This window comes from Brevundimonas sp. (assembly GCF_029945885.1).
GTDB lineage: Bacteria > Pseudomonadota > Alphaproteobacteria > Caulobacterales > Caulobacteraceae > Brevundimonas.
In genome coordinates this window covers 112,633-169,147 of sequence record NZ_JAQSDK010000006.1, presented here as the reverse complement: position 1 = coordinate 169,147, position 56,515 = coordinate 112,633, and the positions used below count along the sequence as shown (strand labels likewise).

The window sequence follows — 56,515 nt, the reverse complement described above, 5'->3', positions numbered from 1 at the left end:
CTGGTCCTGTCACCGACCCCGGCGGGCCTCGCCGAATTCCGGCCCGACAGCGGCTGGCGCACCCTGGCGGACTCGGACGTGCGACCGTGGACCGACGACTACGTCAATCTGTTCGGGGCCATGGTCCGGGGCATGGGCGGCGGTAACTAGCCAGGCAGTTCCACTGTCGCCAGGGCCTGGGCGGCCAGACCTTCGCCCCGTCCGGTGAAGCCCATGGCCTCGGTGGTCGTGGCCTTGACGCTGACCGCGTCGAGCGGAAGGCCCAGCAGGTCGGCGAGGCGTTCGCGCATGGCCTGACGGTGCGGCTTCACCTTGGGCCGTTCGCAGATCAGGGTGACGTCGACATTGACCAGCCGCCCGCCGCGCGCGGCCAGACGTTCGACCGCATGCGTCAGGAAGCGGTCAGAGGACGCCCCCTTCCACTGCGGGTCGGTCGGCGGGAAATGGTCGCCGATGTCGCCATCGCCCATGGCCCCGAGGATGGCGTCGGTCAGGGCATGCAGCCCGGCGTCGGCGTCCGAATGGCCGATCAGGGTCTGGTCATGGGGAATCTCGACGCCACACAGCCAGACCGAGGATCCCGGTCCCCAGCGGTGGGCGTCGAAGCCCTGTCCGACGCGGGTCCGGCGGGCGATCATCATCTCGGCCATGGCGAAATCCTCGGGATAGGTCAGCTTCATCAGACGGGCGTCCCCCGGAACCAGCCGCACGCGCCCCCCGGCGCGTTCGACGGCGGTGGCCTCGTCGGCCGGGCCGGGCGTTTCCGTCCAGGCCGCGCAGGCGTCGACCAGGGTGCGATAGCGGAAGGCCTGGGGGGTCTGGGCCCGCCACAGGCCGTCTCGCTCGACCGCCCCGCTGACGAAGCCGTCGTCACCGCGTCGCAGGCTGTCGGCGACGGGCAGGGCGGGCAGGGCCCCGTCGGCCCCGTCCAGCCCGGCCAGCACCCGGTCGATCACGGCCCGGTCAAGAAAGGGGCGGGCGGCGTCATGCACCAGCACCGGACGATCGTCGGGGCCACCCAGAGCCTGGAGGCCGTTGACCACCGAACCGGCACGGCTGTCAGCCCCGGTCGCGGTGCGCCATCCGTCGAGCCCGGCCAGGGCCTCGGCCGCCGCAGACTCGGCACCGGGGGCCACGACCACGACCAGATCTTCGGCCCCGGCCGCCAGCAGGGCTTCGATCGACCAGCGCAGCACCGGCCGGCCGCCCAGCAGCCGCCACTGCTTGTTGCCTCCGGCCCGGGAGGCCGTTCCGGCGGCCACGACGATCGCTGCAAATGTCATGGCCGCCTTCTAAGCGCCCAACTCGGCCTTGACGAGAGGGGCCTCAACCGGTGTCAGGGAGCGGATGCGTACAGGACTTCAGATCGGCGACGTTTCGGTACCCGGCCGGGTGCTGATGGCCCCCATGACCGGAATCACCGATCTGCCCTTCCGGCAGCTCGCCTCCCGGCTGGGCGCGGCCTATGTCGCGACCGAGATGGTGGCCGCCGCCGAACTGGCGCGGGCCCGGCCCGACGTGGTGCGGCGCGCGGCCGTGGGCGAGGGCCTGCCGCTGACCGTGATCCAGCTGGTCGGCCGCGATCCGACCGCCATGGCCGAGGGGGCGCGCATGGCCGAGGCGGCCGGGGCCGACATCATCGACCTGAATTTCGGCTGCCCGGCCAAGGAGGTCACGGGCGCGGCCTGCGGCTCGGCCCTGATGCGCACACCGGACCTGGCCTGCCGGCTGATCGAGGCCGCGGTGCAGGCCACCAGCCGTCCGGTCACGGTCAAGATGCGGCTGGGCTGGGACGACACCAGCCGTAATGCCGCCGAACTGGCGCGCCGGGCCGAGGGGCTCGGCATCAAGGCGGTGACCGTGCACGGCCGCACCCGCAAACAGTTCTACACCGGCGTGGCCGACTGGGTCGCGGTGGGCGAGGTCAAGGCGGCGGTGGCCATCCCCGTGATCGTCAACGGCGACATCCTGACCGTCCAGGACGCGCGCAACGCGATGGCGCAATCGGGTGCTGACGGAGTCATGCTGGGCCGCGGCGTCTATGGTCGGCCGTGGCTGGCCGCTCATCTGGAACAGGCCCTGGCCGACGGCCGGGTGCTGGAGGAACCGGGACGGGAAGCCCGGCTGGCCATCGTCATCGACCATCTGCGCGCCTCGGTCGCCTTCTACGGCCTGCCGCTGGGACTGAAGATGTTCCGCAAACATCTGGGCTGGTACATCGAACAGGCTCCCTGGCCCGCCGATCCCCTGGACCGGCGCGCGGCCAAGGCCCGGCTGTGCCGGCTGGATGAGCCCTCCGAGGTCGAACACACCCTGGCCGCGCTATGGCGGCCCGAAGTGGATCATATTCGCAACTCTGCTGTTGATCCTGAGACACAGTTGGTTGAAGCTGGAGGGGAATGACCAACCCGCCACTGCCTCTGTCGGACAAGGAGACCCGGACCCCGTTCCGGAGCCCCGCCCTGTTGACCGGCTGGCTGTCCCAGAAGCGCAGTCGCATCCTGTTCGCGACGGCCTACGTCATCGCCTTTCTGGTCACCGCCGCCGCCATCTGGCTGGTGGCCGTGGCCCCCGGTGCCAGCGGCAGCGCCGAGACCGGCGGGCCACGGGCTGTCGCCGGACATGCCGTCCTCTACATCCTGATCGGCAACCTGCTGCTGATCGCGGGACTCGCGGTCGTCGTCGGTCGTCGGGTGCTGCTGGTGGTGCGCAATCGCGGCGATGCCGGCGCGCGTCTGCATCTGCGTTTCGTGACCCTGTTTTCCCTCGTCGCCGTGGTCCCCGCCATTCTGATCGCCCTGGTATTCGGCGTTCTGGTCAATCGCGGCGTCGACCAGTGGTTCAGCGAGAACGTCAAGACCGCGGTCCAGAACGGCGCGGTCATCGGCCGCGCCTACATCCAGGACGTGGCGACCGAGATGGACTCGGACATGGTGACCATCGCCGAGCAGCTTCAGGGCGCGCGCCCCTTCTATGACAACCGCATCCAGTTCTCGGACGCCCTCGTCCAGATCGGCCAGCTGTTCGGCTACCCGGCCATCTACATCCTCAACGGCGACGGCGACGTCCTGGCCAGCGGTGAGACGAGTCAATCACCACCGTATCTCGCGCCGCCCCGCATCGTGCTGGAAGCTGCGGCCCAGGGCGGCCCGCCGCAGCAGCAGGTGACCCAGAACCCCGACGTGGTGCGCTCGCTGCATGCCTTGCCGAACTATGGCGACGCCTATCTGTATCTGGTTCGGCCGCTGCAGCCCGGCCTGATCGCCCGGATGAACAACAGCAACCGCTCGATTCAAGCCTATCGCGAGGCCGAGGAAAGCCGCGCCCGCATCCAGACCGCCTTCGCCCTCAGCTATTTCGAGACGGCCCTGCTGGTGCTGGTCGGGGCGGTGTGGCTGGGCATGTCGGCGGCGGGCGCGATCTCGGCCCCGATCGGACGGCTGGTCAAGGCGGCCGACCGGGTGGCCGCCGGCGATCTGACGGCCCGCGTCGAGTCCGAGGGCGATCCCGGCGAGATCGTTGTCCTGTCCCAGGCCTTCAACCGCATGACCGAGGACCTCCAGGCCCAGCAGGCGGCGCTGAAAGCGGCCAGCGAGGAGGCCCAGGGGCGCAGCCGCTTCATCGAAACCGTGCTGTCGGGTGTCTCCGCCGGGGTCATCGGCCTCGATCGAAAGGGCCGGATCTCGGCCGTCAACGACAGCGCCGTCCAGCTGCTGGGCATCGATGCCCCGACCGTCCACGGCAAGCCGCTGGCCTCGATTTCCCCGGAACTGAGCGATCTGGTCAAACGGGCCGAAGCCCATATCGAGGAAGATATCGACGTCACCCGCGACGGCGAGACCCGTCGGCTGCGCGTGCGTATCGAAGGCGGTCTGGGCGGCGAGATGGTGCTGACGTTCGACGATATCACCCGGCTGGTCACCGCCCAGCGCAATGCCGCCTGGCGCGACGTGGCCCGGCGCATCGCCCATGAGATCAAAAACCCCCTGACCCCGATCCAGCTGTCGGCCGAACGGCTGCGGCGCAAATACCGCTCGCAGGTGGTCGACGACGTCGAGGTCTTCGACCGCTGCACCGAGACCATCATCCGCCAGGTCGGTGACATCGGCCGGATGGTCGACGAATTCTCGTCCTTCGCCCGGATGCCGGCCCCGCGGTTCACCCGGGAAAACCCGGCCGAACTGCTGCGCGAAGCGGTCTTCGCCCAGCGGGTTGCAGCCCCGGAGATCGAGGTCGACATCACCGACCCGCTGCCCAGGGCCACGCTGCAGGGCGACGGGCGGATGATCGGCCAGGCCCTGGCCAACATCCTCAAGAATGCCGGCGAGTCGGTGGCGGCCCGGCGCGAGCGCGAGCCCCGGCCGGGCGACGGCGACGGTCCGGGCATGATCGCCCGCCTTGAAGTCGTGGACGACATGGTGAGTTTCATCATCGAGGATGACGGCGTCGGCCTGCCGGCCAGGGACCGCGACCGGCTGACCGAACCCTATGTGACCACGCGCGAGAAGGGCACGGGCCTCGGCCTGGCCATCGTCAAGCGCATCTGCGAGGACCACGGCGGCGAGCTGAAACTGGCCGACGCTGAACAGCTGGGCGGCGCGCGCGTCTCCCTGATCTTTCCCCTGAAACCGACCGGTGCCACCGGGGACCGGAAGGCGGGCCTGCGCCCGTCCACCGCCCCGGCGGCCGAATAGCGAGGCGTCATGCGATCCACGGGAGCCGACATTCTTGTCGTCGACGACGAGGCTGACATCCGGGAACTGGTGTCCGGCCTTCTGGAAGACGAGGGCCATGCGGTCCGCGTCGCCGCCAATTCGGACGAGGCCCTGGCCGCGATCCGCGCGCGCAAGCCGTCCCTGGCCCTGCTCGACATCTGGATGCAGGGCGGCGGCCTGGACGGGCTGGAGCTGCTGGACATCATCAAGGAACTGGATCCCGACCTGCCGGTGGTGATGATCTCGGGCCACGGCAATATCGAGACGGCGGTCAGCGCCCTGAAGCGCGGGGCCTATGACTTCATCGAGAAGCCGTTCAAGTCCGACCGGCTGGTGGTGGTGATCGAGCGGGCGCTGGAGGCGGCGACCCTGAAGCGCGAGAACAAGCGGCTGCGCGCCCAGGTCATGACCCCCGCCGGCCTGATCGGCCGCTCGGCCGCGGCCCAGACCCTGCGCACCACCATCACCAAGGTCGCCCCGGCCAACAGCCGGGTGCTGATCTCGGGTCCGCCGGGTGCCGGCAAGGAGCTGGTCGCGCGTCAGATCCATGAGGCCAGCGCCCGGGCCCGGGCCGAGTTCGTCGCCATCTCGGCCGCCGGCATGACCCCGGAACGGCTGGACCTGGAACTGTTCGGCGAGGAGGGGGTCGACGGCCGTCCGCGCAAGATCGGCGTGTTCGAACGGGCCCACAATGGCACCCTGTATCTGGACGACGTCGGCGACATGCCGCGCGAAAGCCAGAGCCGGATCCTGCGGGTGCTGGTCGAGCAGCGTTTCCGCCGGGTCGGCGGCGAACAGGACGTCCAGGTCGACGTCCGGGTCGTGACCTCGACCTCGCGCGACCTGAAGCTGGAGATCGAGGCCGGTCGCTTCCGCGAGGACCTGTTCCACCGGCTCAATGTCGTGCCGATCCGCGTGCCGCCGCTGTCGGAGCGGCGCGAGGACATCAGTGAACTGATCGACTATTTCATCGAGACCCTGTGCAGTTCCCAGGGCCTGCCGCGCCGCCGCCTCGGTGACGATGCCATTGCCGTGCTGCAGGTTCACCCGTGGCCGGGCAACGTCCGCCAGCTGCGCAACAATGTCGAACGACTGCTGATCCTGGCCACCGGCGACGTCAGCGAGCCGATAACCGCCGACATGCTGCCGCCCGAGGAGAGCAACAACGCCGCCGGGGCGACCATGGGGGCCGAGCGGATCATCGCCCTGCCGCTGCGCGAGGCCCGCGAGGTGTTCGAGCGCGAATATCTGGCGGCCCAGATCATGCGGTTCGGGGGCAATATCTCGCGCACCGCCGGCTTCATCGGCATGGAGCGGTCGGCCCTGCACCGGAAACTGAAATCGCTGGGCGTGTCGCCGTCACGGGGCGGCGACGACGAACCGGAAGGAACCGACGAACCATGAGCCGCGTCGCCTATGTCAACGGGGCCTATGTGCCGCACGGCCAGGCCGTCATCCATGTCGAGGACCGGGGCTTCCAGTTCGCCGACGGCGTCTATGAGGTCTGGTCGGTGTTCGACGGAAAGCTGGCCGATTTCGACGGCCATATGACCCGGCTGGTGCGCAGTTTGACCGAGCTGCGCATCGATGTGCCGATGACCCGCGAGGCCCTGACCCGGGTGCTGAAGGAGACGGTGCGTCGCAACCGCGTGCGCAACGGCATCGTCTATCTGCAGGTCACGCGCGGCACCGCCCGCCGCGACCATCCGTTCCCGCCCGAGGGCACGCCCCCCAGCGTCATCGTCACCGCCCGCTCGATCAGCGCGGTCAAGGCCGAGGCCCAGGCGGACAAGGGGGTCGCCGTCATCACCCAGCCCGACATCCGCTGGGGTCGCTGCGACATCAAGACCGTCGGCCTGCTGCCCAACATCCTCGCCAAACAGGCGGCCCGCGATCGCGGGGCCTATGAGGCCTGGTTCGTCGACGAGATGGGTCTGGTCACCGAGGGCTCCTCGACCAATGCCTGGATCATCGACGAGCACGGCAGGCTGCGCACCCGCGACACCCAGGCCAATATCCTGCGCGGCGTCACGCGCGCGGCCATCATGGACCTGGTCAAACAGGAGAAGATCGAACTGGACGAACGTCCGTTCAGCGTCGACGAGGCCAAACGCGCCCGCGAAGCCTTCTTCACCGCCGCCGGGGCCTTTGTCATGCCCGCGATCTCGATCGACGGCACGACCATCGGCGACGGCACGCCGGGACCGGTCACGCGCAAACTTCGCGCCCTGTATCTTGATCAGGCGAAGCGCGACGCCATCTAGACGAGAACGACGGTTGCCGCCCCGCAAAGGCGGCGTCTAGGGTAGGGGGTCGACGTCGATCGGCCCCGTGCCGCTCCCCCGGCCGGCGAACAACGAAGAACAGGACCAACCTGACATGTCTCAAGACAAGCGCCAGAACCTCCAGGACACTTTCCTGAACACCGTGCGCAAGACCAAGACCCCGCTGACCATCTTTCTGGTCAATGGCGTCAAACTCCAGGGCATCGTGACCTGGTTCGACAATTTCTGCGTGCTGCTGCGTCGCGACGGCCAGTCCCAGCTGGTCTATAAACACGCCATTTCAACCATCATGCCCGCTGCGCCCGTCACGATGTACGAGCCCGAGGCCGACGAAGACTGATTGACCCAGAAATTCATTGATCACACCGTCCCGCTGATCCGGGCGGTCGTCATCCACCCCGAACGCACCGGTGCCGGCGCGGACGACAGTTCGCGTCTGGCCAGCGAACGGCTGGAAGAGGCGGCGGGCCTGGCCCGGGCCCTCGACCTCGACGTGCGCGCCGAGGAGATCGTCAACCTGCGCCGCATCACCCCGGCGACCCTGTTCGGTTCGGGCAAGGTCGAGGAGCTGGCCGCCCTGGTCCGCGCCGCCGAGGCCGAGGCCGTGGTCATCGACGATGACCTGACCCCGGTGCAGCAGCGCAATCTGGAAAACGCGCTGGACGCCAAGGTCATCGACCGCACCGGCCTGATCCTCGAGATCTTCGGCCGCCGCGCCCGCACCAAGGAAGGCCGGCTTCAGGTCGAACTGGCCCGGCTGGACTATGAGAAGTCGCGGCTGGTCCGCACCTGGACCCACCTGGAACGCCAGCGCGGCGGCACCGGCTCGACCGGCGGCCCCGGCGAGACCCAGATCGAACTGGACCGGCGCCTGATCGCCGACCGCATCGTCAAGCTCAAGGTCGAGCTGGACGAGGTGCGCCGCACCCGCGGCCTGCACCGCAAGGCCCGCAAGAAGGTGCCGTTCCCGACCGTCGCCCTGGTCGGCTACACCAATGCCGGCAAGTCGACCCTGTTCAACCGGCTGACCGGCTCGGACGTGGTGGCCAAGGACCTGTTGTTCGCCACCCTCGACACCACCCAGCGCACCATCCGCCTGCCGCAGGGCCGCCCGGCCATCGTCGCCGACACCGTCGGCTTCATCTCCGACCTGCCGCACGAACTGGTCGAGAGTTTCCGCGCCACCCTGGAGGAGGTCGGCGAGGCCGATCTGATCCTGCACGTCCGCGATATCGCCAGTCCCGACAGCGCGGCCCAGGCGAAGGACGTCGAGGCCGTGCTGAAACAGATCCCCACGCCGGAGGGCAAGACCCGCCGGATGCTGGAGGTCTGGAACAAGATCGATCTGCTGGATCCCGAGACCCGAGAGGCCGTCCTCGGCCAGGCCGAACGCCTGCGCGCCCAGGGCAAGGCCGTCGCCGTCTCGGCCTGGACCGGGGAGGGGATCGAACCCCTGCGCCAGACCATCGCCGACCTGATCGACGACGACCCCGAGACCGAACTGATCCTGCTGCCCTCCCAGGGCGAGGCCCTGGCCTGGCTCTACGAAAACGGCCGCGTCACCGGCCGCGAAACCGACGCCGAGGGCCGGACCCATCTGGTGGTGCGTCTGCATCCCGCGGCGCTGGGCCGGTTCGAGCGGCAGTTCGGGTAGACACGCATGCGTGGAGGCTTCCCCTCCACCCCTTCGGGGCCCCCTCCCCACGCCTGCGGCGCAGGGAGGAGACAAAGCCGCCGCACGTCTCCTCCCCATTCCATGGGGAGGGGGACCGCGAAGCGGTGGAGGGGCACTGGCCGTCGCGCAAACGGGCACCGCAGAGGGACACCCGCCGTCCCAACACCCCCACGTCCGCGTCTGACGTCCCCCCATGCCACACTCTCCGCATGACCATGAGCACCCAACTCAACCCCGCCGACCTCGACGGTCTCGGCGGTAATATTTGGGACCATGCCCGGCGGGAATATCTCGCCGGCGTGACGGCGATCAGCATCTGCCAGCGCTACGGCATGTCGCTCAGCTCATTCCGCATGCATGCGCGGGCCGGGGGCTGGCGGCGGATCGATCAGCCCGCCTGCGACGCCCCGCCGGAAGCCGGCGAATACCATCCCGATGACGACGTCAGCTTCGCCGACCTGACCGACGAGGCCTTCCTCAACATCCGCCGCGCCCTGGGCATGGGCCGCGCGTCCGAGGCCGCGACCTGGATGCGCCTGTACGACAAGCTCGCCGACCGTGCCCGCGCCCAGGTCATGGCCGGCCTGCCCGATGTGACACCACCCCGGCTGGAGTCCACTCGTGAGCCGCTGAGACTGGTTGCGGCAGACGAGGCGAAGATCAATAATTTGAACGCGGTGTCGGAAGATCCGGACATCGAACCTCAGAAATTAGACTCCTTGCACCCGGTTTTTTCGGAGTCCATTCCTGCCCAGGCGTAGCGCGCTTTGTGAGACTTCCCCTCCACCGCTTCGCGGTCCCCCTCCCCATCGCTACGCGACAGGGAGGAGACAGAGCGGCCCGCACGTCTCCTCCCCACTTCGTGGGGAGGAGGACCGCGGAGCGGTGGAGGGGCGCTAGCCGCAGCACAAACGACTACCCTCGCTCCGCCACCTTGGCCGCATTCCACAGCCCGTCCATCTCGGCCAGGTCCGACTGCTCCGGCGACCGCCCGTCCCTGGCCAGTTCCGCCTCGATAAACCCGAACCGCCGGATGAATTTGGCATTGGTGCCGCGCAGGGCGTCCTCGGGTTCGACCCCCAGCTTGCGGGCCAGGTTGGCGACGACGAACAGCAGGTCGCCCATCTCGGCCCGGGCCTTGTCGAGGTCCCCGGCGGCGATCTCGGCGCGCAGCTCGGCCACCTCCTCATGCAGCTTGTCGAACACCTGATCGGTCGAGGGCCAGTCGAAGCCGACGCGCGCCGCCCGTCTGGTCAGTTTCACCGCCCGGGTCAGGGCGGGCAGGCCGACGGGCACATCGTCCAGCACCCCGTGCTGGGCCCTCGCCTTGCGTTCCCCGGCCTTGATATCCTCCCAGCGCGCCTTCTGGGCCGCGCCGTCGGCCTTCGCCGCCTCGTCGCCGAACACATGCGGATGGCGGCGGGTCAGTTTGTCGGCGATGGCCTCGACCACGTCGTCGAACACGAACAGCCCCGCTTCCTCGGCCATGCGGGCGTGGAAGACGACCTGGAACAGCAGGTCGCCCAGTTCGGACTTCAGATCGTCCCAGTCGCCGCGCTCGATGGCGTCGGCGACCTCATAGGCCTCCTCGACCGTGCAGGGGGCGATGGTGGCGAAGGTCTGTTCCAGGTCCCACGGACAGCCGCCGTCGGGATTGCGCAGGGTGCGCATGATGCCGTTCAGCCGGTCGATCGGGCTCATGCGGCGGCTCCGTCGCGGGCTTCCAGCGCCTTGCGGATCGCGTCATGCCGCGCCGGCGTCAGCGGATACCCCCTCAGCACCAGGGCCGCCGCCGCCAGCAGCAGGCCGGGCACCAGGATGAACAGGATCTGCAGGGTCAGCAGCGAGGTTTCGCTGTTGCCCGCGATCCCCGGCAGGGCGCGGAACCCGACCGCCTGCAGGATCAGATAGGGGATCAGGGCGATCACGTGACCGATCTTGGTGGTGGCCGACAGGATCGAGAACATCAGGCCGGTGCGGTCCACCCCCGTGTCCAGCCGGATCTCGTCGCCCGCGTCCGCCATCATCGCCCGCAGCAGGAACAGGCCCGCGGCATAGGGCAGGCCGGCGATGAACATGGCCACGGCCGTCACGGCGAAATTGCCGCCCGGAACCAGGGTCGCCCCGATGTAGAAGACCGCGAAGATCAGGCTGGCCACGGCCAAAGCCCTGTCCTTGCCGATCTTCGTCGCCAGCCAGGCCCAGAACGGGGCCCCGACCAGTCCCGCCACGAAATAGACCAGCATAAACAGCGAGGCCTCGGTGTGGTCATAGCCCTTCACCTGGCCGAAGAAGAAGAACAGCAGCGAACCGGTGATCCCGGGCGCGACCCCCAGCAGCAGGTCAGCGAACAGCAGCTTGCGCACCGTGGTCTTGCTGAACAGGGCCAGATAGGCCTTGGGCCCACCGTGCGGCGCGGCCCCGGCATTGACCGGCTCCGGCACCACAAACATGGCCAGGCCGATGGTGACGGGCAGGGCGATCATGATGGCCCAGCCCATGATGCGGACGCCGTCGGCATAGTCGCCGATGCCGGTCCTCACGACGATGGTCGGCAACACCAGGATCAGGATCACCCCGATGATGTTGAACACCTGCCACCAGCCATAGACCCGGCTGCGCTGGTCATATTGCGGGGCCAGGACCGAGGCCCAGCCCAGCTGGCCCAGGGTGCCGATCGAAAAGCCGAGGTAGAGCACCAGCAGCCAGCCGAACAGATAGACGGGGCCGGCCCCCGGCTGGACCACGACGAACATCATCAGGGCCGACAGCATCAGGATCGGCGTCGACAGCACCATCCACGGCCGGTAGCGGCCGAACCGGGTCCGGGTCCGGTCCATGCCCCAGCCGATGAAGGGGTCGAACAGGATGTCTATCAGCCGCACCGCCATGAACACGCCCGCGACCACGCCCAGCTCCAGCCCGACGTGGGTGGCGTAGAACTCCGGCAGGGTGACCGGCAGGGCCACACCGAACGCCGCCAGCGGCAGGCAGGGGCCCGAGAAGGCAGCCAGCACGGCATTGGAACGGCGGGGCGCGGCGGGCGCGGACGAAACGGCGTCGGTCATGCGGGGCCAGGGGCGATCCGGCCCGAGTCGGCCGTGTGTCACCATGCCAGTTTTTCGACCCGACATGACCCCGTGAAAACAGCGGCAACCCTCGGCCGGGTGGACAGGAAGTCGGACTGGCGACTTGCCCCCGGCGCGCAGCTGGGGCTTGCTATTCCCATGTTCCTGCGTCTGACCCTGATCATGCTGCTGGCCGCCACCGGACTGGCGTCCGTGACCCCGGCCCACGCCCGGGACACAGGGTCCGACGCCGCAAGCCGCTGCGAGGCGACCACCGCCTGGAACGACCCGGCTGCGGCCAACGCCATCTCCCACTATTCGCTGGAATGGGCGCCATTCGGCCAGACGGAATGGGGCTGGGAGACCTATCTGCCGCTGATCCAGCAGGAGCTGGCGACCGGCTGCGGGGCAGGGACCCCGGCCTTCGCCGTCGCCCTGGCCGGCTTCCAGAGCCGCTACAGCCTGCCTGCCACCGGCCTGTTCGACCCGGCCACCTTCCAGGTGTTCAAGGGGCTGTGGCAGGAGCGTCGCCCCTTCATCATGGCCCGATTCACCGGGGACAGTGCCTGTCCCGAGCCGCCGCCGCTGAACCAGCTGGGCTATCTGGTGACCGAGGAGGAGCACGCCGACCGGCTGACCCGGCTGCTGCGCCGCGACACCCTGGCCGCCTATCGCGCGATGGTCGCCGCCGCCCGGGCCGAGGTTCCCGACTTGGCCGACGACCCCGAACTGCTGCAGATCTTCTCGGGCTTCCGCGATCCCGAGGCCGACGCGGCCCGCTGCGCCGTCGAGAAAAACTGCGACGGGGTGCGTCGTGCCACCTGCTCGCCGCATCGGACCGGCACCGCCGTCGACCTCTATGTCGGACAGCTGACGGACCTCGGCGTCGACTCGACCCTGCCGGCCAGCCGCCTGCACATGACCCGCGGGGCCACCTATCGCTGGCTGGTGCGCAACGCCGGACGCTTCGGATTCGTCCCCTATGTCTATGAGCCCTGGCACTGGGAGTGGGCCGGGCCTCCGGCTCCTGTCGTTCACCCGTGATCCGCGGCCTGACACCCGGCGAGGCCGATCTGGCGGTGGAGGTGTTCGGCGATGCCCTCGATCCGGCCCGGGTCCGCATCCTGGCCGCGCCCTGGCCCTTCCTCCGCGCCTTCGTGGCCGGGCGCTGGTTCGGGCGCGACTGGATCATCTGGCCGCGCCGGACCCTGCCTGAGGACCTGGCGGTGGGGCCACTGTTTCGACAGGCCACCTTTGTTCACGAACTGGCCCACGTCTGGCAGGTCGCCATCGGAGTCAATCTGCTGACCGGCAAGCTGCGCGCCGGCGACCGCCCGGCGGCCTATCATTATCCGCTGGGTGACACCTGCGACTGGGACGCGCTGAACATCGAACAGCAGGCCATGATCATCGAACATCGCTTCCGATTGTCGCGGGGCGGGAGCGTTCCGGCCGATCGCGCCTTCTATGACCGGGTCTGTCCGCTGGCTCGCCGCATGGAAATCTGAATCCGACCCCTTGCACCGCGGCGGATGCGGCCCACATCCGCTACTGGTGCTGTTACGAATAGCGCCGTCATCTTTCACGGAGGGCGCAATGCCGAAAATTCTGGTTCTCTATCACTCCACCTACGGCCACATCGAAGCCATGGCCGAGGCCGTCGCCGAGGGCGCACGTCAGGTCGAGGGGGCCGTCGTCGACATCAAACGCGTCCCCGAAACCGTGCCGGACGACCTGGCGCGCAAGTCCGGCTACAAGATGGACCAGGCCGCCCCGATCGCCTCGGTGGATGAGCTTGGCGACTATGACGCCGTCATCATCGGGGCCGGGACCCGGTTCGGCACCGCCGCCTCGCAGATGCGCAGCTTCCTCGACCAGACCGGGGGCCTCTGGTTCAAGGGCCAGATGGTCGGCAAGGTCGGCAGTGCCTTTACCTCCAGTGCCACCCAGCACGGCGGCAATGAGACGACCCTGATCGGCATGATCCAGACCCTGCTGCACCACGGAATGGTGGTGGCGGGCCTGCCCTATGCCTGGGCCGGCCAGATGACGCTGGACGAGATCACCGGCGGCACCCCCTACGGTGCCAGCACCATTACCGGCGGCGACGGCTCGCGCATGCCCAGCGCCAATGAGCTGGAAGGGGCCCGCTTTCAGGGCCGCTATGTCGCCGAGACCGCCGCCAAACTGCACGGCTGATGCGCCAACCCGCGGTCTTCTTCGGCCACGGCTCCCCGATGAACGCGCTGGGTGGCCCCTATGCCGCCGCCTGGCGCGATCTCGGCGAGGCGATCGGCAAGCCCGCGGGCGTGCTCATGGTCTCGGCCCACTGGGAGACCGATGGTGCCGCGGTCACGGCCCAGGCGCATCCCGAAACCATCCATGATTTCGGTGGTTTTCCCGACGCCCTTCACGCGATGCAGTATCCGGCACCGGGGTCCCCGGCCCTGGCCGCGCGGGTGGCCGACCTGACCGGGGCCGTGCCGACGGAAGTCTGGGGGCTGGATCACGGGACATGGTCAGTGCTGACCCATGCCTGGCCCGAGGCCGATGTGCCGGTGGTGCAGTTGTCGCTGGATCAAGCGCTGGACGCCCGCGGCCACTATGACCTCGCACGGCGTCTGCATCCGCTGCGGGACGAGGGCATTGTCATCGCCGGATCAGGGGATTTCGTGCACAATCTCCGGACCTGGAAACACGACGGCGGCGAACCCTATGACTGGGCAGCCACCTTCAACGATCGGGTCAAGGCAGCCCTGCGGGACGGCGATCATGAAGCCCTGATCGACTGGATGGATCTGACACCCGACGCCCGGCTGAGCGTGCCGAGTGACGATCATTTCCTGCCGCTGCTCTATGTCGCCGCGCAGCAGACCCCGGGCGAGGCGATCCGCTTCTTCAACGATGTCATTGAAGGCGGATCGATCTCGATGACCGGGGTCCGGATCGGCTGATCAGAAGCGGCGGCGCCCGTTCAGATGGTTGTCGACGGCCCAGGCCCCCGGTCCGGCGAAGACCAGATACAGGAAGACCCAGCAGTACAGGGCCGCCAGCTCACCGTGATTGACCAGCGGGAAGGGCGAGCCCGCCCCGAACTGCCAGTGCATCTGGAAATAGGCCACGGCCATCATGCCGGACAGAATGAAGGCGACCGGTCGGGTGAACAGGCCGATCACGATCAGCGCACCGCCGACCAGCTCCAGAACCCCGCCGACGCCCATCTGGCTGGCAAGGTTGAATGGTCCCATGGCCTCAGCGGGAAAGCCGAAGATCTTTTGGGTGCCGTGCTGCATGAACATCAGGCCGGCGGCAATGCGCAGGCCGGACAGCACTCTGGGCGCGTAGGAATCAAATCTGGAAAACAGACTCATGGTGGCGTGTCCTTGCGATACCGGCCGAAGCTGACCTACGACCATACTGAAACTAACTCTGTTACAGTCAACCAACCGGTCGTCACGCGGCCCTGGCTTCGGTCTCGACCAGTTTCTGGATCCCGACATAGTCGGTCTTGCCCGTGCCCAGCACCGGCACCTCGGCAAGGCGAACGATCTTCTTCGGCACGGCCAGATCGGGAGCCCCATGTTCGCGGGCCCATTCGCTGAGCCGGGAACTTTCGGCGTCCATCCGATCGGTCACCAGCACCAGTTTCTCGCCCTTGCGGCTGTCGGGGATGGACACAACGGCATGCCGTGACTCCGGCCAGACCGCCGCCGCCAGTCCCTCGACCGCCGCCAGGGAAACCATCTCGCCGCCGATCTTGGCGAACCGTTTGACCCGTCCGAGAATGCTGACATAGCCGTCCGCGTCGATATCCACGATATCGCCGGTGTCATGCCATCCGCCCTGCAGCGGCTCGATCACACGCGGATCGTCGGCGGACATATAACCCCGCATGACGTTGGGACCGCGCACGAACAGACGGCCGCCGCCGGTGATACCCTCGACCGGCTCGGTACGCCATTCCATGCCAGGCAGCATCTGGCCGACGCTGCCGGGGCGGTTGCGGTCCGGATGGTTGACCGCCACGACCGGGGCCGCCTCGGTGGCCCCATAACCCTCGAGCAGCTTCACGCCGCCGAATTTGGTGTTGAACAGGTGGTGGGTTTCGTCCCGCACCCGCTCGGCCCCGGCGACGACGAACTGCAGGGTCGAGAAATCATCGGGCCCGGCGACGCGCGCATACTGGTTCAGGAAGGTGTCGGTGGCGAACAGGATCGACGCCTTCACCTGGGGCAACAGTTCGACAATCTGCTTGGCGTGCAGCGGCGACGGGTACTGGAACGCCTTCATCCCTGTCAGCACCGGCAGCATCACACCGCCGGTCAGGCCGAAGCAGTGGAAGGTCGGCAGGGGATTGAACACCACCCAGTCAGGGTCCAGCGCGATATGGCTGGCCACCTGACGCACGTTCGACACGAGGTTGGACTGGCTCAGGACCACGCCCTTGGGCGCGCCGAAACTGCCGGAGGTGAACAGGACGACGCCCGGATCCGACGGGGCGGTCGCCACCCGGAAACGATTCGGGAAAAATCCGGCCATCAGGCCGAACAATTTATCCTGGAGGCCGACGGTCTGGCGCAGGTCGTCGAGCCAGACGATCTCGGTCACGGTCGCCAGATCATCGATCAGCGCCTCGAGCTTGGCCTGGGTAACGAAACGACGCGCCGACAGGACACGCTTGACCCCGGAGGCCTTGATCGCCGCCTTCAGATTGCGCTCGCCCGAGGTGAAATTGAGCATGACCGGCACCCGGCCATAGGCGTGCAGACCAAAGAAGGTCACGACCACGCCGGCACTGGACGGCAAGAGGATGCCGACCCGTTCGCCGGGCTCGGTCAGGGCCGCGATCTTGCGTCCCAGCACGAAGGCGGCGCGGATCAGGCCGGTATAGGTGAGGGGATTGCGATCCTGGTCCTCCAGGATCTCCTTGTCGCCGAACCGCTCTCGCGCCGCGATCAGGGCGTCGAAGATCGGTTCCTCGCTCGCCTCGGGGTTCAGGGCAGCCCGCAAGCATTTCCTCCTTCGGAGGACTGACTGCCCTCTCGTATTCATCAACGGGGAGCCTAGAACCGACGCAGGGGATTGAAAAGGTGTGTTACGCCGCGTGACCACGACAAGACTGAAGCGACCGGCACCTTGCCTTCGCGGGCCGGAAGGACGACATAGCGGCTTTACGTACAGGAGCCTGCACGCCCTCGATGGTCACTCTCATCGACACCCTGACCAAGACCCCCGCCGAGCTTCGTCACCCCGAGAAGCAGAATCGGCCGGAGAGCGCGGTCCTGCGCAAGCCCGACTGGCTGCGGGTCAAGGCCCCGGGGTCGGGCCAGTACAATGCCACCAAGGCCATCGTGAAGGACAAGGGGCTGGTCACCGTCTGCGAGGAGGCCGCCTGCCCCAATATCGGCGAATGCTGGAGCCAGAAGCACGCCACCCTGATGATCATGGGCGACACCTGCACGCGGGCCTGCGCCTTCTGCAACGTCAAGACCGGTCTGCCGCAGCCGCTGGATCCGGAAGAGCCCGGCAAGGTCGGCCTGGCCGTGGCCCAGCTGGGTCTGAACCATGTGGTCATTACCAGCGTCGATCGTGATGACCTCGCCGACGGCGGGGCCGCCCATTTCGCCGAGGTCGTGCGCCAGATCCGGCTGCAGGCCCCGAACACCACCATCGAGATCCTGACGCCCGACTTCCTGCGCAAGGACGGGGCGTCCGAGGTGATGATCGACGCCACGCCGGACGTGTTCAATCACAACCTCGAGACCGTGCCGCGGCTGTATCTGAAGATCCGTCCCGGGGCGCGCTACTTCCACAGCCTGCGCCTGCTGCAGATGGTCAAGGAACGCGATCCGAACCAGTTCACCAAGTCCGGCATCATGGTCGGCCTGGGCGAGACCCGCGAGGAGGTCATGCAGGTGATGGACGACATGCGGTCCGCCGGCGTCGATTTCATCACCATCGGCCAGTATCTGCAGCCGACGCGCAAACATGCGGCCATCGACCGGTTCGTGACCCCTGACGAGTTCAAGGCCTATGAGGCCATCGCCCGGGCCAAGGGCTTCCTGATGGTCTCGTCCAGCCCGCTGACCCGCAGTTCGCACCATGCCGGCGACGATTTCGCCCGGCTGCGTGCCGCCCGACTGGCCCAGACTGGACGCTGACCCGGACTTGACCGCGCACCGCGTCACCCGCGTCCTGCCCTATGCGCCCGAACAGTTGGCCGCGCTGGTTGCCGACGTCGAGGCCTATCCCCGCTTCGTCAAATGGGTCACCGCCATGCGCGTCTGGAACCGGCGCGACGAATCCCTCGCCGTAACGGTGCTGGACGCCGAGGCCCAGGTCGGCTTTTCCTTCCTGACCGAACGGTTCTCGACCTGGGTGCGTCATGACCGGAGCGTGCCGATGGTCGAGGTCGGCCTGATCCGCGGTCCGTTCCGGCATCTGAAGAATCGCTGGACCTTCCATCCTGATCCCGGCGGTACGCGGCTGGAGTTCATGATCGATTTCGCCTTCAAATCCCCGATCCTGAACGCCATGCTCCAGGCCAATTTCGACCGCGCGGTCTCGGCCCTGATCGGCAGTTTCGAGGCCGAGGCCAGACGGCGCTATGGGGCGAAACCATGAGCTTTGATTTCGACGCCACCGTGGTCGGGGCCGGGGCCGTCGGCCTGGCCTGTGGCCGGGCCCTGGCCCGGCGTGGCCTGACGGTCCTGGTTCTGGAGCAGGCCGCGCACATCGGCCAGGGCGTGTCCTCGCGCAATTCCGAGGTCATCCACGGCGGTCTCTACTATCCGACCGGATCGCTGAAGGCCCGGTTCTGCATCGAGGGCCGGCGCGCCCTCTATGCCTTCCTCGAGAGCCGCAAGGTCGACTACCGCAAATGCGGCAAGCTGGTTGTGGCCACGCAGGAAGACGAGGTCGCGCGGATCGAGGCCATCTTCCAGCAGGCGACGATAAATGGCGTCGAAGGGCTGAAACATCTGACCGGGGCCGAGGCCCGGGCGCTGGAGCCGGGGCTGAACGCCCACGCCGCCATCCTGTCCCCCGAGAGCGGGGTGTTCGACAGCCACGGCTATATGTCGGCGCTGGAGGGCGAGATCGCGGACGCCGGCGGTTCGGTGGTGGTCTCGACCCCGTTCGAACGGGCTGCCCCCCTGGCGGACGGCGGCTTCACCATCACGGCAGGCGGGGAGGGCGGAACGAGCCTGACCACCCGCCTGCTGGTCACGGCGGCGGGATTGCAGGCCCAGGCCGTGGCCGCGCGCATCGAGGGCTATCCGGCCGACCACATCCCGGCCGGTCATTTCGGCAAGGGCGTCTATTTCCGCCTGACCGGCAAGGCACCTTTCGAGCGGCTGATCTATCCGCCGCCGATCGCCGGGGCCCTCGGCACCCACTATCGCAAGGACCTGGGCGGCCAGGCCGTGTTCGGGCCCGATCTCGAATTCGTCGAGACCGAGGACTATTCGGTCGATCCGGCCAAGGCCGAGGTCTTCGCCCACTATATCCGACGCTTCTGGCCCGGCCTGCCCGAGGGCGCACTGAGCGCTGACTATGCCGGAATCCGGCCCAAGCTGCACGGGGCCGGGGAGCCCCAGCCGGATTTCCAGCTTTGCGGCCCCGAGGTGCACGGCCTGGATGGGTTGATGGCCCTGTTCGGGATCGAGAGCCCGGGCCTGACCAGTTCGATGGCCATCGGCGAGGCCGTGGCGAGCCGGCTGCTCGATGTCTGACGCCATTGTCCTGACCGAGGCGACCCTCGCGGATCTTCCGGAGCTGCAGGCCCTTGTGCACGGGGCCTATCGCGGCGACAGCGCCCGGCGCGGCTGGACCCATGAAGCCGATCTGCTGGACGGCCAACGCATCGACCGGCCCTCGCTGGAGGCGGCCCTGGCCGATCCGGCCCAGCTGATCCTGCTGGCGAAACAGAACGGCGATCTGGCCGGCTGTGTCCAGATCACCGACCGCGGCGACGGCCTGGCCTATCTGGGCATGCTGTCGGTCGATCCCGCCCGTCAGGCCGGGGGGCTCGGGCGACGGCTGGTGGCGGCGGCCGAGGCGGCGGCCCGCACCCGGTTCGGGGCCCGCCGGATGGAGATGACCGTGATCATCCAGCGTGTCGAACTGATCGCCTGGTACGAACGGCTGGGCTATGGGCGCACCGGTGAGACCCGCCCGTTTCCGGCCACTGACCCGCGCTTCGGCCTGCCTCGGCGGGATGACCTGGCCTTCACCGTGCTGATTCGGCACCTCGCCGCCGAATCAGCCTGAGCGGGCCGGGCGGGCAGGGGGCACCATCCGCTCCGGTCCGGAACGCCTGTCACACGGCCACAGCCACTGTCGTGCGCAGGGCACTTGAATCCGGTCCGACATTCCGGCATAAGCCCCCGCTCACGTGGCGGCTCTCCTGAGGGCCGCCGCATCTGTTTTCGCGTCCTCACCGGCGCACCGACCCTGAGATCGAGACGGTCATGGCTGTTCCCAAGCGCAAAGTATCGCCCTCGCGTCGCAATATGCGCCGCGCCCACGACTCGCTGGGGGCCAACCCCTATGTCGAGGACAAGGACACGGGCGAGCTGCGTCGCTCGCACCACATCGACCTGAAGACCGGCACCTACCGCGGTCGTCAGGTCATGACGCCCAAGGAAGACTAGGTCTTTCCATCGGTTTGAACGAATTGACGGCGCGCGATGACATCGCGCGCCGTTTTCGTGCGTTGTACTTCCGGAACACAAACCGGAGCCCCGTCATGATCCGTATCGCCACCCTTGGATCCGTTGCCCTTCTGGGCCTTTCCGCCTGCAACGCCCCGGAGCCGGCCCCACCGCCGGCGGAGCCCGCGCCCGCCCCCGCCACACCGGCCCGCCCCCCGGCCGCCAACACCCTGACGCCCGAAGGATTCGGCCCGCTGCGGATCGGCATGACCCGGGCCGAGATCGCCGCCGCCCTGGGCGAGGACGCCAACCCCGACGCGGTCGGTGGTCCCGACCCGGAAGCCTGTGACATGTTCCGTCCGACCCGCGCGCCCGAAGGCCTGCTGGTAATGGTCGAGGACGGCGTCCTGACCAGCGTACAGCTGACGCGGAACACCAGTATCGCGACCGATCGCGGCCTGTCCGTCGGCGACACGGCGGCGGAGGTCAAACAGACCTACGGAAGCGCGGCCGAGGTCAGCCCGCACAAATATGTCGAGGCCCCGGCGGAATACATCACGGTCTGGACCACGGGGGACCATGCCAGCGCGGCGGCACGGGGCGTCCGCTACGAAATCGACGCGGAGGGGCGGGTGCAGAGAATCAGCGTCGGCGGCCCGTCGATCCAGTATGTCGAAGGCTGCGCCTGACCATTGGCGTATGCAGGCGGCTGGGCTACACCGGCACGGTTCCCCTCCCTGCACAGAGCCGCTCCATGACCGACATCGCCGACATTGTCGCCCGCCAGATTCTCGACAGCCGCGGCAATCCGACGGTCGAGGTCGACGTGATCCTGGACGACGGCAGCTTCGGTCGGGCCGCCGTGCCCTCGGGGGCCTCGACCGGGGCTCATGAGGCGGTGGAGCTGCGCGACGGCGACAAGAGCCTGTGGGGCGGCAAGGGAGTCGGCAAGGCCGTCGACGCGGTCAACGGCGAGATCTTCGACGCCCTGTCCGGCATGGATGCCGAGGACCAGCGCCGCATCGACGAGGCCCTGATCAATCTCGACGGCACGGAGAACAAGGGCCGGCTGGGGGCCAACGCCATCCTCGGCGTCTCCCTGGCCTGCGCCAAGGCCAGCGCCATCTCCTCGAACCTGCCTCTGTACCGCTATCTGGGCGGGGTCACGGCCCGTGTGCTGCCGACGCCGATGATGAACATCATCAACGGCGGGGCCCACGCCGACAATCCGATCGACATCCAGGAATTCATGATCCTGCCGACCGGAGCCGAGAATTTCTCCGAAGCCCTGCGCATGGGGGCCGAGATCTTCCACGCCCTCAAGGCCCAGCTGAAGGACGCCGGTCACAACACCAATGTCGGCGACGAGGGCGGCTTTGCCCCCAACCTGGGATCGGCCGAAGAGGCCCTGGCCTTCATCACCCGCGCCGGTCAGGCGGCGGGCTATCTGGCCGGCGAGGACTTCCACCTCGGCCTCGACGTCGCCGCCACCGAATTCTTCAAGGACGGCAAGTACGTTCTGGCCGGAGAGGGCAAGACCCTCGACCAGGACGGCATGGTCAACTACCTGGCCGACCTGTGCGAACGCTTCCCGATCATCTCGATCGAGGACGGCTGTGCCGAGGACGATTTCGACGGCTGGAAACAGCTGACCGACCGGCTCGGCGACCGGGTCCAGATCGTCGGCGACGACCTGTTCGTGACCAATCCGATCCGTCTGGCCGCCGGCATCGGCGAGGGTCTGGCCAATTCCATCCTGATCAAGGTCAACCAGATCGGCACCCTGTCCGAGACCCTGGACGCCGTCGATATGGCCCAGCGCGCCGGCTATACGGCGATCATGAGCCACCGCTCGGGCGAGACCGAGGATTCGACCATCGCCGACCTGGCCGTGGCCACCAACTGCGGACAGATCAAGACCGGCTCGCTGGCCCGGTCAGACCGCACCGCGAAATACAACCAGCTGCTGCGCATCGAGGAGATGCTGGGCGACCAGGGTGTCTATTTCGGCGACGGCATGCTTCTGAAATAGGTCGCAGAGTCTACGGTCAAGCTACGGTTTGTTAGGCATTTCCGGTCAGGATTCAGTCATTGCTAGTTCGCGCTCAGAAGGAGCGTCCGCGGTGCCTGAACGGATGAAGCCCTACACCCTGTCTGCCTGCCTGTTGCTGATGGTGGTCTATCTTGGCGTCCAGGCCCTGACGGGCCAGCGTGGCCTGCTGAGCGGCGGCCAGCGCGACGCGCTGCTGGACGCGCGCGAAACCCAACTCAACCGCATCGTCGCCGAGCGCAGCGATCTTGAGGTTCGCGTGCGCTATCTGCGCAGCGACAGCCTGTCGCGTGACCTTCTGGAAGAACGGGCCCGGGCCGTCATCGGATACGCCGACCCTCGCGACTATGTGATCCCGATCACCGACACCGCCCCGGCGGCGGTCCAGGGCAGGGCAACCTCCCGGAAGTCCTGAACTTTCGTTACAGTCCGGCGGGGCGCTTTGCCTTTGGGGAAGGAAGGCTGCTAAAGCCCGTTTCCGTAACGACAAGAGGCCCTTCAACCAGGGCCCAGCCGGGAGATGACGGATGGCGAAAGCCCCCGCCGCCAAGACTGATTCAAAGTCCGCGAAGATTCCGAACACGCCCGGGGCGTCGAAAGACGACCTGCTGCGCTTCTACCGCGAGATGGTGCTGATCCGCCGCTTCGAGGAACGGGCCGGCCAGCTCTATGGCATGGGCCTGATCGGCGGCTTCTGCCACCTGTACATCGGCCAGGAAGCCGTGGCCGTGGGCGTGCAGGAAAGCGTGCGCCAGGGCCATGACAAGATCATCACCGGCTACCGTGACCACGGCCATATGCTGGCCGCCGGCATGGACCCGAACCAGGTGATGGCCGAACTGACCGGTCGGTCGGGCGGCTCGTCCAAGGGCAAGGGCGGCTCGATGCATATGTTCGACACCGCCACCGGCTTCTACGGCGGTCACGGCATTGTCGGGGCCCAGGTGGCCCTCGGCACCGGCCTGGCCTTCTCGGGGCGGTACCGCGGCGATGACTCGGTCGCCTTCATCTATTTCGGCGACGGCGCGGCCAACCAGGGCCAGGTCTACGAGAGCTTCAACATGGCCCAGCTGTGGAAGCTGCCGGCCATCTACATCATCGAGAACAACCAGTATGCGATGGGCACGAGCATCGAGCGCTCATCGTCCACGACCGACCTGAGCCAGCGCGGGGCCAGCTTCGGCATCCCCGGCGAACAGGTCGACGGCATGGACGTCCTGGCCGTGCGTGACGCGGTCGCCAAGGCGGTCAAACGGGCGAGGGAAGGGGGCGGCCCCTTCATCCTCGAGGTGAAGACCTATCGCTATCGCGGTCACTCGATGAGTGATCCGGCCAAATACCGATCCAAGGAAGAGGTCGACGAGGTCAAGAAGACCCGCGACCCGATCGATCACATCAAACTCCTGCTGACGGAGGCCAAGGCCACCGAGGACGAGCTCAAGGCCATCGACGCCGAGGTCAAGGCCATCGTCGCCGAGGCCGTCCGCTTCGCCCAGGAAAGCCCGGAGCCGGACCCGTCCGAGCTCTACACCGACGTCTATGTGGAGGCCTCAGCGTGACCGACATTCTGATGCCGGCGCTGTCCCCCACGATGGAAGAGGGCACGCTGACCAAATGGCACATCAAGGCCGGGGACACCGTCTCCGCCGGCCAGGTGATCGCCGAGATCGAGACCGACAAGGCGACGATGGAGGTCGAGGCCGTCGACGAGGGCGAGGTGCTGGAAATTCTCGTGGCTGAAGGCTCCGAGAACGTGAAGGTGAACACGCCGATCGCCCGTCTGGCGGGCGAGGACGGGGCCGCTGCGCCCGCCCCGAAGGCAGAGGTGACCGCCGGGGCCGAGCCCGCGGAGTCCTCCAAGGAAGAGCCCGCCAAGGCCCCGACCGCGCCGAAGGTCGAACTGCGCGACGCCGAGATTCCCGAAGGCACGAAGATGGTGCGCACCACGGTCCGCGACGCCCTGCGCGACGCCATGGCCGAGGAGATGCGCCGCGACGACAAGGTCTTCCTGATCGGCGAGGAGGTCGCCCAGTACCAGGGGGCCTACAAGGTCAGCCGTGAACTGCTGCAGGAGTTCGGCGACACCCGCGTCGTCGACACCCCGATCACCGAGCACGGCTTTGCCGGTCTGGGTGTCGGCGCAGCCATGGCCGGGTTGAAGCCGATCGTCGAATTCATGACCTTCAACTTCGCCATGCAGGCGATCGACCACATCATCAACTCGGCGGCCAAGACCCTGTATATGTCGGGCGGCCAGATCCGCGCCGACATCGTCTTCCGCGGCCCCAACGGCGCGGCAAGCCGCGTCGGAGCCCAGCACAGCCAGGACTATTCGGCCTGGTACGCCCAGGTGCCCGGCCTGAAGGTCATCGCCCCCTATGATGCGGCCGATGCCAAGGGCCTGCTGAAGGCCGCGATCCGCGACCCGAACCCGATCGTCTTCCTCGAACACGAGATGATGTACGGCACCGAGTTCGACGTGCCCGAGCTTGAGGACTGGATCGTCCCGATCGGCAAGGCCAGGGTGCGCCGCGAGGGCACCGACGTCACCATCACCGCCCACAGCCGCATGGTCGGCTTCGCCCTGCAGGCCGCCGAGCAACTGGCCGAAGACGGCATCAGCTGCGAGGTCATCGACCTGCGCACCCTGCGGCCGCTGGACCATGAGACCATCGTCGAAAGCGTCAAGAAGACCAGTCGTCTGGTCAGCGCCGAAGAGGGCTGGGGTCCGATGGGCGTCGGGGCCGAGGTCGTGGCCCGGGTCATCGAACACGCGTTCGACTATCTCGACGCCCCGCCGCTGCGGGTGCATCAGGAAGACGTGCCGCTGCCCTATGCCGCCAATCTGGAAGTGCTGTCCCTGCCGGGCGCGGACAAGATCATCAAGGCTGTGAAGGACGTTATGCGATGACCGTTGAAAGCAAGGCTCTGCCGATCCCGCCCGAACTGCTGGAGAGCGGCCGCACCGATGACGTCTCCGAACTGATCCGTATCTGGTGGGGCGGCGATCGCCCGCAGATGATCCTGCGTCCGGTCCTCAACGACGAACGTATGGTCGGCAGCGTCCTGGCCGAGGCCGCCTGGCATTTCTCGCGCGCCTATGCCGAGCGTCGCGGTCTGAACCAGGAAGAGGTGCTGGACACGATCCGTCAGTCCTGGACCGACGCCCATGACCGCTCCGCCGGCATCCGTGCGGCCGCCGCGGCGGGCGACAAGGTCGAGGCATCCGGGGAGACCCAATGACCGACATTCTGATGCCCGCCCTGTCGCCGACGATGGAGGAGGGCGTCCTCTCCAAATGGCACGTCAAGGTCGGCGACACCGTCAAGGCCGGTGACGTCATGGCCGAGATTGAGACCGACAAGGCGACCATGGAGGTCGAGGCCGTCGACGAGGGCGAGATCACCGAGATTCTCGTCGCCGAGGGTACAGAGGGGGTGAAGGTCAACACCCCGATCGCCCGACTGAAGCCGGACGGCGAGACCGCCGCCCCGGCCCCGAAGGCCGAGGCAGCCGAGACCGCGAAAGCTGAAAAGACCGAGGCGACGGCTTCGAAGGCCGAGCCTGCCCGGGCCGAGCCGACCAAGGCCGCCCCCGCCGCCAAACGCGCCGATGGTGCGCGCGTCTTTGCCTCGCCCCTGGCCCGCCGTCTGGCCGAACAGGCCGGTCTGGACCTGAACGCCGTGACCGGCACCGGTCCGCACGGTCGGATCGTCAAACGCGACATCGAGGCCGCCGGCAAGGGCGAAGCCCGCCCCGCCGCCGGTGCCCCCGCGAGCGCCGAGCCGCGCAAGGTCCAGTCCCTGGCCCAGATGGGCATCCCGGACGGCAGCTACGACCTCGTGCCGCTGGACGGCATGCGCAAGGCCATTGCCCGGCGCCTGACCGACAGCTTCCGCGACGTGCCGCACTTCCCCCTGACCATCGACTGCGACATCGACGGCCTGCTGGCCTCGCGGGTCAAGGTCAACGCCCTGCTCGAGAAGGACGGGATCAAGGTCTCGGTCAACGACTTCATCATCAAGGCCTCGGCCATGGCGCTGAAGGCCGTGCCGGAGGCCAATGCCAGCTATTCGCCCGAGGGCATCGCCCTGCATCACCACGCCGATGTGGCCATGGCCGTGGCCATCGACGGCGGCCTGATCACCCCGATCATCCGCAAGGCCGAGACCAAGACCCTGTCGCAGATCGCCACGGAATCGAAGGACCTGGCCAAACGCGCCCGCGACCGCAAGCTGAAGCCGGACGAGTTCCAGGGCGGCACCTTCTCGGTCTCCAACCTGGGCATGTTCGGGATCAAATCCTTCGCCTCGATCATCAACGAGCCCCAGGGCGCGATCATGAGCGTCGGGGCAGGGGAGCCCCGCCCGGTGGTCCGGGATGGCCAGCTGGCCGTGGCCACGGTGATGACCGTGACCCTGACCTGCGATCACCGCGTGGTCGACGGCGCGATCGGTGCGAAATTCCTGCAGGTGTTCAAGGCGATGATCGAGAACCCTGTGACGATGCTGGCGTAAGGACGACACCGTGGCTGAATTCGATCTCCTCGTCATCGGCTCGGGTCCGGGCGGCTATGTAGCCGCCATCCGCGCCACCCAGCTGGGCCTGAAGGTCGGCATAGTCGAGCGCGACCTGTTGGGCGGCATCTGCCTGAACTGGGGCTGTATCCCGACCAAGGCCCTGCTCAAGTCCGGCGAGAAGTTCGAAAGCCTGTCGCATCTGAAGGAATTCGGCCTGTCGGCCGAGAAGGTCGGCTTTGATTTCGACGCCATCATCGCCCGCTCGCGCGGCGTGGCCAGACAGCTGAACGCCGGCGTCGGCTATCTGATGAAGAAGAACAAGATCGAGGTCATCGAGGGGACCGCCCGGCTTGAAAAGGGCAGCGCCGCCCCGAAGGTGGTCATCGCCCTCAAGGCCGGCGGCAGCCGCACGGTCGAGGCGAAGACGGTGATGCTGGCGGTCGGGGCCCGGGCCCGGGCCCTGCCGCAGATCGGCCTCGCGGCCGACGGCGAGCGTATCTGGGCCTATCGCGAGGCCATGGCCCCCAAACGCCTGCCCAAATCCATCATCGTCATCGGCTCGGGGGCCATCGGCATCGAGTTCGGCAGCTTCTATCGCGCCCTCGGTGTCGACGTCACCGTGGTCGAGGCCCTGCCGCGCATTCTTCCCGTCGAAGATGAGGAAGTGTCCAAAGCCGCTCAGAAATCATTCGAGAAACGCGGCTTCAAATTCCGGGTCAACGCCAAGGTCACCAAGGTGTCGAAGAGCGGCAAGGGTGTCCAGGTCGCCATCGAGGCCGGCGGCAAGACCGAAACCCTCGAGGCCGAGGTCTGCATCTCGGCGGTCGGCATTACCGCCAATACCGACGGCATCGGTCTGGAAGCCCTGGGCGTGGCCATGGACCGCGGTCACATCACCATCGACGGCCACTGCCAGACCAATGTGAAGGGCCTGTACGCGATCGGCGACTGCGCCGGGGCCCCCTGGCTGGCCCACAAGGCGTCGCACGAAGGTATCCACGCCGCCGAACATATCGCCGCCTTCAAGACGCCCAACGTCCATTCGCCGATCGCCGGCTGCACCTATTCCCAGCCGCAGATCGCCTCGGTCGGGATCACGGAGCAGGGGGCCCGCGAGGCCAAACGCGAGGTCAAGGTCGGCCGATTCCCGTTCAAGGTGAACGGCAAGGCCATCGCCGCCGGCGACACCGACGGCTTCGTCAAGACCATCTTCGATGCGAAGACCGGGGCCCTGATCGGGGCCCATATGATCGGGGCCGAGGTCACGGAGATGATCCAGGGTTTCGTCACCGCCATCACCATGGAGGCGACCGAGGAAGATCTGCACGGCACCGTCTATCCGCACCCGACCATGTCGGAAGCGATGCATGAGTCCGCCCTCGACGCCTATGGTCGCATGATCCACCTCTAGCCGCGTCAGGGCTTGCCTTGAGTGGCGGCACGGCGTCGAATGCCGGGATGAGCCGTATTCATACCCATGGTGAGTCCCACCTCGTATCCCGCATCGGCTGGATGCGCGCCGCCGTCCTGGGGGCCAATGACGGAATCGTCTCGACCGCCAGCCTGATCGTCGGCGTCGCCGCGGCCGGATCCGGCAAGAGCGCCATCCTGATCGCCGGCGGGGCGGGACTGGTCGCCGGCGCGCTGTCGATGGCCGCCGGGGAATATGTCTCGGTCAGTTCCCAGTCCGACACCGAAAAGGCCGATCTGGCGCGCGAGGCCCAGGAACTGCTCGACAATCCCGAGGCCGAACATCACGAGCTGGCCGGCATCTATATGATGCGGGGTCTGACCCCGGACCTGGCCGCCCAGGTCGCGACCCAGCTGATGGCCCGGGACGCCCTCGGGGCGCACGCCCGTGACGAACTGGGCATTTCCGAAATCACCACGGCGCGGCCGATCCAGGCCGCCTGGACCTCGGCCGCGACCTTTGCCGTCGGGGCCGCGGCACCGCTGATCATCGTCGGCGTGACTCCGTCCAACCTGACCATTCCGCTGGTCAGCCTGACCTCGCTGGTCTTTCTGGCCGCCCTCGGCGCGGCCGGTGCCCGGGCGGGTGGAGCCGGCCTGGTGCGGCCGGTGGCCCGGGTGGTCTTCTGGGGGGCGGTGGCCCTGGCCGTTACGGCGGGCATCGGCAAGGTCTTCGGCATCGTCGCCTGAGGGGACGGGTCCAGAGACCCGAAACCGAGCCTCGCCGCGCGATCCGTTTATCGCCTAAGATATATTATGCGAAATATGAGACCGGCAATTCGACCCTGGAAGGGCCTGTTACAGTGCGAACCGACCACTCCAGCCGTCGAACGCCACCTCAACACCAGCCGGAACAATGACAGACAAAGCGTTGTAATCCAGATCAAGATGCAGATTGGTCAGCACAGCTCTCGGCACGCCAGACCGCGCGATCCAGTCCAGGGTCAGGTCCAGATGGGCGTGGGTCGGATGCGGCGTCCAGCGCAGCGCATCGACGATCCAGAGTTCAGACCCGCGCACGGCCTCCAGCGCCGGCTCATCCAGACCCGAGACGTCACTCGAATAGACCACAGGCCCGATCCGGTAGCCGACCGAGCGGATCGGCCCGTGCGCCTGGTCGAAGGTGTTAACAGGCAGGGGGCCGCCCCCGCCGTTAACCATCCAGGCTTCACCGTGGGGCGGTATCGCCCGGGCGTCCAGAACGGCCGGATAGCCCTCGACGCTCTCGAAGATATAGGGAAACCGCCCGGTCAGGGCCGCGGTCGTCGCGGCGTCCATCCAGGCCGGGATTCGCTGGCGTTTGCGCATGGCGAACACCCGCAGGTCGTCGATGCCGTGGGTCTGGTCGGCGTGGTCGTGGGTGTAGAGCACGGCGTCGACGTGTTTGACCCCGGCCGCCAACGCCTGGCTGCGCAGGTCCGGCGAGGTGTCGATCAGCACGCTGGTGATGCCCCCTGCCCCGTGTCGCCGCAGCAGCAGCGAACAGCGACTGCGACGGTTCCTCGGCTCGGCCGGATCACAGTCACCCCAGTCCCCGTCCCCGCGCGGTACGCCACCGGACGAGCCGGAGCCGAGGATCACGACTTCCAGTTCACCCGCCATGCTCAGGCTCCCGCCGGTCGGGGAATACGGTCGAACAGGGCAAAGAAGGCGTCCGTCGTCTGCCGCTCAGCCTCGACCGCGCTCCAGCCGCGGATCTCGGCCAGCTTTTCCAGCACATGGCCGACATAGGCCGGCTCATTGCGCCGTCCCCGATGCGGCATCGGGGCCAGATAGGGGCAGTCGGTCTCGACGATTATCCGGTCGGCCGGCAGGGTCCGGATCACGGCCCGGACCTCTTCGGCGGCCTTGAAGGTAGCAATGCCCGACACCGAGAACCAGGCGCCAAGTTCGACAGCCAGATCAGCCAGTTCCTGACCACTGGTATAGCAATGCATCAACAGTTTGAACGGCCCGGCGGCGTGTTCCTCGGCCAGGACCGCCCCCATCACCGTATCGGCCTCGCGCGTGTGCACCACCAGCGGCAGGCCGGTCTCGCGCGCGGCGGCGATATGCTGGCGGAACACCGTCGCCTGGATGTCGCGCGGGCTCAGGTCATAGTGGAAGTCGAGGCCGCATTCGCCGATGCCGACCACCTTGGGACGCGCCGCCAGATCGATCAGGGTGCGAGCCGTCAGGTCGGCCGCATCCTTGGCTTCATGCGGATGGACCCCGACCGTGCACCAGATGTCGTCATGGGCCACGGCCAGGGCGTGGGTGGCCTCAAAGGTGGTCAGCCGGTCCGAAATCTCGACCATCAGGCCGACGCCGGCCGCACGGGCCCGGGCGATGACCGCGTCACGATCCTCATCGAACTGGGGCGCGTGCAGGTTGACGTGGCTGTCGATCAGCATCAGCCCGCCGCCTTGGTGCGCGCCAGATCCGCCAGGGCCCCGGCCAGGACGTCACCACGATCGAGGTTCAGTCCGGCGGTCCGGTCCGGCAGGTCCGACAGCCGGGTCCACAGTTCGGCCCAGCGGGCCCCCTGCCCCCTGCCCTCATCCAGGGCCCGCATCTTCACCGCGGCGATCAACCGGTCCATCAGGGTCTCGAACCGCGCCTGACCCTCGACCCCGCGGAAACCGTCGGCGATGGCCAGGGCCTCGGCCCGGTCGACCGTGACGGCCTCGACCCAGCTGCGCGCCAGCCGGTCAGCCTCCAGGGTCGAGCCCGAGGCCAGGGCCAGGGCCGCGCCGGGCGAGCCATTGGCCAGGCCGGCGATCCGCCCCGCCTCCTCCGCCTCGAGTCCGGCCCGGTCCCGCAGCAGCTGTGCCAGCGCCGCCGGGGTCCAGACCGGAAAGGCCAGCCGGCGACAGCGCGAGCGGATGGTCGGCAGCAGCCGCCCCGGCGCATGGGTCACCAGCAGTACGACACCGCGCGCAGGCGGCTCCTCAAGAACCTTCAACAAAGCATTGGCAGCATTGACATTCAGGTCATCGGCCGCATCCACAATCGCCACCCGGTACTGGGCCCGCGACGGGCTCTTGGAAAAGAATTCCGGCAGATCACGGGCCTGGTCGACCGAGATGGTCTTCTTGGTCTTGCCGCCCTCGACCAGTCGCTCCAGCACCATCAGGTCGGGGTGCGACTGGGCCGAGACCAGCTGGCTGACCGGATCGTTCGGCCGCGCCCCCAGCGGCCCGCGTGCCGGGTCGGGTGCGGCCCCCAGCAGTCGGCGCGCGGCGCGATAGGCGAAACTGGCCTTGCCGGTGCCCTCGACCCCGCACAGCAGCCAGGCGTGATGCAGCCGTCCCCGATCGCGGGCCTCCTCGAACGCGGTCTCCGCCGCCAGGTCCGGCACCAGGTCGAAACGGTCGCGCGGATGGTCGGTCATGAGGTGCGCGCCTGGACAGCCGCCCAGACCCGGGCCTCGATCTCGTCCTCGGTGCCGTCGGCGTCGATCAGCACGCAGCGTTCGGGATGATCGCGGACGATCGCCAGAAAGCCCTCGCGCAGCCGGCTATGGAAGGCCAGCCCCTTGGACTCGAACCGGGTCTCGAACAGGCCGCGCCCGAACGCCCGTTCCAGGCCCACCTCGACCGGCAGGTCGAACACCAGGGTCAGGTCCGGCTGGTCGGTACCGACGATACCGGCGTCCAGCTTTTCGATGAAATCCGGCGACACACCGCCCCCGGCCCCCTGGTAGGCGCGGCTGGAGTCGGCGAACCGGTCACAGACCACCCAGTCCCCGGCCTCGAGGGCCGGGCGGATGGTCCGCTCCAGATGATCCGAGCGCGCCGCATACATCAGCAGGGTCTCGGTGCGGGCCGACCAGCGTTCGGCGTCCCCGGCGACGACCAGGTTGCGGATCGCCTCGGCACCGGCCGAGCCACCGGGCTCGCGCGTCTGCACGACGCCGCGGCCTTCGGCGCGCAGGCGTTCGACGAGCCGGCGGGTCTGGGTCGACTTGCCGGTTCCCTCGCCGCCTTCGAGAGTGATGAAGATTCCACTGGACACCGGCGCACCATGACGACCCGGGACGGCCCTGCAAACCCTCCGCCGGATTTCAGGAGGCGGATATCAACAGGGCGTCGTCGACCCCGCGTGCCAGAACGGCCTGACGGGCCCGTTCTGCGGCATTGGCGTCATTCCAGGGCCCGACCAGAACCCGGTACAAGCGACCCTGTGAGGTCCGGACCTCATCGACCGTGGCGCTGTCACCCAGTCGCCCGGCGATGCGCTGGGCGGTGCGGCGATTCGCATAGGCCCCGGCCTGGACCCAGTAGGTGGTGCCGCTGAAGGCCAGGGCCGGCTCCGGCGCGGCCGCCTCGAGCCGGACCGGCGCGCTGGCCGACGCCGTCTGCAGCCGCATCCCCCCGCCCTGGCGCGGTGCCCGGCCCAGATAGCGGACCCGCACCTGGCCGACGCCGCGCGAGAGCAGGTCCAGTTCCTCGGCCGCGCCGCGCGACAGGTCGATGATCCGGTCGTCGACGAACGGCCCCCGGTCATTGACCCGCAGCACCACGCTGCGGCCGTTGGCCAGGTTGGTGACCTCGACCAGGCCCGGCAAGGGCAGGGTCTTGTGGGCCGCGGTCAGGGCATGCATGTCGAATATCTCGCCGGTCGAGGTCGGACGGCCGTTGAACTGGTCGCCGTACCAGGACGCCATGCCGACCACATCATAGGTCGGGTCCTCGGCCGGCCGGTACCACTGCCCCCGGATCTGGTAGGGCCGCATCGTGCCCGAGACGATCGGGGCCGGATCGGTGACCACCGGCAGTCGCGCCCCGGCCGTAAAGCCCCCGTCGCGCGCGCCCGCGCTGGCGCAGGCGGCCAGCAGCGACATCAGGCCCAGGATCAGGGCCGCCTTCAAAAATCGCGGGGTCATGGCGGTCGGTACGGCTCTCATGGTGGCTCAAACATGCCCCAAGACATTTCCGCTTTGGTTAACCGGCCGTTTGTTTGCTATGCCCCCTCGCCCGCACCGGATTTGCGAATCCGGTCCGCAGGACAGGTGGCCGAGTGGTTTAAGGCAGCGGTCTTGAAAACCGCCGTAGGTGTGAGCCTACCGTGGGTTCGAATCCCACCCTGTCCGCCATCGCTACTGAATTATCCTTATAATTCATTACCTTGGACGGGCATTTGTTTTCCCTAACAACACCGGTCCCAGCTCAGGGCTGGAGCGCGATGCCGGGTCAGCGTCATGGGCAGTCCCCGGGTCTCAGCCCGAGCGCGGCCACACACCGTTTGACCTGAGGCCCCGCCTGACAAAAAGCGGCCAGATCTTGCAGACCACCAGGGACTGAACCCGCTGGCAACTAGCTGTCCCAGCGCCGGACTTTCAGAGCAGGCCGGCCGTGTAGGCTGCATAGGCAAGATATGCCGCGACGAGGATCAGGCCTTCCTTCCGGCTCAACCGTCCGCCGGAAAAGGCAAACACCATCACGACCAGCAGCGCGGCCACCAGAGCCCAGAGGTCGAAGGCCATGATGCTGGCGGGCACGCCGGTGGGGGCGATCACCCCGGTGAGGCCACCGATGAACAGGATGTTGTAGATGTTGGAGCCGAGCACATTGCCGAGCGCGATCCCGCCCTGCCTGCGCCACGCCGCCACAGCCGAGGTGACCAGTTCGGGGACGGATGTCCCCACCGCCACCACTGTCAGCCCGATGACGGTGTCGCTGACCCCGAGCTGTTCGGCGATGCCGATTGCGGCATGCACCAGAAGGCTGCCGCCGCCGACGACCAGCGCCAGACCGACGACGAGCAGCATGAGGGCAACCGACAGACGGCCCTCGGGCTGATCGTGCGGAACCAGGGCCGGATCGATCGCTTCCATCGCCGCGGCGCGATCATAGGCGGCGCTGTGAAGAGCCCCCATGCGCTCCTGACGATAGGCAGAATAGATATAACCGGCCATCATGATCAGGAAGGCTAGACCGGCCACGCGGGTGAGCCCCACTGTCGTCCCGGCGGCCAGCAGCGCCAGGACAGCTAGAAGGCCCACGCCGCCGTCGCGCCACAGGGCGCGGCCACTGACCACGATTGGGGCGATCAGGGCGGCCACCCCAAGGATCAGAAGGGCATTGGCGATGTTCGATCCTACGATATTGCCGATGGCGATGCCTGGAGATCCGGCCAGGCTGGCCTGGAGGCTGGCGGCCAGTTCGGGCGTCGAGGTGCCCATACCCACGACCGTCAGGCCGATCAGCATCGGCGAGAGGCGCAGTCTCCCGGCGATCCGGACCGCTCCGCGCACCAGAAGGTCGCCGCCTGCAATCAGCAGGACGAGACCAGACAACAGGAACAGGGTATCGGTTGGCATAAGGCGTTCAGGCTTTGGCTGGAGAAACGGGAAGCCCCCCTCCGAGGACCTGACGGGTCGTGGAGGCGACGGCCCGGCGGACGGGAGCGTCGATCCAGGTATCGCGGCGGCGTCATTGCGAGCCCACCCCAGCCCCCGGCCGGCCGTCCCGATCGATGCCGCGTTGCCGGATGTCCTGACCGTTGGACTCTGTGCGCGAGACAAGAGGTGCCCGCCCGTTGGTTGCCCCCTCGGTGAGGCCCCATTGGCGACGGGTCTGCAGGTCAGTCAGCACCAACAGGTTCGGTTCGGCGGTCGGGGTCTGTGTAGAGGTCGCACTGCGGGCCGCGCAGCGCTGCCCCCGGGATCGCCGATCGCGCCCTGTCTTTCGGAAGCAAGGGTATTCAGGCTGTCAGCATCGGGACGTCGCGGACCAGGAGATCCACGATCCGGGGCGCCGCCTTGTTCCCCCGCTCACACGCTGATGTCGAAGGTCTGCCGGCTGGGCCGCCGGCAAGAGTTTTCGTCGGTGATCGTGCCCAGTGACTCGACCGGTCGGGTGGTTGGCGAGCTTTGATGGCCGGCGACCCGGCAGGTCACCTGCGCCGACTGAATGGTCCTTGCATGACTGGCGGGGCTCGAGGTCGGGCTGACTCTCATCGTCGATCCCCGTCACCGGGGACCAGGCCGCAGGACGCCGGATCAAGGCCGAGGATTTTGCAGAGTCGCCTGATCACCTCACGTTCCTCGGCGTCGAAGCCGCCGTCCGCCTGGGCGACAGAGCAAGCCGTTTCGATCAACAGGCGAGACGGGCCGGGCTGGCCGCGCAGCCGCGCAATGGCGACCTCTGCCGTCGCCTCCCCGTCGTCGAGATCCCGTTCGAGGCGCAGGTTCAGGGCTTCAAACATCAGGAGCGCATCGTCGGCACCGAAGAAGGCGATCGTCGGCGAATTCCGCATACGGTCGAGCATGCGATCACGCTCGTCGGGGGTGACCCAACCGGCCGCCTGGGCAACCATTGCACAGGCGGCGACAACCGCGTCCATCTGAACGATGTTGCCGGGAGTCCAGACGTCGTTCGGGTCGATCCCAGGTGGTTTTCGGAGCAATCTGGTTGAATGGGGCATGGAGCCTCTCCTTCTCTGTGGGGAGCGCTCGATGCCGAAGCCGTCGGTTCGATGGGAGGAAACAGCCGGACCCCGTCATCGAGCGCACCCGATGCGATCCGACATCACGATCCTGATGATCGTCAGAGGGGCCCGGGCCGCACGGTCAACCTGCCCGCGACGCCAAGGCATTGCCAATCAGGAATGGTGATGCAGCCGATAACCGCCCCTCATGCAGGGACGGGGCCTCGCTCGAGCGCACGCAAGACTTCCTGTGCAAGGAGGTCTGCCGGTCCACCCGTGCCCCGTGCGGTGACCAAGGCGATCTCGCTGTCACTCAATGTCGGGAGCGGCTGCCCAAGCACCGACAGGTCGCGCGGGGCCATGGCGGCGGGAAGGACCCCCACGCCGAGCCCGGCGCGCAGGGCCGCCATCTGACCGGCGAGGCTCGGCGAGGTGAAGGATGCGCGAAAGGCGATACCGGCGTCCGCGAGCGCGCCCAGGGCCCGTTTGCGATAGATGTCGGGTGCCGGCGCGATGATCAGCGGCAGCGGCGACGCCTCAATGATTGAAGCGTCCAGCGCGACCCAGACCAGCGGCTCGCTCCAGACCCGAACGCCCAGTTCGGGCCCCACGGGTTCTCTCTTGATCAGCGCCAGATCCAGCATCCCGCGCGACATCTGGTCGAGCAGATTGGCGGTGTAGTCGCAGGTCACCGACAGTTTGATACGGGGATGGCTGCGCGCGAAAGCGCCAAGGATCCCGGGGAGATGCATCGTTGCGATATCTTCGGGCGCGCCGAGCCGGACCTCGCCCTCCAGGTTCCCGTCTCCCAGCGTCGAGACGATCTCATCGTTCAGTCGCAACAGTCTGCGGGCCTGCGGCAACAGTCCTGCGCCCTCTGTCGTCAGGCCGATGCCCTTGCCTCCGCGATCGAACAGCGGCGATCGCAACTGATCCTCAAGCCGGCGGATCTGCAGGCTGACGGCCGGTTGGGTCCGGCCCAGCAATGCCGCCGTGCGGGTGAAACTGCCGGTTTCGAAAACCGTCACGAAGGCCCGCAGCAGGTCGACGTCCAGATTGACCAGCCGTTCAGTCATATCATTAGGATCCGTTATGATTCTCATCACACCAATAAACTGGATCGCCATTCCGGTCGAGGCCACTCGGCCCCACCTTCAGCGGGACCAGTTGACGCATGCCTGACTTCTCCACGAGCCTTACGCTTCTGACCTCCCCGGCCATCCTGTTCTTCTTTATCGGCGCAGCGGCTGCATTCGCCCGATCAGACCTGGCCATTCCCGAGCCGGTCGCCAAGGCCCTGTCGCTCTACCTGATGCTTTGCATAGGCTTCAAAGGCGGGGTGGAGGCGCGCGCCGCGGGGTTCGACGGGGATTTTCTGGCGGCGGGCGTGATCGGCGTCGCGCTCAGCGCCCTGATGCCGCTGATCGCTTTCGTCATCCTCAAGCGAATGTCCGGGCTTGATCGGCCGACCCTGTGCGCGCTGGCGGCGACCTACGGGTCGGTGTCGGCCGTGACCTTCGCCGCCGGCCAGCAGCATCTGGAGGCCGTCGGCTTGCCGTCCGGCGGCTATATGGCGGCCGTGCTCGCGCTGATGGAGACCCCCGCCATCTTGACGGCTCTGATCCTGCTCAACGGGGCCGGCCGCGGCGAGCCGGAACGGCGGAGGACGATCCTCAGGGAAGTGTTCGTCGGCGCGGCCTCCGTGATGCTGCTGGGCAGCGTCCTGGTCGGACTGATCTCCGGCGAGACCGGCATGGCCCGGCTGGACCTGTTTGTCGGGCCGCTTTTCCAGGGGGCCCTCTGTTTCTTCCTGCTGGATATCGGCCTGATCGCTGCGCGGCGGCTGATGGAGGGGGGACGCAAGCTGACGCCGGGCGTCATCGGTTTCGCCCTGGGCTTTCCCTTGCTTTCGGCGGCCGTCGCGCTGGGGTTGGCTCGTCTGGCCGGGCTGGAAGCTGGCGACGCCGCTCTCCTGACCATTCTCGCCGGCTCAGCGTCCTATATCGCCGTTCCAGCGGCCATGCGGCTGGCGACCCCCAAGGCCGACGCGGGCGTGTTCGTGACCGCGTCCCTGGCCATCACCTTTCCGTTCAATCTCACCGTGGGCATCGCCCTCTACACCGCGGCGGCCGGTTGGCTATGGGCGTGACAGGGCTGCGAACCTGGACCTCGAGATTGTGCGAAAAGTCGGCCCCGAGCCTGCGCCGCGATGGGATGGGATGGGCAAAACCACACCCTGGCGGTCGATCCGGATCACCCACCCGTCACGGGGACGGCTCCAGCGGCGGCAGCATGGCGAAGAAGGCGTCCGCAAGACGCGACGGCTCCACCGCGCTTGAAACGGCAAAGGCGTATTCGTGAACAATGCCCGGCGTGAACCGTCGCAACACCGTCTGGCCGCGCAGATAGGCCCTGGCCAGGTCCGCATTGACGATGGCCACCCCGACCCCGCGTGCGGCCAGGGCGCAGGCCGAGGCGACCGTATGGGTTTCGACCTGAATGCGCGGCACGGCCCCGACCTCGGCGAAGGCGGCCTCTACCCGGGCCCGGAACTGCTGGCCCCGCCCGAGCATGACGAGCGGTATCCCCTTCAGATCGTGCGGCGTGATCTCGGACTTCTCCGCCAGCGGATGGCCGAGGGGCAGCACACAGGCCGTCTGGCTCACCAGCACGGTGCGGGTCTTCAGGTCATCACGATTGAGCGGCAATTTGACGAACCCCGCATCGACGGCCCGCGCGGCGATCATACCCTTGGCCGTCTCGACCCCATGGGAATCGATCGACAGATGTACGCGCGGATAGGCCTCGAGGAATCGCGCGATCACGTCAGGCAGGATGGCCTCGAGAAAACTCGGCGGGGCCACGAGTCTGAGCTGGCCGACGCGAAAGTCGGCGATGTCGCGCGCCAGTTCCTGGACGCGGTCGACATTGTCCAGCGCCCGCTCGACCTCGTCGTAGAGAATGAGACCGTCGGTGGTCGGCACCAGACGTCCGCGATCCCGGTGGAACAGTTCAAAACCCAGATCCTGCTCCAGCTGTGACAGCAGTCGGCTTGCGGCCGGCTGCGTCAGACCCAGAGCTCGGGCGGCGGCAGTGACCGACCCGTATTGCAGCACGGCATGGAAGGCCCGCATCGAGCGCAGGCGGATCGGCTTGCGGGCGCTGCTCATAACCGGGACAGGGCGTCAGCCGGCCGGACGGGGCGCGATGGGCAGGACCAGTCGCGACGACGCGGCACGTCCGGTATGTATGCGATTGATCGCCACGACCGGCGCACTGGACTCACCTGCGGCAACGCCGGTGCCGGGATTGACGTCGAAATGCGGAAAATTGCTGCTGGCGACATCCAGGCGGATGCGATGGCCGACCGCGAACAGATTGGCCGTCGGAAAGGCCTGGATCTCGACATCATAGACGTCCCCCGGGACCATCAGCCGCGGCACATCGAAGCCGTCGCGGAACCGTAGGCGCAGCACACCGTGGGTCAAGTTCAGCGCATAGCCCCCGGGATAGTCGTCACTCGGCGGATAGACATCGATCAGCTTGATCATGACGTCGGTATCAACGGCACTGGACGAGACCGACAGGCAGGCGGTGATCGGGCCGACGACTTCCAAGGCCTCGGTCAGGGGCTCGGTCTGGAACACCAGGACATCGTCGCGTTCCGAGAACGCTCGCCCCGGCCGGGTCGCGCCGAACATCTCCGCCGTCTCGCGCTGGTCATAGCCGCCCGCCTCCATCAGCGGTGCCCCCGAGGCGACGGCACCGCCCGTCGTCGGAACGGGATCGAACGGATCATGTCGCCAGCTGCACGTCCCGGTCGCCGCCGGCGCGACGGCCAGTCGACCGTCGGAATGAAGCTGATAGTCGACGAGGCGGGTGTCTGTTGCCGGCCAGTCAGTCTGGGTTCGCCACCGGCCGCCATGGTCCAGTCGCCCCTCGGCCGTGCGCTGCCCCGATCCGCCGCCCATGACGAACAGGGTCACGGGCGCGGCCAGATAGTCGGGAGCCTCCCGCCCGGCCAGATGACGATCGAACCAGGCCCGCCGCAAGGCGACATAGTCGGGTGCGATCTGGCCATCGAGCGTGCCCCCGGGACCGAAATCGACATCTCCGGCCCAGGTGACTGACCGCTGACCGTGAGTCCACGGGCCCATGACCAGACGAACCGGTCCCTGTTTGCATCGGCTCAACCGGCTGAAATTTTCGGTCGCCGCCAAGGCATAGGGGTCATACCAGCTGCTCATGAAAACCATGGGCGCATCGGTGAAGGTGTCGTCGTGACAGGCGGAACAGAAGTCGGGGGCGCGCCAGAAGTCTGTCAGGGTCTCGCGCGCCCACATCCCGGCGACAAAGGCATCATACTCGGGGGCGGCTCCGAGAGGCGAAACACCGATCCTCCACGGATTGACGCCGATCCAGTCGCGAATATCCTCGGCCTCAAGGGCCGCCCGACGGGCGGGATCCGCCAGGCTGGCCGGGGCGAGCCGGGCGTGCTTGACCGCCCAGGTCAGCTGCTTCAGCTCAAACGCACCGCCCTGCCGGACCCCGCTGTGGAAGGCACTGGAAAAGCCCCCGGAATCCATGAACAGGGCCGCCAGCCCCGGCGGGTCCAGACAGGCCGCCGCCGCCTGGACATGGGCGCTGTAGGACAGACCCAGGGTCCCGATCCGGCCATCGCACCAGGGCTGGGCCATCAGCCAGGACAGGGTGTCAAAACCATCCTCGGCCTCATTGGCATATTTGGTGAACCCGCCTTCGGAGCCATAACGACCGCGGCAGTCCTGCAGCACATAGACATAGCCCTGCGCGGCGAAGGCGGCGGCCATCTCGGGCTTGGAGCGCGGGACCGGGTCTGTAGCCGTACAATCGGCGTGGCTGGTGCCACGTCGGTCATAGGGTGTTCGCTCCAGCAGCACCGGCAGGGGACCCTCGATGCCCTCGGGTCGATAGATGTCGGCCGCCAGGCGCACGCCGTCGCGCATCGATATCATCACGTCCCGCTGAATGCGGACGCCGGTCAGGCCGGAAGCGGTCACGGCGGGGTCACCGTGACCTGGGTCGATACCGCAGCGACCGGAAGCTGATAGGCGGCCGGCGCACCCGGCCCGACCGGCCACTGGAACCCGACCCAGGCCAGGATCATCAGAAGGCCCGTCACGCCGAAGGCCACGCTGTAGGGCAGCATCAGGGCGATCATCGACCCGATCCCGAAACTCGGCTTCCACCGCTGGCACATGATCAGCACCAGCGGGAAATTGCTGGCCAGGGGGGTGACGATGTTGAAGATGGAATCGCCCATCCTGTAGGCGGCCGTGGTCATCTCGGGCGAGACCCCCAGCAGCATCAGCATCGGCACCACCACCGGTGCCATGGCGCTCCATTTGGCCGAGGCCGAGCCGATCACCAGGTCCAGAACCGACGAGACCAGCAACAGGCCGACCAGCAGGAACGGCAGCGGGAGGTTAAGGCCGCGCAGCCCCTCGGCCCCCTTGACCGCCAGCACAGGCCCGAGGTTGGACCAGCTGAACATCGCCACGAAATGGGCGGCGAAGAAGACCAGCACGATATAGGGGGCCATGCCGCGCAGGCCCTCTCCCATCATCCTCACCAGGTCGCGATGCGACTTCACCGTGCCGGCCGCCGCGCCATAGGCCCAGCCGGTGGCCAGAAACAGCAGCATGAAGGCCGCGATCAGGGCACCATAGAACGGAGCCAGACGCTTGGGGCCCGCTGCCGCATGATCGATCAGGGGGCTGTAGCCGGGCCAGAATGTCAGGGCGGCGAACAGGCCGACCACCACCAGGGCTGCCAGGCCGGCCCGCCTCAGGCCTCGTCTCTGGTCCGGTCCAAGGATTCCCAGCCCGGCCGACTCGGATTCGGCTGCGGCGGTGGCACTGGCCCCGCCTTCCCAGGTTCCCAGCCTCGGCTCGACCACCCGGTCCGTAATGAACCAGGCGATCGGTGTGAAGACGATGCCGATCGCGAGGGTGAACCACCAGTTGCCCAGCGGATTGACGGCAAAGCCCGGATCCAGCAGCTGCGCCGCCGGCGCCGTGATCCCCAGCATCAGAAGATCAAACTGCCCCGGGATGATATTGCCGGCGAAGGCTCCCGAAATGCCGGCATAGGCGACCGCAACGCCCGCCAGCGGGTGGCGGCCGACATTGGCGTAGACCAGGGCCGCCAGCGGGATCAGAACCACATAGGCCGCATCGGACGCATGATGCGACATCAGGCCGATCAGGAAGATGGCCGGGGTCAGCGCCGCCTTCGGAAGTCGCCGTACCCCGCCCCCCATCAGGGCGGCGAACAGGCCCGATCGCTCGGCCACCGCCGCGCCGATCATCACCACCAGAACCAGTCCCAGCGGCGGGAAATTGGTCAGGGTTCGGGGCATGTCCACCAACAGCCGCGCCACATTGCCGACAGACAACAGGCTCTCGGTCTCCAGCAGGTCTCCGGTCACCGGGTTGATCGCACTCCAGTGCGCTCCCGCGGCTACGGCCGAGGCCACGACCAGGATCAGGATACAGATCAGCAGGATGAAGACCGGATCCGGCAGGGCGTTGCCCATGGCCTCGATCCGGTCCAGCCCCCCCCGCCTGCGCCGCCCGCCTTCGGCAGGCGGCGCTTTCGACTTCGTCATGAACCCGCCTGTCTCTAGAACTGGAAGCCGAGGCGGACGTAGGCGCTCCGGCCCCGGACATCATAGGTATAGATGTCGAAATTGATCGGCGCATTGGCGTAGGACGCCGGTGGCATCACGTCGAAGAGATTGTTGATGCCGACCGTGACGGTCGCGTCGTACTGTTCCAGCCGGTAGCCCGCCTCCAGGTCCTGGTAGAAGACCGCGTCGGTCTTGGCGTCCTTGACCGTATTGACGACATCCGTGCTCTCGCCGATGTAGCGGCCGCGCCACAGGGCACTCCAGTCGCCATTGCTCCAGCGCAGCGACGTCTGGCCCTTCCAGTGCGGATAGGTGGACCGCGACCGGTCACCCTTGCCCGCACGTTCGTCGACGATCGGGGCCCCGCCGTTCGGATCGGGGGCGATTGTGGTGAACTCGCTCAGATAGGAGGTATCGACGACGGCAGCGAACCGGCCGATCTCCGTGTCGAACTCATAGCGGATCGTTGCATCCACGCCGGAGGTGCGGATTTCGTTCAGGTTCTGGGCCCCCTGCCCCAGGTTCAGGATCGCCCCGGTCCCGGCGTCACGCGTGATCAGGTCGCAATAGACACCGCCCCGGGTGGAACACAGGCTCAGAATCTTGGCGGGAGCCTGGGACGCGATCGCATCCTTGATCCGGATATCATACCAGTCCGTCGTGATCGTCAGACCCGGAATCCAGTGTGGCTTGAGGGCGAAACCAAAGCTGTAGGTATCGGCCGTCTCAGGCTCCAGGTCGGGATTGCCCGAGGTCGTGCCCGGGATCAGTCCGTTCAGATTGAAATTGATCTGGTTGTAACCACCAGGGACCCCGGCGCAGCCGATCAGGGTGGGATTGGCCACCGCGCCGCCGTTGCAGGGGTCGATGACCTGCAGGTTCACCTCCCGGCCGCCCTGGAAGAGCTCCAGGATCGACGGCGCGCGGAACCCCTGGGAATAGGTGCCGCGGACCAGCAGATCGTGGACCGGCCGCCAGCCGACACCCGCCTTCAGCGTGGTGGCGGACCCAACGGTGTCATAGTTGGAATACCGGGCGGCCAGACTCAGATCGAGGCTTTCCGCCAGGGCCACGTCGCGCAACACCGGCACCGCGAGCTCCAGATAGGTCTCGTGGAGACTGTACTGGCCCGCCGTCGGGACCCGAGTCTGGGCGGTGGTTGTCGCATAGCTGCTGGACAGATAGGTCGGCGTCCGGTTGGCGTAGGCGTCCGGCGTGTCGGTGGCCTTGTTCTGCCGGTACTCATAACCTGCAGCCACGGCCAGCGGGCCGGCCGGCAATTCAAGAACCTCGCCCGTGATGTTGAACGCCAGATCGTAGATCTCGGTGCTATTGGTCTCCCGTGTGGTGAAGCGGATATAGTCGGCCGCCGCATCCGTCATCGGACCGAACAGATTGACCGGCACGCAACCCGGCGTCGCGGCGCAGGTCGCCGGATTACCAAGCCCGAGGAACAGGTTTTCGTAGTTCACGCCGTTGAGCGCCGAGGATTTCATCTCGTTCCGGGCATAGCTGCCGTAGGCGTCCCAGGTGAACTCGCGCCCCATCAGGCTGATCTCGCCGTCAAAACCGGCCCCGAAGCGATAGGTCTTCACGTCCTGGATATTGTCACGATTGCCGAGGTCACTCATCACCTTGCGCACGCGCCAGGCCTGGGTCGAGGCGAAATTCAGGGCGTTGGCGATGGGGACGCCGTTGGCGGTCCCGAACGGATTGAACGCATGCGTCGACGGCAGGCTGAATCCTCGGACCGTGCCGGAGGTACCGCCGATATCGAGGGAGACCGGTGAGAACAGTTGATCCGATACCCGGCGATTGAACAGCGCCTCGGCATGGAACGACAGGGTATCCGTCAGATCGCCGCGATACCGTCCGTAGAAGCCGTACCGTTCACTGGGCCCGGTCGTATAGATGCCCTGCGCCTGGGTATTGTAATAGTCGCCCGGAAGGCTGGCGGTGTGGAAGCTGTTATCCGCCGACGTCCCCGCGCCATAAGGTGCCAGGGCATTGGCCGTGATCGGTGCCGAGGACGAGGCGAAACCGCTGCCGGTTCCAAAATAGGCGTTGTTCGACAGGCCGGGCAGAATGAACAGACCCGACGGACTGGTCCCCGCCGACGTCGCCGGCACCAGGGTCACCCGGGTCAGATCACGATCCTCCGTATTGATCGGGCTGTCCTTCACATAGCTGGCCGAGAATACCAGGGCGCTGTTGTCGAAGCGCCGGCCCCAGTTCACGATCGTCGAGAATTGTTCGCCGTCGCCCCGATCGGTCGTGCCGTAGCGCGAATTGACCCGGGTACCGTCAAAATCGCGCAGGGTCTGGATATTGACCACGCCGGCGATGGCGTCCGCGCCGTAGATGGCAGAAGCGCCGTCCTTCAGAACCTCGATGCCCTCGATCATGCCCAGCGGCATGGTGTTCAGATCAACGAAGTCCCGGAAGCCACGTTGCCCGACCCCGTCGACCCAGCGATGCCCGTCGACCAGCACCAGGACACGGTTGCCGCTCCCTTCAGCGCCACCGAGATAGCGCAGGTTAATCGAGCTGGCCCCGTAGGAGGTGCCCTGGGTACCGTTACTGTTCAGGCTGACACCGGCGGACGGCAGTTTCTGCAGCAGGTCGCCGACCGAGGTTGAGCCCGAGTTGCGAATATCCTCGGCCGTGAGGGTCAGGACGGGTCCGACGGAATCCGCGTCACGGCGCTGGATCCGGGATCCGGTGACGATGACCTCGTCGACCGCCGTGGAGTCCGTCGGTGCCGGAGTCTGCTGGGCCCAGGCCCCGCCCGCCAGGGTCGCCCAGGCCAGCGCGGCCAGCGCCGTCCCGCCATAGAGCCGCCCGGCTCCAGACACACCCGGTCGTGCGTTCTTGATCGATACCGCCATGATCTCTTCCCCCTCAGGTCGATTGACTGCGCTCCCTGTCCGGGGACCGCGTTGGCAGGAGAGGAGCCGGGTCCACGGGAACAGCGCAAGAATATTGCAGTTTCGTATCAACCCATGCCGGCAGAACATAAGCTACCGCCGTGTTCGGTCCTGAGCTTATGGTTTCCCTCCACGGAGCGGCGCCATGCACAGACGTACCTTCCTGGCGGCCCTGACAGCGACCGGCTGTACCGGGCCGCGCCTTCAGGTCACCCGGCCGTTGCGCGTCAGCCTTCTGGGGCAGGCCCTGATCGAACATACCCCGGCCGGGCGCGAATGGCCGGGCCGTCGGGCAATCGCCGCGCGACTGGCCCAGGCCGATGTCGTCTTCACCAATCTCGAGACGGTGATTCAGGGACCCAATGCCGGCGCGCCGACCCGCGAGGCCCTGACCCTGCATACGGCGGACCCGGCGGTGCTGGACGCGCTGATGTCAGTTCACATCAACCTGCTGGCGACGGCCAACAACCACGCGTTTGACCTCGGCACGGGCGGGATTGTCGATACCCTGGGCGCGATCCGCCGGTCCGGGCTGATCCCGGCCGGCAGCGGTGACGATCTGGCCGCCGCCTCGGCCCCGGCCCGGCTCGCCACTCCGGCCGGAACCGTCGCCCTGATCGCCTTCGCCACCGGCAAGATCCGCCCGGGCGGCGCGGCAACCGCCAGCCGGCCCGGCGTCAATGAGCTGCGGCGGGACCTGTCCGGCGAACCGCACGCCGAGGACCTCGCCCGTATTCTGGACGCCATCACCGCAGCCCGGCGTGACTCGAACGTGGTTCTCGCCTGCCAGCACAACCATGACTGGGAGCCGAATCCCGCCGATGTGCCGGGCTGGCAGCGTGACCTTGCCCGGCGTTGTATCGAGGCCGGGGCCTCGGCCTTCGCCGGTCACGGGGTTCCGGTTCTGCAGGGCATCGAATTCCATCACGGCGCGCCGATTTTCTACGGCCTGGGGAATTTCGCTTTCCAGACCGAGAAGCCGGTCGGGGCCTACGGGCCTGCGTCCTGGGAGGGGATGATCGTCGATTGCACCTTTGTCGAAGACCGGTTCGTGGCAGCTCGTCTGGTGCCGTTGACCCTCAACGAGGTCGGACTGGCGGGTGTCAACGACATGGCCACACGCGGCCTCCCCCGACTGGCGGAGCCAGCCGAGAGGCGGGCCATCCTCGGGCGTCTGACCGCCGGCAGCCGCGCCCTGGGCGTCAGCCTCGACCTCGGCACTGACACCGAAGGCAGGCTGACTCCGCCAGGCCCTGCCGGTCCGAACCTGGCCGCTCGCCGGGACCGGCCGCGCCAAAATCCGGGCCGTGACACCCATGATTCTGGAGCCCGGTCGGCCAGCAGCGCGTAGCGCACCCCGCTGGAACCAGAACACCGCCGCCCAAACACCACCTTGCCCTTGGACCGGCAGCATCCGACGGCGAGCGGCAGGAAACCTTTGCCATAAGGACCGGGTCGGCGCGGCGAACTACGGGTCGATGATGACCGAATATGTCGGGGTGATCGCCTCCATGGTTCGTCGCTCTTCGACAAACCGGCGACGCCATATGTCGGTTTCGGCATCGGCCTGAATGCGAAGATCGACGCCGCCGGGGCCGAGCGTGACGGGCCGGTCGAGCCCGAGCAGGTCGGCGACGGCCTGAACCGCCGCCAACGGATCCGCTATCACCCGGGCATAGTCGAGCACCAGGGGGCGCAGTCCGTTCTGTGCGAACCACAGACGCCAGCGGGCCTCATTGCGCGCCAGATCGCCGAGGCAACGGGCGATAAGGGCGGCATCATAAACGGACTCGGCATAACGCGGCGCGGTTGAACGGTACTGGCCGGTCTGGATCGCCCGGGCCCAGGACAGGGCGGAACCCAGCATGTCCTCGCGACGCAGATGGACAAAACACAGCCCCGGCAGGCGCTCGACCCAGCGCAGGTGCTCGACGGCAGCGAACTGTTCGGGAAAAAGCTTCAGCCCATAGACGCCATTGCCGGTCGCCCCGAGATCGCGGATCGCCGACAGCTGAAGCTCGGCGTCGTCGGGATAGTCAGGGTGATCGATCGCCCGGCGTCCAGGACCGTTGAACCATTCCAACGGTCGCCCCATCACGCCAGTGGCCGCGAGAATCTGGCACAGGAAATTACTTCCGCTGCGCGGGGTCGTGCAGATGGCATAGCCTCGAACATCCATCCCCGAATAGACGCTGTTTCAGGCCGGTTTGCCAGAGGGTTGTCTGGTTTACGACGTCCGGACCCCGGCCTCCGGACGCGCTTGCGCGGAGTCAGGAGACCGGGGCCGGTGGTTCGAAGACCGCCACGCCCCGGGTTGGATCAGAACGCCCTGGCCCCCTTGATCCTCAAGCCGTTCATGAACTCGCCATTGCTGAAGGCCCCATCGTATTCGCCGGTCCAGATCCAGCCGTCTCCGGCGCGCCAGCCGAGGCTGAGGCCGAGGTTGAACCGGGAACGTTCCCAGCCTTCCTGGCCGATGGCGTAGCCGGGCCCGTCGAGCCAGTCGAGCCAGTCGGCGTAGCGCAGGACCTGGGCCCCGGCGTCACCGAACTCATGGGTCCACTCCACCCGGATGCCCGGTGTCCAGCGGTCCTGACCGCGCAGAATCTCGCGCTCATACCGCAGGCCCAGGGCCGCTTGCAGAGACTCCACGCTACGCGCCTCATAGCTGAGGGCCCAGAGCGGCGATCCCGTCTCGACATAGGCATCAAGGTCCGCGTTCAGCACCTCGACCCGGCCGTAGCTGATCCAGCGCGACGGTCCGGCAACCCGGTCCACACCCGCCGACAGCGAGCCGAAAACCGCGGAACCGTCCCGCCGGCCGAACACCAGGCTGGAGTTCACCGGGGTCCGGCGACGCATGTCAAAACCCAGGTCGCCGTAGCCGAGGATGCCGTCGATAAACACGTCGTCAGAGGGCCGCCAGCTGCCGTAGGCGACGGCCATCCGACTGGCCGCCTCCATCCGCGAGCTGTCCGTGCCGACGTCCGTCTTCTCCTGGCCAAAGCCGACGCCGACGCCGAGGTTGTCGGCCAGACTCATGTCGACGCCGACGCTGATCCCCGATGTGGTGATCGCCATCTTCGCGGTCTGCGTCGTGGCGTCGCGTTCGCCCAGGCTGATCGCCCCACCGTTCCAGATACGCGGCCCCGAGGGGGCGGCGCTGTCGGCCCCGGCCTGGGGTCCGGCGTTCAGACGGTCGTTCGGGAGTCCGTCCGTGGTCCCGGTCTGATCGCCCCACACCATCCGGTTCAGTTGCTCCCGGTCCGCCAGGTTGCCCTGATCACCGGCGTCGCGACCCAGGATCTGGCCCAGTTCGCCCAGCGACTGGCGGCCTTCGTCCAGCGGCATGAAGGCGCTGCCGTCCAGGGTCAGGTTCATTGACGCCCCGGCCTGGCCTTCGCTGCCGCGATGCAGCTGCTCCAGTCGGCACCCGAAATTGCCGAGCTGGGTTCCTACCATCCGACGCTCAAAAACCCCGCAATCGGCGACCGGTTAAGGAGCCGTTAAGGTTGCCGGACCGCGTCGATAACACGGTTCAGCACGGGCGACTTGAACGTGGGGGATGAGAAAATTGAACGTCTACGGTCGGATATGGTTAAGGTTACAGGTCAGAAGCCGCCGGGATCTTCCGTCACGCCGACGTCCTACAGTCGGCGATAGGCACTGGGCGTGAGACCGAACCGACGGCGGAACGCCCGGCTCAGATGCGCCGCATCGCTGAACCCCAGACGGTGGGCGATATTGCCGATCGGCTCGGCGGGAGCCAGCCCGGTCAGGGCGGCCCGAACGCCCTCAAGCCGCCGCTGCAGCAGATAGGCCTTCAGTCCGCCGTCCGGCCGGAACGCAAGGCCCAGATCATCGGCCGCCCCCCCCCGGAACCCGGCCGAGTTCTCCGGCCGGCACCCGCCCCAGGCCGAGCCGTTGATCAATTTCAAGGATCGCCCGCGCCCTCAGCGTGTGCCCGGCGCGCCAAAGGCCGGTCGGTCAATGCTCAGCGCATCCGTGCCGGACGACTGCAGACAGGTTCCCGATAGCCGGCCAGGCGCTGACAGGCCGGGAGCGGGGTCATCACACGTGCAGGGTCGCGAGGACCGACGACAGAAGATCGTCGAACAGCCCGGGGTCGGAGGGCGGATTGCCCTGGCGAATGACCACCAGCCCGGCCGCCGGAACGAGCAGCACGGCCTGACCTCCGGCTCCGAGAGCCGCCACCGTATCTCTCGGCGAACGCGGGAAGCGATAGCCGGCGACCGTGCCGGTGGCGTCGCGACCGGGTGCCGCATTGCACCACCAGAGCAGGCCGTAGGACGGGTTCAGGGTCTGGGACGGCGTGGTCAGGGCCTGAAGGAAACCGGCCCTGACCAGCGGCCGTCCCTGATGGTGGCCACCATTCAGGACCAGGGTCCCGAACCGGGCCAGGTCGCGCGCGGTCGAGGCGGCGCTGTAGTAGTTCGTCACCGGACCGTCGACACCGTAGCCGGTGTTGGTGACCCAGCGCGTGTGCGCCATGCCCAGAGGCCCGAGCAGTCGCCGGTCCGCATAGGCCTCGACACCTTCCCCGGTTGCCGCGGCGAGGACATGAAAGAGCAGATGATAGGCCGCCGTATTGTAGGCCCACCGCGTTCCCGGTGGTGCCATGAGCGGGGCCGCGGCATTGATCGCCAACTGGTTACCGGAGACGCCGCGCAGGGCCAGGCCGGTATCATCCAGACCGGACGTCATGCTCATCAGGTGGCGCAGGGTGATGGCCCGGCGGGCGTCATCCCGCCATTGCGGAATGAATTCAGAGGCAGACTGGTCCAGCCCGTCGATGAATCCGTCCTCGATCGCCATACCGATCAGGACAGCGACGATACTCTTGGCGACGGAAGCCAGTTCGCGTGGGCGACCGGCGCTCCAGCCGGAGGCGTATCTTTCCGCCAGGATCCGGCCGGACTGCATGACCAGCAGGCTGGTGCTGCCGTCGCGCATCGCCGGGTCCAGCGCGGCCTGCAGCGGGTCCGGTCCGCCGTCGGCTGCGGCCGCTGCGGCGGGACCCGGGGCGCAGCCGCCCAGAACCAGGGCACCGCCCCCCAGCAGCGTGCCGCGACGGGATAGAGTGTTTAGCGTCATCGCCATTTCTCCGCCGGACCCGCGATCAGGCCTCGGTCAACGTCCGCTCGTTCGCCCTGGCGCTGGCCACTTCACGTTCGGCCTGCATGAAGCCGTACTCCGGCACGATCGCGCCGGCCGGGTCGGAGATCGCCTCCCACCGCGCGATCACCTGCTCACCCGCATCCGGGCCGCCGCCCACATACTGGCCGGGCGTCAGGGCGACGAAGGCGCGGGCAAAATGGCCGGCTCCCGCGCAGACGATCGCCCGTGTCGGCGCATCCTCAGCGACGAGGGCCAGCAGGGCCGGACTGACCAGGGCCGGATCCAGCTGCGCCAGTTGTTCGCCCGACAGGACCCCCTCGGTCATGCCGGTGGCCGCGGTCGGGGCCAGGCAGTTGACGCGCACCCCGTATTTTTCGCCCTCGATGGCCAGGGTCTGCATCAGGCCGACGAGGGCCATCTTGGCCGCACCGTAGTTGGCCTGACCGAAATTACCGTACAGGCCGGACGAGGAGGTCGTCATCACGATGCGGCCGAAACCCTGTTGCCGCATGATGTCCCAGACCGCCTTGCTGCAGATGGCTGCGCCCATCAGGTGCACGTCCATCACCAGGCGGAAGTCCGACATGTCCATCTTGGCGAAGCTCCTGTCGCGCAGGATGCCGGCATTGTTGACCAGGATGTCGACACGGCCCCATTCCTCCAGGGTGCGCTCGACCATGGTCCGGACCGAGGCCTCGTCGGTGACCGACGCCGCAATGGCGATCGCCTCCCCGCCTGCATTTCCGATCTCGGCGGCGACGCTGTCGGCCGCCCGCTGATCCAGGTCGTTGACCACGACACGCGCGCCCTTGCGGGCCAGATAGAGGGCATGCTGGCGACCCAGTCCGCCGCCCGAGCCCGTCACGATCGCAATCCGCCCTTCAAGCGTCATCGGTGCACTCCGTTTTTTCGATGGATGGAACCGCCGCGGCCGCGCTAGGGCGCGCTGCCCGCAGGGGTCTTGCAGATGGTCAGGAAGCCGGCCGCCATGAAGCGGGCCATCCGGTCCTTCACGGCGATGAAATCGTCGGAATCGCACAGGCCGCCGGACAGGCGGTTGATCCGTCCGGTGCGGGCCAGCGTCAGCATCAGGGCCCCGGTGACGAAATGGTAGCCCCAGAAGATGTCTTCCTCGGCACAGCCGGGCAGCGCCTTCTTCAGGATATCGATCAGCCGCAGGACCACCGGATCGAAATGCAGGTCCATCAGTTCCGCGCCATAGGTGGTGTTCGAAACCTGCGCGCCCAACGCCCCGTAATTCTTCCAGTTTTCGCCGCCCTGGCTGTAGAGATCGAGGTCGGTGTCGAGAAAGGCGCGCAAGGCCCCCTCCACGGTCGGCCTGCCCCGGGTCTCCGCGTCATAGCGGTCCAGGGCGGCCATCCGCAACTCGACCGTCACTTCGGCGCGCCGGCCGATCACGGCGTCGAACAGCTTCTTCTTGTCGGTGAAATAGTAGTTGAGCAGGGTGTGGTGCACGCCGACGCGCTGCGCCACGTCCTTCAGCGTCACCCCGTACAGGCCGTGTTGCGAGAACAGATACTCGGCCGCGTCGAGAATCTGCTCCATCTTGTCGGCGCGTTGTTCGACCTTGGTCCGGCGTCGACGCGGCTTGGCGACCACGGCCGCTTCTCCCCGTGTCTCGGCCGGGGAACCTTCGGATTTTTTCTTAGCAACCGCCATAGTCAACTCTCAAACGCATCTTGTCGATTTTGCCCGTAGGGGCGAGGGGAATTGGGTCCAGCCGGATAATGGCATCGGGTATCCACCATGGCGCGACCCGGCCGCGCAATGCGGACAGAAGGTCGTCATCACTGACGCTTTGCCCTGCACAAAACTGTACCACGAGGATCGGGCGCTCGCCCCATTTCGGATCCAGCCGTCCGATCACCGCGGCCAGCGAAACCGAGGGATGGGCGCTGATCACGGCCTCGATTTCGGCCGGGTTGATCCATTCGCCACCAGACTTGATCAGGTCCTTGGCGCGCCCGGTGATGATCAGATTGCCGTCCGCATCAATTCGCGCAAGATCGCCGGTATTGAACCAGCCGTCCGCATTCGTCGCCGGCTCCGGATCGCCGAAATAGCGGTCGATGACCGCAGACCCCCGCACATGGAGATGCCCCTCAACCCCGCGCTGCTCGGGCAGGGCCTGCCCGGCCGCATCGGCCAGCTGGAGATCGACGCCGATCGCGGGCCGCCCGGACATCTGGGCCGACCGACCCGGATCAGCAGGCGGGGCACAGGTGCCCAGCGGCGAAAGCTCGGTCATCCCCCAGCTGGTCTGGACGATGACGCCCAGCCGCCTTTCGATCCGTTCCATCAGCGCGGGGGCCAGGGGCGCGCCCCCGACGACAATCCGCTCCAGCGACGGCGTCTCGCCGCCATGGGTTTCAAGGTGCTCAACCACGCCCAGCCAGACAGTCCCGATCCCCACCGCGATCGTCACGGCCTCCGTGTTGATCAGGGTCGCAAGACTGGCCCCGTCCAGATGACGCCCCGGCAGTACCAGCCGCGCGCCTGCCGCCGCCGCCGCAAACGGCAAGCCCCAGGCATTGGCATGGAACATGGGAACCGCGGCCAGAATCGTATCGGTCGAGGATATCCGCATCACGTCGGCCTGAAGCAGACGCAGGGTGTGCAGATAGCTGGACCGGTGGGTGTAGGTGACCCCCTTGGGGGCCCCGGTGGTGCCCGATGTGAAACACAGGCCGGAGGCGGCTGTTTCCGCGAACCGGCCCCAGATCGCGTCCGTCGGCGCATCAGCCAGCAGCGGCTCGAGCGCTTCGACGGCGGGCTTGCCGCCCGCCTTCGCGGGCGCGTCCGTTACATCGACAAGCAGGACCCGACCGATGGCGGACACACGGCTCGCGACACGCTGAGCCAGCGGGGCCAGGTCAGCGCTGGCGATCAGGATGCGCGCCTCCGACTGGATCACCATGGCCGCAAGCTGGGCCTCGGTCAGCCGGGGGTTAAGCGTCAGACAGACTGCCCCCAGACCCATGATGCCGTACCAGGCCTCAACGTGGGACTGGCTGTTCCAGGCCAGCGTGGCCACGCGATCACCCGTCGCCACACCAAGGCCGGACAGGACATGCGAAATTTTCAGACTGCGCGTCCGCAGCCCGGCATAGCCAATCCGGTCCGAACGACCGGTGTCGCGCGCAGTCACAACCTCAACGTCCGGACTCCATTTAGCCGCGTGGTCCAGAAACTTGTCGAGAGTCAGCGCATAGGGCTGGATCTTCCCGTCGATCATCGGCACGCTGCGGCTGCAGGGGGAACGGGGGCGGCAACAATCCCGACGGCCCAGTTCCAGGGTGTTCCCCCGGTCACGCGGCGGCGGCAGACCTCGGTCTCACGCAGGTCGTACATGCCCGGCATCAGCCGCTCGCCGGCGACGGGCCCCTCTTCGAACGCCATATAGGCGCGGTTCAGGCCATAGGCTGGCCACTCGGCCTGGCCCGGTGCACGCGGCGTTCCGGATCGGGCAAAGCTGGTCCAGTAGGCCCGTATGACGTCGGACAGCCCGTTTTCGGTCGCCGTGTCCGGGATGGCCGGCCAGCGCGGCGGGGTCCGGTCCCGGGTGCCAAACACATAGGGAATTTCGGAGGCGTGGAAGGCATGGAGATCGGCCTCGTCGGCGGCCGGATAGCCATGATCGAACAGATAGAGGAAGGCCGGCTGCCCGAGCGCGGTCTGGCGGCGCGCCATCCGCTCGGCGGTCCAGCCGTAAAGGGCGTCGCGCGGGGCCTCCAGAACGCTCTCGGCGACATCGCTCGACGGATAGACGGCCAGGAAGGCGTCGGCGAGGTCCCCGTAGCGCTCGCGGATCGCCTGCTCATAGACGGTCGCATCCGCCGGGGCTGGCGGGGCCAGCGCTCGCAGCGAGCGGATTTCCCCCTCGTTGAACCCGACCAGCAGCGGGACCGGGGCCTGCTGGCCAAGATCGAAAATCTCGACCAGCTGCTCGGGCAGGACCTCGCCGTCGATGGTGCCCCAGGGCATGTATCCGGTCTGGATGGCCCGCTCCGTCAACGTCTGGGCATCCATCGCGCGAAGACCCGCAAGATTGCTCTGACCCAATTGCGCCTGCAGCCAGACGCCGACGCCCTCGGCGGGCGGGTCGCCGTACCGGCTGGACCGCAGCTCGGGCGTCGACAGCATATAGCCACTCTGCACGATCGCCCGGTCGAACAGGCCTCGGGCCTGGGGGGCGGCCATCAGATACATGACGCTCAAGGCCCCCGCGGATTCCCCGGCGATGGTGACGTTGGCGGCATCACCGCCGAAGGCGGCGATATTCCGCTCGATCCAGCGCAGCGCCTCGATCTGGTCCAGCAGGCCGTAGTTGCCGGACACATGTTTGCGGGATTCATTGCTGAGTTCGGGGTGGGCCAGATAGCCCAGCACCCCCAGCCGATAATTGATCGAGACGACGATCACCCCCTCCGCCGCCAGTTTCGCCCCGTCGTACATGGCCTCGCTGCTGGCACCATTGGTCAGGGCACCACCATGAATCCACACCAGGACCGGCGCGTCTGACGCATTGGCCGGGGTCCAGATGTTCAGGGAAAGACAGTCCTCGCTCATTCGCGGGGCTTCGGCTGCCGCGTAGATACTCGTTCCCCGCGCCGTCAGCTGGTGGCAGGCCGGGCCGAAGGCCGTAGCATCCCGGGTCTCCCGCCAGTGAGGCATGACCGCCGGCGGCCGCCAGCGCCGCCATCCGGTCGGCGGCAGGGCATAGGGAATACCCCTGAAGACGTTGACGCCGTCGAGCGCCTGCCCCCGGACCGCCCCGGCCGGCGCGTCGACGACCGGCTGGGCCGAGGCGGCCGGAACATGGGCGCAGCCGACGACGGCCAGGGCCGCGAGCGCGCACAGGGGGGATCGGATCATGGTGTCGCCTCCTTGACGGCCTGACGCCGTATCTTCACGGCCAGGCCGAGGAACATGGCGATCGCCACCCCGTAGAACGGGATCAGGGTGTAGAAGGCCATCTGCAGGGAATTGTCGGGGTGACGGGCGCTGAAGAAGTCGCTGGCGGCACCCAGATAGGTCGGTCCCAGACCCAGGCCGATCAGGTTCATCACCAACAGCAGCAGGGCCCCGCTCAGCACGCGCTGGTCCGGCCGGACCTCCTGCTGCACCAGAGTGACCGCCGGCGAGAGGTAGAAATAGTTCAGACCCATCGGCAGGGCGAGAAACACCAGGGCCAGCGGCCAGCTCGGGGCCCAGACGAAGCCGGCGAACAGGGGGGCCGCGATCGCCAGGCCGATGGCCGGAAGATAGGCATAGGCCGTCTTGGAGCGACGGACGAAGCGATCGATCAGCCAGCCGGACGCGAACATCCCGGCACTGACGCCGAAACCCACCAGCAGGGCGTACCAGACCGCGACCTCTTCCAGCCGCATGCCCTTCTCGCGCATCAGGAACAGGGTCGCGAAATTGAGGAAGGCATAAGTGACGAACTGGGTGGCCCCGCAGGCGAAGGCCATGCCGCGCAGGATCGGGTTGGAGAAAAACATCCGGCAGGTCGGCCAGAAGCCGCTACCGGAAATCGGGGCGGCATCGGCGGGCGGATGGCTCTGTAGCGGCACATCCAGCCCGCCCTTCTTCGGCTCGCGCACGAAGAGCCAGACCCCGAGCGCCGTGACGACCCCGATCACACCGACCCAGAGGAAGGCGTCGCGCCAGGAATAGGCCGCCGCGATCGAGGCCCCGAAGGCCACGCCCAGGGCCTGGCCGATCGCCGGGCCGAAGTTGAACAGGCTCAGCGCCCGACCGCGCAGGCCCGGCGGGAAATAGTCCGAGATGATGGCATAGGATGGCGGCACCCCCCCGGCCTCGCCCACACCGACGGCCATGCGCGAGGTCGCCAGCTGGGCATAGTTGGTCGACAGGCCGCAGGCCGCGGTCGCCGCGCTCCACA

At 67.5% G+C, this 56,515-nt stretch carries 54 protein-coding genes and 1 tRNA gene (2 of these 55 running past the window's edge); 29 read left to right on the top strand and 26 right to left on the bottom strand.

The annotated features are described in order from the left end of the window. Positions 1-150: the 3' end of a fused MFS/spermidine synthase gene (locus PSV00_RS04955; protein ID WP_300445395.1), read on the top strand. The gene continues 2,142 nt to the left of window position 1, outside the view; 150 of the gene's 2,292 nt are visible here — the last part of the coding sequence; its start codon lies beyond the left edge, outside the window; the stop codon is at positions 148-150. On the opposite strand, the gene PSV00_RS04950 is transcribed toward PSV00_RS04955, so the two are convergent. Further along, complete coding sequence (locus tag PSV00_RS04950; protein WP_300445394.1) at positions 147-1,283, bottom strand: bifunctional 2-C-methyl-D-erythritol 4-phosphate cytidylyltransferase/2-C-methyl-D-erythritol 2,4-cyclodiphosphate synthase; 1,137 nt, start codon at positions 1,281-1,283, stop codon at positions 147-149. The two genes, PSV00_RS04955 and PSV00_RS04950, sit on opposite strands and share 4 nt — an antisense overlap. A gap of 64 nt (positions 1,284-1,347) precedes the next feature. Here PSV00_RS04950 and dusB point away from each other — a divergent pair, with 64 nt between their 5' ends. From dusB to PSV00_RS04915, 7 genes are all read left to right on the top strand, one after another. Next, positions 1,348-2,403, top strand: coding sequence for a tRNA dihydrouridine synthase DusB (gene dusB, locus PSV00_RS04945; protein WP_300445393.1), 1,056 nt, complete (start codon positions 1,348-1,350; stop codon positions 2,401-2,403). Next, positions 2,400-4,694, top strand: coding sequence for a PAS domain-containing sensor histidine kinase (locus tag PSV00_RS04940; protein WP_300445392.1), 2,295 nt, complete (start codon positions 2,400-2,402; stop codon positions 4,692-4,694). The genes dusB and PSV00_RS04940 overlap by 4 nt, the downstream gene beginning before the upstream one ends. A 9-nt stretch (positions 4,695-4,703) precedes the next feature. Beyond that, positions 4,704-6,119: a sigma-54 dependent transcriptional regulator gene (locus PSV00_RS04935; RefSeq protein WP_300445391.1), complete on the top strand. Its 1,416-nt coding sequence runs from the start codon at positions 4,704-4,706 to the stop codon at positions 6,117-6,119. After that, complete coding sequence (locus PSV00_RS04930) at positions 6,116-6,979, top strand: D-amino-acid transaminase (protein WP_300445390.1); 864 nt, start codon at positions 6,116-6,118, stop codon at positions 6,977-6,979. The genes PSV00_RS04935 and PSV00_RS04930 overlap by 4 nt, the downstream gene beginning before the upstream one ends. Before the next feature lie 115 nt (positions 6,980-7,094). Then, the gene (gene hfq, locus PSV00_RS04925; RefSeq protein WP_300445389.1) at positions 7,095-7,340 is read left to right on the top strand and encodes an RNA chaperone Hfq; all 246 of its coding nucleotides are present in this window, start codon (positions 7,095-7,097) and stop codon (positions 7,338-7,340) included. Further along, positions 7,341-8,654 (top strand): GTPase HflX, encoded by a 1,314-nt coding sequence (hflX, locus tag PSV00_RS04920; RefSeq protein ID WP_300445388.1) that lies wholly within the window; start codon positions 7,341-7,343, stop codon positions 8,652-8,654. 236 nt (positions 8,655-8,890) lie between these two features. Continuing rightward, entirely contained in the window at positions 8,891-9,436 is a 546-nt protein-coding gene (locus PSV00_RS04915; protein ID WP_300445387.1) for a hypothetical protein, read from the top strand. Positions 9,437-9,590: 154 nt separating this feature from the next. Here PSV00_RS04915 and mazG read toward each other — a convergent pair whose 3' ends face one another. Next, entirely contained in the window at positions 9,591-10,376 is a 786-nt protein-coding gene (gene mazG / locus PSV00_RS04910) for a nucleoside triphosphate pyrophosphohydrolase (protein WP_300445386.1), read from the bottom strand. Further along, positions 10,373-11,743 (bottom strand): MFS transporter, encoded by a 1,371-nt coding sequence (locus PSV00_RS04905; RefSeq protein ID WP_300445385.1) that lies wholly within the window; start codon positions 11,741-11,743, stop codon positions 10,373-10,375. The genes mazG and PSV00_RS04905 overlap by 4 nt, the downstream gene beginning before the upstream one ends. 159 nt (positions 11,744-11,902) lie before the next feature. On the opposite strand from PSV00_RS04905, the gene PSV00_RS04900 reads away from it, so the two are divergent. The 4 genes from PSV00_RS04900 to ygiD all read left to right on the top strand — a co-directional run bounded on the left by PSV00_RS04900 (position 11,903) and on the right by ygiD (position 14,697). Continuing rightward, positions 11,903-12,787, top strand: a complete 885-nt coding sequence (locus tag PSV00_RS04900) for a M15 family metallopeptidase (RefSeq protein WP_300445384.1) — start codon at positions 11,903-11,905, stop codon at positions 12,785-12,787. Further along, complete coding sequence (locus PSV00_RS04895; protein ID WP_300445383.1) at positions 12,784-13,251, top strand: hypothetical protein; 468 nt, start codon at positions 12,784-12,786, stop codon at positions 13,249-13,251. Before PSV00_RS04900 ends, PSV00_RS04895 begins: the two co-directional genes overlap by 4 nt. Before the next feature lie 88 nt (positions 13,252-13,339). Continuing rightward, a complete protein-coding gene (gene wrbA / locus PSV00_RS04890; protein ID WP_300445382.1) occupies positions 13,340-13,942 on the top strand; it encodes an NAD(P)H:quinone oxidoreductase in 603 nt (200 codons plus the stop codon). After that, entirely contained in the window at positions 13,942-14,697 is a 756-nt protein-coding gene (ygiD, locus tag PSV00_RS04885; protein WP_300445381.1) for a 4,5-DOPA dioxygenase extradiol, read from the top strand. The genes wrbA and ygiD overlap by 1 nt, the downstream gene beginning before the upstream one ends. Here the strand turns inward: ygiD and PSV00_RS04880 are convergent, their stop codons facing one another. Together PSV00_RS04880 and PSV00_RS04875 are read right to left on the bottom strand one after the other, a co-directional pair. Further along, a complete protein-coding gene (locus tag PSV00_RS04880; protein ID WP_300445380.1) occupies positions 14,698-15,114 on the bottom strand; it encodes a DoxX family protein in 417 nt (138 codons plus the stop codon). A gap of 82 nt (positions 15,115-15,196) precedes the next feature. Beyond that, positions 15,197-16,795, bottom strand: a complete 1,599-nt coding sequence (locus tag PSV00_RS04875; protein ID WP_300445379.1) for an AMP-binding protein — start codon at positions 16,793-16,795, stop codon at positions 15,197-15,199. Between the two features lie 146 nt (positions 16,796-16,941). Here PSV00_RS04875 and lipA point away from each other — a divergent pair, with 146 nt between their 5' ends. From lipA to PSV00_RS04805, 14 genes are all read left to right on the top strand, one after another. After that, a complete protein-coding gene (lipA, locus tag PSV00_RS04870) occupies positions 16,942-17,904 on the top strand; it encodes a lipoyl synthase (RefSeq protein WP_300445378.1) in 963 nt (320 codons plus the stop codon). Between the two features lie 7 nt (positions 17,905-17,911). Further along, positions 17,912-18,367, top strand: a complete 456-nt coding sequence (locus tag PSV00_RS04865; RefSeq protein ID WP_300445377.1) for a type II toxin-antitoxin system RatA family toxin — start codon at positions 17,912-17,914, stop codon at positions 18,365-18,367. After that, positions 18,364-19,476 carry an NAD(P)/FAD-dependent oxidoreductase gene (locus tag PSV00_RS04860; protein ID WP_300445376.1) on the top strand — a complete coding sequence of 371 codons (1,113 nt, stop codon included), beginning with the start codon at positions 18,364-18,366 and terminating at the stop codon, positions 19,474-19,476. The genes PSV00_RS04865 and PSV00_RS04860 overlap by 4 nt, the downstream gene beginning before the upstream one ends. Then, on the top strand, positions 19,469-20,014 hold the full coding sequence (locus tag PSV00_RS04855; protein ID WP_300445375.1) for a GNAT family N-acetyltransferase: 546 nt from the start codon (positions 19,469-19,471) through the stop codon (positions 20,012-20,014). Before PSV00_RS04860 ends, PSV00_RS04855 begins: the two co-directional genes overlap by 8 nt. Positions 20,015-20,214: 200 nt before the next feature. After that, positions 20,215-20,397 carry a 50S ribosomal protein L32 gene (gene rpmF / locus PSV00_RS04850; RefSeq protein WP_300445374.1) on the top strand — a complete coding sequence of 61 codons (183 nt, stop codon included), beginning with the start codon at positions 20,215-20,217 and terminating at the stop codon, positions 20,395-20,397. Positions 20,398-20,492: 95 nt separating this feature from the next. Further along, positions 20,493-21,086, top strand: coding sequence for a hypothetical protein (locus PSV00_RS04845; RefSeq protein ID WP_300445373.1), 594 nt, complete (start codon positions 20,493-20,495; stop codon positions 21,084-21,086). Positions 21,087-21,151: 65 nt separating this feature from the next. Continuing rightward, positions 21,152-22,429 carry a phosphopyruvate hydratase gene (gene eno / locus PSV00_RS04840; RefSeq protein ID WP_300445372.1) on the top strand — a complete coding sequence of 426 codons (1,278 nt, stop codon included), beginning with the start codon at positions 21,152-21,154 and terminating at the stop codon, positions 22,427-22,429. Positions 22,430-22,532: 103 nt separating this feature from the next. Beyond that, positions 22,533-22,862: a septum formation initiator family protein gene (locus PSV00_RS04835; RefSeq protein ID WP_300445519.1), complete on the top strand. Its 330-nt coding sequence runs from the start codon at positions 22,533-22,535 to the stop codon at positions 22,860-22,862. Positions 22,863-22,974: 112 nt separating this feature from the next. Beyond that, on the top strand, positions 22,975-24,006 hold the full coding sequence (pdhA, locus tag PSV00_RS04830; RefSeq protein WP_300445371.1) for a pyruvate dehydrogenase (acetyl-transferring) E1 component subunit alpha: 1,032 nt from the start codon (positions 22,975-22,977) through the stop codon (positions 24,004-24,006). Beyond that, the gene (locus tag PSV00_RS04825; protein ID WP_300445370.1) at positions 24,003-25,358 is read left to right on the top strand and encodes a pyruvate dehydrogenase complex E1 component subunit beta; all 1,356 of its coding nucleotides are present in this window, start codon (positions 24,003-24,005) and stop codon (positions 25,356-25,358) included. Before pdhA ends, PSV00_RS04825 begins: the two co-directional genes overlap by 4 nt. After that, positions 25,355-25,690: a DUF5076 domain-containing protein gene (locus PSV00_RS04820; RefSeq protein ID WP_300445369.1), complete on the top strand. Its 336-nt coding sequence runs from the start codon at positions 25,355-25,357 to the stop codon at positions 25,688-25,690. Before PSV00_RS04825 ends, PSV00_RS04820 begins: the two co-directional genes overlap by 4 nt. Beyond that, positions 25,687-26,964, top strand: a complete 1,278-nt coding sequence (locus tag PSV00_RS04815; protein WP_300445368.1) for a pyruvate dehydrogenase complex dihydrolipoamide acetyltransferase — start codon at positions 25,687-25,689, stop codon at positions 26,962-26,964. Before PSV00_RS04820 ends, PSV00_RS04815 begins: the two co-directional genes overlap by 4 nt. A 10-nt stretch (positions 26,965-26,974) precedes the next feature. Then, positions 26,975-28,378 carry a dihydrolipoyl dehydrogenase gene (gene lpdA, locus PSV00_RS04810; protein ID WP_300445367.1) on the top strand — a complete coding sequence of 468 codons (1,404 nt, stop codon included), beginning with the start codon at positions 26,975-26,977 and terminating at the stop codon, positions 28,376-28,378. Positions 28,379-28,425: 47 nt separating this feature from the next. Continuing rightward, positions 28,426-29,127 (top strand): VIT family protein, encoded by a 702-nt coding sequence (locus PSV00_RS04805; protein ID WP_300445366.1) that lies wholly within the window; start codon positions 28,426-28,428, stop codon positions 29,125-29,127. Positions 29,128-29,235: 108 nt separating this feature from the next. Here the strand turns inward: PSV00_RS04805 and PSV00_RS04800 are convergent, their stop codons facing one another. From PSV00_RS04800 to PSV00_RS04780, 5 genes are read right to left on the bottom strand one after another with little or no spacing between them, the layout of a single operon-like run. Next, positions 29,236-30,039: an MBL fold metallo-hydrolase gene (locus PSV00_RS04800; RefSeq protein ID WP_300445365.1), complete on the bottom strand. Its 804-nt coding sequence runs from the start codon at positions 30,037-30,039 to the stop codon at positions 29,236-29,238. A gap of 2 nt (positions 30,040-30,041) precedes the next feature. Next, positions 30,042-30,830, bottom strand: a complete 789-nt coding sequence (locus tag PSV00_RS04795) for a TatD family hydrolase (RefSeq protein ID WP_300445364.1) — start codon at positions 30,828-30,830, stop codon at positions 30,042-30,044. Beyond that, positions 30,830-31,810, bottom strand: coding sequence for a DNA polymerase III subunit delta' (locus PSV00_RS04790; RefSeq protein ID WP_300445363.1), 981 nt, complete (start codon positions 31,808-31,810; stop codon positions 30,830-30,832). Before PSV00_RS04790 ends, PSV00_RS04795 begins: the two co-directional genes overlap by 1 nt. Further along, a complete protein-coding gene (gene tmk / locus PSV00_RS04785) occupies positions 31,807-32,433 on the bottom strand; it encodes a dTMP kinase (RefSeq protein WP_300445362.1) in 627 nt (208 codons plus the stop codon). The genes PSV00_RS04790 and tmk overlap by 4 nt, the downstream gene beginning before the upstream one ends. A 49-nt stretch (positions 32,434-32,482) precedes the next feature. Then, positions 32,483-33,325: a septal ring lytic transglycosylase RlpA family protein gene (locus tag PSV00_RS04780; protein WP_300445361.1), complete on the bottom strand. Its 843-nt coding sequence runs from the start codon at positions 33,323-33,325 to the stop codon at positions 32,483-32,485. 99 nt (positions 33,326-33,424) lie between these two features. Here PSV00_RS04780 and PSV00_RS04775 point away from each other — a divergent pair. Beyond that, positions 33,425-33,514: transfer RNA gene (locus tag PSV00_RS04775), tRNA-Ser, on the top strand. Positions 33,515-33,757: 243 nt separating this feature from the next. Here PSV00_RS04775 and PSV00_RS04770 read toward each other — a convergent pair. From PSV00_RS04770 to PSV00_RS04760, 3 genes are all read right to left on the bottom strand, one after another. Further along, complete coding sequence (locus tag PSV00_RS04770) at positions 33,758-34,741, bottom strand: calcium/sodium antiporter (RefSeq protein WP_300445360.1); 984 nt, start codon at positions 34,739-34,741, stop codon at positions 33,758-33,760. A 635-nt stretch (positions 34,742-35,376) separates the two neighbouring features. Then, positions 35,377-35,847 carry a TerB family tellurite resistance protein gene (locus PSV00_RS04765; protein WP_300445359.1) on the bottom strand — a complete coding sequence of 157 codons (471 nt, stop codon included), beginning with the start codon at positions 35,845-35,847 and terminating at the stop codon, positions 35,377-35,379. Positions 35,848-36,056: 209 nt separating this feature from the next. After that, positions 36,057-36,926, bottom strand: coding sequence for a LysR substrate-binding domain-containing protein (locus PSV00_RS04760; RefSeq protein WP_300445358.1), 870 nt, complete (start codon positions 36,924-36,926; stop codon positions 36,057-36,059). 98 nt (positions 36,927-37,024) lie between these two features. Between PSV00_RS04760 and PSV00_RS04755 the strand changes: the two genes are divergently transcribed. Further along, entirely contained in the window at positions 37,025-37,999 is a 975-nt protein-coding gene (locus PSV00_RS04755) for a sodium-dependent bicarbonate transport family permease (RefSeq protein ID WP_300445357.1), read from the top strand. Positions 38,000-38,114: 115 nt separating this feature from the next. On the opposite strand, the gene PSV00_RS04750 is transcribed toward PSV00_RS04755, so the two are convergent. Genes PSV00_RS04750 through PSV00_RS04735 form a run of 4 tightly spaced genes read right to left on the bottom strand, consistent with a single transcriptional unit; the run spans position 38,115 to position 45,408 of the window. After that, on the bottom strand, positions 38,115-39,020 hold the full coding sequence (locus tag PSV00_RS04750) for a LysR substrate-binding domain-containing protein (RefSeq protein ID WP_300445356.1): 906 nt from the start codon (positions 39,018-39,020) through the stop codon (positions 38,115-38,117). 15 nt (positions 39,021-39,035) lie between these two features. Beyond that, complete coding sequence (locus PSV00_RS04745; RefSeq protein ID WP_366944634.1) at positions 39,036-40,889, bottom strand: CocE/NonD family hydrolase; 1,854 nt, start codon at positions 40,887-40,889, stop codon at positions 39,036-39,038. After that, the gene (locus PSV00_RS04740) at positions 40,886-42,499 is read right to left on the bottom strand and encodes an AbgT family transporter (RefSeq protein ID WP_300445355.1); all 1,614 of its coding nucleotides are present in this window, start codon (positions 42,497-42,499) and stop codon (positions 40,886-40,888) included. The genes PSV00_RS04745 and PSV00_RS04740 overlap by 4 nt, the downstream gene beginning before the upstream one ends. Before the next feature lie 14 nt (positions 42,500-42,513). After that, positions 42,514-45,408 carry a TonB-dependent receptor gene (locus PSV00_RS04735; RefSeq protein ID WP_300445354.1) on the bottom strand — a complete coding sequence of 965 codons (2,895 nt, stop codon included), beginning with the start codon at positions 45,406-45,408 and terminating at the stop codon, positions 42,514-42,516. A 184-nt stretch (positions 45,409-45,592) separates the two neighbouring features. On the opposite strand from PSV00_RS04735, the gene PSV00_RS04730 reads away from it, so the two are divergent. After that, positions 45,593-46,798 carry a CapA family protein gene (locus tag PSV00_RS04730; protein WP_300445353.1) on the top strand — a complete coding sequence of 402 codons (1,206 nt, stop codon included), beginning with the start codon at positions 45,593-45,595 and terminating at the stop codon, positions 46,796-46,798. A gap of 117 nt (positions 46,799-46,915) precedes the next feature. Here PSV00_RS04730 and PSV00_RS04725 read toward each other — a convergent pair whose 3' ends face one another. From PSV00_RS04725 to PSV00_RS04685, 9 genes are all read right to left on the bottom strand, one after another. Next, positions 46,916-47,626, bottom strand: a complete 711-nt coding sequence (locus PSV00_RS04725; RefSeq protein WP_300445352.1) for a Stf0 family sulfotransferase — start codon at positions 47,624-47,626, stop codon at positions 46,916-46,918. Positions 47,627-47,766: 140 nt separating this feature from the next. Then, on the bottom strand, positions 47,767-48,909 hold the full coding sequence (locus PSV00_RS04720) for an autotransporter outer membrane beta-barrel domain-containing protein (RefSeq protein WP_300445351.1): 1,143 nt from the start codon (positions 48,907-48,909) through the stop codon (positions 47,767-47,769). 185 nt (positions 48,910-49,094) lie between these two features. After that, complete coding sequence (locus PSV00_RS04715; RefSeq protein WP_300445350.1) at positions 49,095-49,385, bottom strand: helix-turn-helix transcriptional regulator; 291 nt, start codon at positions 49,383-49,385, stop codon at positions 49,095-49,097. Positions 49,386-49,518: 133 nt separating this feature from the next. Continuing rightward, positions 49,519-50,562, bottom strand: a complete 1,044-nt coding sequence (locus PSV00_RS04710) for a serine hydrolase domain-containing protein (RefSeq protein WP_300445349.1) — start codon at positions 50,560-50,562, stop codon at positions 49,519-49,521. A 25-nt stretch (positions 50,563-50,587) separates the two neighbouring features. Next, on the bottom strand, positions 50,588-51,478 hold the full coding sequence (locus PSV00_RS04705) for an SDR family NAD(P)-dependent oxidoreductase (protein ID WP_300445348.1): 891 nt from the start codon (positions 51,476-51,478) through the stop codon (positions 50,588-50,590). Between the two features lie 44 nt (positions 51,479-51,522). Then, complete coding sequence (locus PSV00_RS04700; protein WP_300445517.1) at positions 51,523-52,152, bottom strand: TetR/AcrR family transcriptional regulator; 630 nt, start codon at positions 52,150-52,152, stop codon at positions 51,523-51,525. A gap of 100 nt (positions 52,153-52,252) precedes the next feature. After that, positions 52,253-53,842: an AMP-binding protein gene (locus tag PSV00_RS04695; protein WP_300445347.1), complete on the bottom strand. Its 1,590-nt coding sequence runs from the start codon at positions 53,840-53,842 to the stop codon at positions 52,253-52,255. Then, a complete protein-coding gene (locus PSV00_RS04690) occupies positions 53,839-55,482 on the bottom strand; it encodes a carboxylesterase family protein (RefSeq protein WP_300445346.1) in 1,644 nt (547 codons plus the stop codon). Before PSV00_RS04690 ends, PSV00_RS04695 begins: the two co-directional genes overlap by 4 nt. Next, positions 55,479-56,515, bottom strand: partial view of an MFS transporter gene (locus PSV00_RS04685; RefSeq protein ID WP_300445345.1) — the 3' portion only. Its footprint extends 280 nt past the window's final position; only the last 1,037 of its 1,317 coding nucleotides appear in the window; its start codon lies off the right edge, out of view; the stop codon is at positions 55,479-55,481. Before PSV00_RS04685 ends, PSV00_RS04690 begins: the two co-directional genes overlap by 4 nt.

What these genes read in the sequence shown, in the direction of transcription:
- PSV00_RS04690 (WP_300445346.1), bottom strand. Translation starts at nt 55,482, where the DNA reads ATGATCCGATCCCCCCTGTGCGCGCTCGCGGCCCTGGCCGTCGTCGGC.
- PSV00_RS04940 (WP_300445392.1), top strand. Translation starts at nt 2,400, where the DNA reads ATGACCAACCCGCCACTGCCTCTGTCGGACAAGGAGACCCGGACCCCG.
- PSV00_RS04880 (WP_300445380.1), bottom strand. Translation starts at nt 15,114, where the DNA reads ATGAGTCTGTTTTCCAGATTTGATTCCTACGCGCCCAGAGTGCTGTCC.
- PSV00_RS04835 (WP_300445519.1), top strand. Translation starts at nt 22,533, where the DNA reads ATGAAGCCCTACACCCTGTCTGCCTGCCTGTTGCTGATGGTGGTCTAT.
- PSV00_RS04795 (WP_300445364.1), bottom strand. Translation starts at nt 30,830, where the DNA reads ATGCTGATCGACAGCCACGTCAACCTGCACGCGCCCCAGTTCGATGAG.
- PSV00_RS04845 (WP_300445373.1), top strand. Translation starts at nt 20,493, where the DNA reads ATGATCCGTATCGCCACCCTTGGATCCGTTGCCCTTCTGGGCCTTTCC.
- PSV00_RS04820 (WP_300445369.1), top strand. Translation starts at nt 25,355, where the DNA reads ATGACCGTTGAAAGCAAGGCTCTGCCGATCCCGCCCGAACTGCTGGAG.
- PSV00_RS04780 (WP_300445361.1), bottom strand. Translation starts at nt 33,325, where the DNA reads ATGAGAGCCGTACCGACCGCCATGACCCCGCGATTTTTGAAGGCGGCC.
- wrbA (WP_300445382.1), top strand. Translation starts at nt 13,340, where the DNA reads ATGCCGAAAATTCTGGTTCTCTATCACTCCACCTACGGCCACATCGAA.
- PSV00_RS04915 (WP_300445387.1), top strand. Translation starts at nt 8,891, where the DNA reads ATGAGCACCCAACTCAACCCCGCCGACCTCGACGGTCTCGGCGGTAAT.
- PSV00_RS04740 (WP_300445355.1), bottom strand. Translation starts at nt 42,499, where the DNA reads ATGACGAAGTCGAAAGCGCCGCCTGCCGAAGGCGGGCGGCGCAGGCGG.
- lipA (WP_300445378.1), top strand. Translation starts at nt 16,942, where the DNA reads ATGGTCACTCTCATCGACACCCTGACCAAGACCCCCGCCGAGCTTCGT.
- PSV00_RS04725 (WP_300445352.1), bottom strand. Translation starts at nt 47,626, where the DNA reads ATGGATGTTCGAGGCTATGCCATCTGCACGACCCCGCGCAGCGGAAGT.
- PSV00_RS04860 (WP_300445376.1), top strand. Translation starts at nt 18,364, where the DNA reads ATGAGCTTTGATTTCGACGCCACCGTGGTCGGGGCCGGGGCCGTCGGC.
- PSV00_RS04755 (WP_300445357.1), top strand. Translation starts at nt 37,025, where the DNA reads ATGCCTGACTTCTCCACGAGCCTTACGCTTCTGACCTCCCCGGCCATC.
- PSV00_RS04815 (WP_300445368.1), top strand. Translation starts at nt 25,687, where the DNA reads ATGACCGACATTCTGATGCCCGCCCTGTCGCCGACGATGGAGGAGGGC.
- PSV00_RS04765 (WP_300445359.1), bottom strand. Translation starts at nt 35,847, where the DNA reads ATGCCCCATTCAACCAGATTGCTCCGAAAACCACCTGGGATCGACCCG.
- PSV00_RS04700 (WP_300445517.1), bottom strand. Translation starts at nt 52,152, where the DNA reads ATGGAGCAGATTCTCGACGCGGCCGAGTATCTGTTCTCGCAACACGGC.
- PSV00_RS04710 (WP_300445349.1), bottom strand. Translation starts at nt 50,562, where the DNA reads ATGACGCTAAACACTCTATCCCGTCGCGGCACGCTGCTGGGGGGCGGT.
- PSV00_RS04800 (WP_300445365.1), bottom strand. Translation starts at nt 30,039, where the DNA reads ATGGCGGGTGAACTGGAAGTCGTGATCCTCGGCTCCGGCTCGTCCGGT.
- PSV00_RS04935 (WP_300445391.1), top strand. Translation starts at nt 4,704, where the DNA reads ATGCGATCCACGGGAGCCGACATTCTTGTCGTCGACGACGAGGCTGAC.
- PSV00_RS04735 (WP_300445354.1), bottom strand. Translation starts at nt 45,408, where the DNA reads ATGGCGGTATCGATCAAGAACGCACGACCGGGTGTGTCTGGAGCCGGG.
- PSV00_RS04805 (WP_300445366.1), top strand. Translation starts at nt 28,426, where the DNA reads ATGAGCCGTATTCATACCCATGGTGAGTCCCACCTCGTATCCCGCATC.
- PSV00_RS04855 (WP_300445375.1), top strand. Translation starts at nt 19,469, where the DNA reads ATGTCTGACGCCATTGTCCTGACCGAGGCGACCCTCGCGGATCTTCCG.
- rpmF (WP_300445374.1), top strand. Translation starts at nt 20,215, where the DNA reads ATGGCTGTTCCCAAGCGCAAAGTATCGCCCTCGCGTCGCAATATGCGC.
- eno (WP_300445372.1), top strand. Translation starts at nt 21,152, where the DNA reads ATGACCGACATCGCCGACATTGTCGCCCGCCAGATTCTCGACAGCCGC.
- ygiD (WP_300445381.1), top strand. Translation starts at nt 13,942, where the DNA reads ATGCGCCAACCCGCGGTCTTCTTCGGCCACGGCTCCCCGATGAACGCG.
- PSV00_RS04770 (WP_300445360.1), bottom strand. Translation starts at nt 34,741, where the DNA reads ATGCCAACCGATACCCTGTTCCTGTTGTCTGGTCTCGTCCTGCTGATT.
- pdhA (WP_300445371.1), top strand. Translation starts at nt 22,975, where the DNA reads ATGGCGAAAGCCCCCGCCGCCAAGACTGATTCAAAGTCCGCGAAGATT.
- PSV00_RS04900 (WP_300445384.1), top strand. Translation starts at nt 11,903, where the DNA reads ATGTTCCTGCGTCTGACCCTGATCATGCTGCTGGCCGCCACCGGACTG.
- PSV00_RS04905 (WP_300445385.1), bottom strand. Translation starts at nt 11,743, where the DNA reads ATGACCGACGCCGTTTCGTCCGCGCCCGCCGCGCCCCGCCGTTCCAAT.
- PSV00_RS04875 (WP_300445379.1), bottom strand. Translation starts at nt 16,795, where the DNA reads ATGAATACGAGAGGGCAGTCAGTCCTCCGAAGGAGGAAATGCTTGCGG.
- PSV00_RS04950 (WP_300445394.1), bottom strand. Translation starts at nt 1,283, where the DNA reads ATGACATTTGCAGCGATCGTCGTGGCCGCCGGAACGGCCTCCCGGGCC.
- PSV00_RS04760 (WP_300445358.1), bottom strand. Translation starts at nt 36,926, where the DNA reads ATGACTGAACGGCTGGTCAATCTGGACGTCGACCTGCTGCGGGCCTTC.
- PSV00_RS04695 (WP_300445347.1), bottom strand. Translation starts at nt 53,842, where the DNA reads ATGATCGACGGGAAGATCCAGCCCTATGCGCTGACTCTCGACAAGTTT.
- hfq (WP_300445389.1), top strand. Translation starts at nt 7,095, where the DNA reads ATGTCTCAAGACAAGCGCCAGAACCTCCAGGACACTTTCCTGAACACC.
- PSV00_RS04930 (WP_300445390.1), top strand. Translation starts at nt 6,116, where the DNA reads ATGAGCCGCGTCGCCTATGTCAACGGGGCCTATGTGCCGCACGGCCAG.
- PSV00_RS04790 (WP_300445363.1), bottom strand. Translation starts at nt 31,810, where the DNA reads ATGACCGACCATCCGCGCGACCGTTTCGACCTGGTGCCGGACCTGGCG.
- mazG (WP_300445386.1), bottom strand. Translation starts at nt 10,376, where the DNA reads ATGAGCCCGATCGACCGGCTGAACGGCATCATGCGCACCCTGCGCAAT.
- PSV00_RS04720 (WP_300445351.1), bottom strand. Translation starts at nt 48,909, where the DNA reads ATGGTAGGAACCCAGCTCGGCAATTTCGGGTGCCGACTGGAGCAGCTG.
- PSV00_RS04705 (WP_300445348.1), bottom strand. Translation starts at nt 51,478, where the DNA reads ATGACGCTTGAAGGGCGGATTGCGATCGTGACGGGCTCGGGCGGCGGA.
- PSV00_RS04750 (WP_300445356.1), bottom strand. Translation starts at nt 39,020, where the DNA reads ATGAGCAGCGCCCGCAAGCCGATCCGCCTGCGCTCGATGCGGGCCTTC.
- PSV00_RS04730 (WP_300445353.1), top strand. Translation starts at nt 45,593, where the DNA reads ATGCACAGACGTACCTTCCTGGCGGCCCTGACAGCGACCGGCTGTACC.
- dusB (WP_300445393.1), top strand. Translation starts at nt 1,348, where the DNA reads ATGCGTACAGGACTTCAGATCGGCGACGTTTCGGTACCCGGCCGGGTG.